The organism is Massilia timonae CCUG 45783 (assembly GCF_000315425.1).
GTDB classification, from domain to species: domain Bacteria; phylum Pseudomonadota; class Gammaproteobacteria; order Burkholderiales; family Burkholderiaceae_D; genus Telluria; species Telluria timonae.
In genome coordinates this window covers 410871-455027 of record NZ_JH992925.1, presented here as the reverse complement: position 1 = coordinate 455027, position 44157 = coordinate 410871, and the positions used below count along the sequence as shown (strand labels likewise).

The following is a 44157-nucleotide window of genomic DNA, read 5'->3' as shown; positions in this document are numbered from 1 at the left end:
CGGCCGGCAGCGGCGCGGCGCCGGGCTGGCCGGCGCGCGCATCGAGGTCTTGCAGCATCTTGTTGATCAGGCTCATAGCGCCAACGCCCAGGCCAAGCCGGCCGCCGCCCCGGCGACGACGGCGCCCGCTAGCAACCAGGTCCAGATCGTGCGCGTCACGCCCACCGTGTCGCGCGCGGCGATCGCCACGTGGCTTTTGATCACCTGCTGCTTGCCCTGGCCGTAGCTGAGCATCAGCGCCTTGTGCGCCATGATGTTGACCAGGCGCGGCACGCCACCGCTGGCTTTATACAAGCCACGGATCGCGGCGCCCGAGAACAGGCGCGCGCCGGTAAAACCGGCCACGCGCAGGCGGTGCGCCACATAGAAATCGAGGTCGTCGCGGCTCAGCGGACCGAGGTGGTAATGAAAGGTGATGCGCTGGGCCAGCTGGCGAATCGACGCGAGTTCGAGCTTGCGGTTCAGTTCCGGCTGGCCGAACAGGACGATCTGCAGGAGCTTTCTCTTCTCGGTCTCGAGATTGGTCAACAGGCGCAGGGCCTCCAGGCTTTCGACCGGAATCGCCTGCGCCTCGTCGAGGCACAGCACCACACGCAAGTCCTGCCCGGCCAGCTCGAGCAGGCGCAGGTTGATCGCCTTGAGCAGCTGGTGCTGGTCGACGTCGCGCTCGAGCGGGATTTCCAGCTCGTCGGCCAGCGCCAGCATCAGGGTGCGCGGCTCCAGGTAGGGATTCGGGATGTAGGCGGTGACGAAGCCCTCGCCCAGCGTGGCCATGAACTTGCGGCACAACAGCGTCTTGCCGGTGCCGACTTCGCCGGTGATCTTGATGAAGCCTTCGCCGCCGCGGGTCGCCACCAGCAGCGTGTTCAGCGCTTCCTGCGAACGCGGGCTGCCGAAGAAGAAGCTGGTGTCGGGCGTGATCCCGAACGGCAGCTCGCGCAGGCCGAAGTGCGCCGCGTACATCAGTCCGCGTCCAAAGTACGGCCGCGGCTGCGCGGATCGAGCTGTTCGATGCGGCGGCCGGCGTCGAGCATGTCCTGGCTCCAGTCGCTCGCCCCTTCGACGATGGTCGGCTTGATCAGCACCACCAGCTCGCGCTTCTGGCTCGTGCGGTTCTTGTTGCGGAACAGATTGCCCAGCAGCGGGATCTTGTCGGCGCCCGGCAGCTGGTCGGTGTCGCCGCTCGAGGCCTGGCGCATCAGGCCGCCGATCGCGACCACCTGGCCGTCGCGGCCGCGCACGATGCTGTCGAGCTCCGAGGTGCTCGACGCCGCCAGCGGCAGGCGCAGGGTGCCGCCAGAACCGAGGTCGACGTCCTTGTTGACGGTCGTGACCTGGCTCACCGACGGGTGCACGTGCAGCAGAATATTCCCTTTATCGTCGATCTGCGGCGTCACGTCCAGCACCACGCCCGAGAAGAACGGCTGCACCGTCACGCTCGGGCTGACGATGGTGCTGCTGTTGGTGGTGTTGATGTTGTTGGTAATGCCGGTGACGAAAAATTCGTCGGTGCCGATCTTGAGCACGGCCTTCTGGTTGTTGATCGCCGCGATGCGGGGGCTGGACAGCACGTGCACGCTGCCCTGCGACTCCAGGAAGGTGATCAGGGCCGCGAAGTTATTGGTCTGGAAGGCGAAGCCGAACAGCGAACCGGCCGCGCTGGCCGCGTTCGACAGCGAGAAGCCGGTGCTGGCCGACAGGCCCGAGCCGTTGTTGATCACGGCCGGCTGGCCGCCGCCGTAGGGCAGCGGCGCCAGGTTCGCGCCGGGCGCGATCATGCCGCCCGAGACGCGGTTGGCGGTGCCGCCGCGGAACGAAGCGAACGAGGCCCAGTTGATGCCGCTCTGGTAGCTGTCGGACAGTTCCACCTCGAGGATCTTCGCTTCCAGGATCACCTGGCGGTCCACCGACAGCTGGGTCGCCTTCAGGTAGGCATCGACGTTGCGCAATTCGTCCGGCATGGCGCGGATCACCAGCACGCCGGACTGCGGGCTGACCACCACGCTGCGTCCGCCTTCGAGCGTGCCGACGATGGCGACGATCGATTCCTTCAGGTCTTTCCAGAAGTCGTTGTCGGAGCGGGTCTGGACGTCGGTGCTGTTGAGCTGGCGCTGGCCGTTCAGGTTGTTGCCGTTCTGGCCGTTCTGGCCGTTCTGGCCGTTCTGCCCGTCCTGGTTGCCGAAGCCCTGCCCCATCCCGCCGCTGTTGTTGCCGCCGTTGTTACTGTTATTGCCGGCGTCCGCCACCGAGGTCGAGGACACGCGCGTGTTCGACATCCCGCGCCGGCTGGCGGTCAGGTAGTTCACCTGGAACATCCGGGTCTGCATGGTCAGCGGACGGATGCTGATGCGCGCGCCATCGATCCTGTAGTCGTAGCCGTACATGTCGCGCACCGCTTCCAGCGTCTCGACCAGGGTCACGTCCTTCAGGTTGGCGCTGATATTGCCGCTCACGTCCGGGTGCACCAGCATGTTGTAGCGGGTGCCGGCCACGATCGAGCGGAAGAACTGCTGCGCCGGCACGTTGTTGAAGGCGACATTGAAGCGCTCCTCGAGCGCCGGCCGCGCTTTCGGCAGCTGGCTGGCCAGGGTCGCGGCCGGCGGCAGCAGCGCATTGGCCACCGCATCGTCGACCGCCGGGCGCGGCGCCGGCTGGCTGTTGGCCTTGGCCATCTCCTGGGCGATGGCGTCGTAGGTGGCGTTCGGCGGCGCGCTCTGGCAAGCGGCCAGGAGCAGCGCCGCGGCCAGCGCGCAGGGAGTCGCGAAAAGCTTCGTCATGGTGGAATCCCTTGTCATTTGGCGGCCGGCGTCATGCCCGGCAGCGGCGCGTCCATGCGCAGCACCTGGCGTTCGCTGCCGCGCACCAGCACGACCTCGTCGGCGCTGACGCGCGCCACGCGCGCGCCCTTGAAGGTCTCGCCCAGGCGCACCGTCTCGCCGTCGATCACGGCCACGTGACGGCCGCCCGCATGGCGCGCGATCAGCACCGACTGCAGGCGCGGCGCATCGTCGGCGGCGGTGGCCTGCGGCGCGATCCGGTCCATGCCCGGCGGCGGGCGGGTCGGGTCGAGCAGCGCCTGCGCGCTCGCGGGTTGGGCCAGCGCCAGGCAGGCCAGCACGGTCAGGAACAGGTTCTTCACAGCTTCATCCATTGTCGGTCCAGGCTCAGGGTATGCAGGGTGAGCGTCAGGCGCGCGGCGGGATACTCCTCCACGTCGAGCTGGGCGCGGCCCCAGAACATCCGGGTCGGCATCGCATCGAGTGCGCTCATGTAGTCGACCATGTCGAGATAATTGCCGCGCACCGTGACTTCGATGCCGTGGCGGTACAGCAAGGGGGCGGCGGCCGGTGCGGGCGTCGCGGCCGGCGCCGGCGCCCCCGGTCCCGCCAGCGGCTCGACCGGCAAGGTGCGCATCGACACCAGTTTCAGGCGCCCGTTGGCGCGCAGGATGCCGTCGATCAGCGGCCCCATGCGCTCGGGCGGCACCAGGCCGTGCTCGATGGCCAGCAGCTGGTCGCCAAGCTGGCCCATCTCCTGGCGCAGCGCATTCAGGCGCGTGCGCGCTTGCGCGTCGGGGTCGTGCTGGAAGGCTTGCACGCGGCCGGTGATGGCCTCGTCGATGGCCGCCATCCCGCTGCGCTGCTGGGCGATCTGGGCGCGCAGCGCCTCCTGGGCCGCTTCCATCGGCGCCAGCACCAGCGCGTGGCCGAGGAAGGCCAGCAGCGCGCACGCCGCCAGGCACACCAGGGCGCGTTCGCGCAGCGACAGCGCGTCGATGCGCGCGCGCAGGGTCAGGATCCGCTCCTTCATTTGCCCTGCTCCTCAGGCACCGATTGCAGGCTGAATTCGATGTAGGGCGCCGGGCGCGTGGCGGGCTTGCCGTCCGCATTCGGCACCTGCAGCGGCGCGGCTTCGCCGATCTGCAGGCTGGCGAACGACTTGCCTTGCATCAGCGGCTCATGGGTCAGGCGGTTCAGGTAGCCCGGCACCATGGCCGGATCGACCGTGCGGCCCTTGATCCCGATCTGCGCGCCGCCGGCGCCGACCGTCACGCCGGTCAGCCACAGGCCTTGCGCGCTCTGGCGCGCCAGCGCCCTGAAATAGCCGGCGAAGCCGCCCGTGTCGCCCAGTTCGCCGCGCGACAGCGCACCGGAGATGTGGCGCATCGCGGCCAGTTGCGTGTTGGCCTCGGCGATCTGCGCCTCCAGCGTCGCATCCTTCTGGCGCGGGACGAATTCGCGGTTGGCCGACGCCAGGCGCGCCTGGCGTTTCTCGAGCTGGACGGCGCCGCTGTCGGCCTGGCGCCGCAGTTCGGCCGTTTCCATCTTGCCGATGACGGCGAGGATGGCGACGCCGGCGAGCACGGCGCCGACCGCCAGCGCGATGGTGGCGCTCGACAGTACCTGCTTCTGCGGCTGGAAGGCCGGATTGAACAGGTTGATCTGTTGCTTCATGCGGCCTCGCCTTCGCGCAGCGCGGCGCCGATCGCGAGAAAGAAACGCTGCTGCTGCGCCTGGTCCGCCAGCGCGGGCGTGCGCGACAGGTCGAATAGCGTGGCCAGGTCGAGCGTCTCGACCGGCGTGTACAGATTGCTCGACAGGTACTCGTCCAGGCCGCTCACGGCCGACGGTCCCAGCACCAGCTTGGCAACGCTGATGAAGGAGTACTGGCGCTCGAAATGGTCGAGCGAGCGTTGCAGCTCCAGCGTGATCTTGTCGAAGGCCTGGTGCTTGCGCTCGTGGTCCGGCTCGAGCAGCTGGGCCAGGGTGACGTCGAAGCGGCGCGCCAGGTACAGTTCGCCGCGATACGACACGGTCAGCAGGCCGCCGTCGTCGCCGAACGAGAGCATGGCGACGCCGCGCCCTTCCGGCTCCAGCATGGCCGACACGTTACGCTGGGCCATCTCGGGGATGTCGATCGCGTGCAGGTCGACCTTGGCGTCGAGGAACAGCTTCTGGCGCGGCTGGATCACGGTGTTGCGGGCGGCGACCGCGAAGATCGATTGCTGGGCGCGCGCGTTGGCGTCGAGCGGGATGTCGAGCACGTCGATGGTGGCCTCGAGCGCCGGAAAATCGAGGATGTCCTTCAGGCGCCAGCGGATCGCCGTCTTCATTTCCTCGCGCGGCACGTTCGGCGCTTCGACGTTGAGGATCTGGTATTCGCCGCCGGACAGCAAGGCGATGCAGTGGCGCAGATGCGCCTGCACGTCGCGCCCGGCCTTCTCGAGCGCGTCGGCTCCGGTCGATCCCGGAAGGAACTGGGCCAGATGCACCAGCGGCTTGCCATCCGGATGACGCTCGACGCTTGCAAGCGCCATGCCATCGCGATGGAGCGCCACGGTCAGCCAGCCATCCCTTCTTTTCGCTTTCTTAAACAAACGCATGCAAGCTGTGTCGGTGATCGTACATTGTCGGCTTTTGAAGACTTGATTATAGACAAGACGCACGCGCCGGAATCGTAAAAAATCGCTGATCCAGCGCAAGTTGGCCGCCGAGTGTGGTCAGAAAGCACAAGCACGCGGGCTGTCCATAAACAAAAGGCGCTGCAATCGCAGCGCCCGTCGTGCATCAGGCGAAACTTACTCGCACTTCAGGTTGTTGGCCAGGGCGATGACCGGCGCGGCATTGGCGCTGGCGGCTTCCGTATAAGTGACATGGCAGGTCGTCGCGAGCGCGGAAGGCACGCTCTTCGGCGTGATTTTCAGCACCGTGCCTTCGTCGGCGACGGTGTAGTCATCGGTGCTCAATCCGGCGGCGGCAGCGAGCTCGGTCGATGCATTCGCGTAGCCGGTGGTTCCCATCGGAACGTTGATGCCGCCTTCGATCTGGAACACGCCGTTCTGCGGATTCGGGTTGATCAGGGCACGGCCATGCAGCATGGCCGAGGTCGACGCCAGCGAACCCTTCACCGCATTCAGGCTCGCGATGCGCGCATCGCCGTTCAGGCCGGAAAACTTTGGCAGCGCGGTCGCGGCCAGGATGCCCAGGATGACGATCACCACGATCAGTTCGATCAGGGTGAAACCACTCTGCGCCTTTTTGTTGAAACTGGTTTTCATTCTTTTTTCTCCGTTACGGTGGTGGGGACGAGTGGCCGTCCTGCTGAACATGTACTTGCTGCTCAATTCTACCGTGAGAAACTGCAACTTTGATGTCTTGAGAGCAAAAGGATCGCTTAAAGGCAATGTTTCATTGATGGAATTTTAAGTTTGCTCAAGCCGATGCGTTCTTTTTGCAACAGCGCGCACCGCGTGCGCCTATTTCGGATGGATCGCCGCCTGCCCCAGGTCCCACATCGGCATGAAGATCCCCAGCGCCAGGACCAGCACCATCGCCCCCAGGAAGGTGATCAGGATCGGCTCGATCTGGCTCGACAGCGTCTTGAGCTCGTAGTCGACCTCGCGCTCGTACATCTGGCCGATCTCATCCATGAGGTCGTCGATCGACCCGGTCTCTTCCCCCACCGCGATCATCTGCAGCACGATCGGCGTAAACACGTTCGCCGCCGTCGAGGTGCGCAGGATGCTGTCGCCGCGCTCGACGCCGTCGCGCATCTGCTCGATGCGCGAACTCAGATAGGCGTTGTCGGCCGTCTGCGACACCACGGTCAGCGCATGCACGATCGGCACCCCGCTGCGCATCGACAGCGCGAAGCTGCGAGCGAAGCGGGCCATCGTGCCCTTGTGGATGATCTTGCCTGCGATCGGCAGGCGCAGCTTGTAGCGGTCCCACGCCAAGCGCCCCTGCGCGGTGCGGGTCCAGGCCCTGAATCCGAACCAGGCCAGCGCCACGGCGCCGGCGATGGCCGGCCACCACTTGACCGTGAAGCCCGAGGTGGCCAGCAGCACACGCGTCATCAGCGGCAATTCGGACCCGAACGACTTGAACACCGAGGCGAACTGCGGAATGACGAAGATGTTGACCACCACCATGGCGATGACCATCGCGATCACCACGAAGCTCGGATAGCGCAGCGCCGTCTTGACCCGCTCGCGCATGTCGCGGTCGAATTCCAGGTGGTCGAACAGGCGCAGGAAGACTTCTTCCAGGCGTCCCGTCATCTCGCCGACCTTGACCATCGACAGGTAGAACGGCGAGAAGCAGCGCGGATGGCGCATCATGGCGGCGGATAATTCCCTGCCCGCGTCCAGCGACTCGCGCAGGTCCTTGATCACGCGGCCGAACGCCGGACTGATCGCCGACTCCTGCAGCCCGGCCAGGCCGCGCATGATCGGCACGCCGGACTTGAGCAGGGTATGGATCTGGCGGCTGAACAGCTGCACGTCCATCGACGTGACCTTCTTCTCGAACAGGCGCTCGCGCCAGCCCGGGCCACCGGTCGTGGCGCGCTTGCGGGTGACGGTGATCTCGATCGGCGTGACGCCGCTGCCGAACAGCTGGTCGGCCACGGCCCCGCTGTCGGCGCCTTCGAGCACGCCCGTTACCTGCTCGCCGCGTCCGTTGCGGCCCTTGTAGGCGAAATATGGCATGGGCTTCTGGATCAGTCGTCCATCTGGTTACTGACCCGCATCGCCTCGGCGATGGTCGAGCGCCCCTGCACCGCCAGGCTCACCGCGTGGCGGCGCAGGGTCTCGCCGCGCATCTCGGTGTGGGCGACCTTGAGGAAGTGCCCCGGATCCGGATGGTTGACCGCGTCGGTGACGGCGCGCGTCATCTCCAGCAACTCATAGACGCCGGTGCGGCCGCGATAGCCGGTGCCGTTGCAGTGCAAGCAGCCCTTGCCGTGATAAAAGCGCGTGGTCGCGGCATGCTCGCCCAGTTCGGCCCGCAGCCAGTCGATCTCGTTGGCGGCCGGCTGGTAGTCGACGCTGCAGCTCTCGCAGATCACGCGCACCAGGCGCTGGGCCAGCACCGCCTGCAGCGAACCGCTCACCATATAGCGCGGCACGCCCATGTCCATCAGGCGCAGCGGGGTCGAGGCGGCGTCGTTGGTGTGCAGCGTCGACAGCACCAGGTGGCCCGTCATCGCGGCGCGCAGGCCGATGGCGGCGGTTTCCTGGTCGCGCATCTCGCCGACCAGCACGATGTCCGGGTCTTGCCGCAGCGCCGAGCGCAGCACGCGCGCGAACGACAGCTCGATCTTGTCGTTGACCTGCACCTGGTTGATGCCCGACAGGCGGTATTCCACCGGATCCTCGACCGTGATGAGCTTTTTCTCGACCGAGTTCAGTTCGGACAAGGCGCTGTACAGCGTCGTGGTCTTGCCGCTGCCGGTCGGCCCGGTCACCAGCACCAGGCCGTTGGGCCGGGCGACGATGGCGCGAAAACGCTCGACCAGCCGCGCCGGCATGCCGATCGCGTCGAGCCGCAGGTGGGCGGCGACCTGGTTCAGCAGACGCATGACCACCGATTCGCCGTACTGGGTCGGCATCGTCGAGATACGCACGTCGATGCGCTGGTTGCGCACCTTGACCGCGAAGCGGCCGTCCTGCGGCAGGCGTTTCTCGGAGATGTCGAGATCGGCCATCAGTTTCAGGCGCAGCGCGAGCGGCGTGGCCACCTTGAGGTCGGCTTCGGTCTGCAGGTGCAGCACGCCGTCGATACGGAAGCGGATCTGCAGCCGGCCTTCCTGCGGCTCGATGTGGATGTCGGATGCGCGCACCTGGGCCGCGTCGTCGAACACCGATTGCAGCAGCTTGACGATCGGCGCTTCCTCGAGCCCCGGGTTGGCGGCCAGCGCGCCGAAGTCGATCGAGGCGTCGCCCAGGTCGGCCTCGACCTCGCGCGCCAGGCCCGTGATCTCGCCGGTGCGGCGGTAGATGCGGTCGATCGCGCCCAGGACCTCGGTCTCGTTGACCACCGCCAGCTCGACGCCTTTTTTAAGCAGGCGCGCGATCTCGTCGTAGGCGAACAGGTCGGTCGGGTCGGATACGCCGACCAGCATCGTCTCCCTGCGGTCTTCCAGCACCAGCGCGCGGAAGCGCCGCGCCGCGGTCTCGGGCAGCAGGCGCACCAGGTCGGCGTTGATGTTGTAGAACTTCAGGTTCAGGTAAGGGATGTCGAGCTGGCGCGCCAGCGCGCCCGAAATCTGGTCTTCGGTGACGAAGCCGCTTTCGACGAATACCCGGCCGAGCTTGCGGCCGGTGCGCTTCTGGTCGGCGAGCGCCTGCTGCAGTTGCTCTTCGCTCAACAGTTTCTGCTGCATCAGCACTTCGCCGAGGCGGACTTTCTCTGGCCTTGCCATACCATCCCTTGGGTTAATTCTTGCAAGAGGGATTTTAATGCCTGAGGGAACAATAGTGATTATCGGCATCGTGCTGGCGCGCGATACTGTCTCGATTTCGCCTCGTTGCCCACGCCTAACGGTAACAATCCGGCGTCGACCGCTGAGCTCATGGCTTTCTATCCGGACAAGATGGTCGATCCAGCATGTTGCAGAGTGAAGACGATGCATGGTGGCAATCAAAACAGGCGCTATGCGCCATGGATGGGGCCAGCTAACATGGCGGCTGCGCCCCGTTACCGTGTTGAAACCAGGAGTCGTCTTTGCCGTTTGCCCGTTTTTCGCTGCCCTCGATCCGCGCCAAGCTCTACATCCTGGTGCTGGCCTGCGCGCTGCCGATCCTGGTCGGTTACGTCGCCCTGGCGCGCGACGCCGCCGTGCGCGAGCGCGCCCACGTGTCGCGCGACGCCCAGACGGTGGCCGAGGTGCTGGCGGCGGCGGTCGACCGCGACATCGAAAGCGGCGAAACCGCCGCCCGGGTGCTGGCCAATACGGCGATGATGGCCAGGGGCGACATGGTCGCCATCCACGGGGTGGCCAAGAGCCTGCTGCGGCCCGACTTCCCGGCCCAGGCCTTCGTCCTGAGCCTGCCGAACGGCATGCCGTTGATCAATACGCGCTACCCCATCGGCGCGCCGCTGCCGCGCGCCGGCAACGAGGACGACATCCGGCGTGTGGCCATGACCGGCAACACCGTGGCGTCCGGCCTGCACCGGCTGGACGACGGCAGCCAGTATGCGCTGTCGGTCGAGGTGCCGATCTGGCACGAGGGCGAGGTGCGCTTCGTGCTGTCGGTGCACCTGCGCCCGCGCCGCATGGCCGAGCTGCTCGACAGCCAGCACCTGCCGGAGGGCTGGATCGCCGGCATCTACGACCGCCACCTGTTGACCATCTCGCGCAGCGCCGATGGCGGCCAGCACCTGGGCTTGCCGATGGAGCCGGCGCTGGCCACGGCCGTGACGCGCAGCAGCGCCAGCATCGTCGAACTGCCGCGTGGCAGCGACGCGCCGGGCTACGCGGCCTTCGCGCGCTCGCCCGAGCACGGCTGGGTGGTGACGATCCGCTATCCGTACAACGCGGCCGGCGAACTGCTGGGGCAGTCGATGGCCAAGACGGTGGCCGTGATCGCCGTCCTGCTGGCGATCAGCCTGGCCCTGGCCTGGGCCCTGGGCGGCTCGATCGCGCGCGCCGTGCAGGGCCTGGCCGGTCCCGCCGAGCGGCTCGGACGCGGCGAGCCGCTGGTCTTGCCGTCATCGAGCATCCGCGAGGTGGAGACGGTGGCGCACGCGCTGCGCCGGGTCGACGCCGAGCTGCAGGAACACCGGCGCGGCCTCGAGACGCTGGTGGCCGAGCGCACGCAAGAGCTGGAGCGCTCCAAGGCGCAGCTGGAAACGGTGTATGCCTCGATCCCCGTCGGCCTGTGCTTCATGGACACCGAGCTGCGGGTGGTGATGGTCAACGACTACCTGGCCGACATCAACGGCCGCCCGGCGCGCGACCACGCCGGCCGCAGCCTGCCCGAATTGCTGGGGCCGATCGGCGAGGAGTTCGAAGCGAACTACCGGCGCGTGATCGCCAGCGGCCGGCCGCTGGTCGAGATCGAGGCCACCGGCGACGCCCCATCGGCGCCGGGCAGCACGCGGCACTGGATCTCGAGCTACTTCCCCGTGTATGGCCCCGACCACCGGCTGATGGGCGTGAACGCGGTGGTGCTCGACGTCACCGAGCGCAAGCGCCAGCTGCAGCGCGAGCGCGACCACCAGGAGATGTTCCGCGCCCTGTTCGAGGCCGCCGGCGACGCCCACCTGCTGCTGGCCTACGGCGCCAGCTACGTCAGCGCCAACCAGGCGGCGGCCGACCTGTTCGGCTTCGCCACCCCGGCCGCCCTGCTCGACGAGTCGCCGGCCAGCCTGTCGCCGCTGCTGCAGGCCGACGGCCGCCCGAGCAACGAGGTGGCGCTGGAGCACATGCGGCGCACCCTGGACGAGGGCCGCGACGCCTTCGAGTGGCTGCACCTGCGCGCCGACGGCAGCGTGTTCCATGCCGACATCCTGCTGACCCGGGTCGACATCGGCGGCGTCGGCATGATGCAGGCCACGATCCGCGACATCAGCACCCGGGTCGCGGCCGAGGCGGCGCTGCGCGCGACCGGCGTCCAGCTCGAGGCGGCGCTGCGCCTGGCCGAACAGGCCAGCCGCGCCAAGAGCGAGTTCCTGGCGAACATGAGCCACGAGCTGCGCACGCCGATGAACGCCATCGTCGGCCTGGCGCGCCTGCTCGAGGAAGGCCAACTGGGCCAGCGCGAACGCGGTTACGTGGCGCGCATGCGCACCGCCGCCCGCTCGCTGCTGGGCATGCTGAGCGACCTGCTCGACTTCTCGCGCATCGAAGCCGGCCAGCTGACCCTGGAGCGCATCCCGCTGCGCCTGGACGCGATCCTGGCCAGCATCGCGGTGCTGCACGGCCCCGGCGCCTGGGCCAAGGGCGTGGAGCTGGCGTTCGCGGTCGATCCGCGCCTGCCCCCATTGCTGGAAGGCGATCCGGTGCGGCTCGAGCAGGTGCTGCTCAACCTGGTCGGCAATGCGGTCAAGTTCACCGAGCGCGGCGAGATCGTGCTGTCGATCGCGCTGCGCGGCGAGGCCGACGGCCAGGCGCGCCTGGCGTTCGAGGTGCGCGACACCGGCATCGGCATCGCCCCCGAGGTGCAGGCCGGTATCTTCGAAGTGTTCTCGCAGGCCGACAGCTCGACCGTGCGCAAGTATGGCGGCGCCGGCCTGGGCCTGTCGATCGCGCGCCGGCTGGTGGAGCTGGCCGGCGGCGCCCTGCGCCTGGACAGCGTGCCCGGCGCCGGCGCCGCCTTCCGCTTCGCGCTGTCGCTCCCGGTATTGGAAGCCGCGCCCGAGGCGCCGGCCCCCGAAGACGACGCGCTGCGCGTCCTGGTGGCCGACGACAACGCCAGCGCGCGCGCCGCCCTGGCCGCGGCCTGCGCCGCCTTCGGCTGGCGGGTGGACACGGCGCCCGACGGCGCCGCCGCCCTCGAGACGCTGCGCGGTGCGCGCTACGACATCGCCTTCGTCGACAGCGCCATGCCGGGCCTGGACGGCCTGCCCCTGATCTCGGCCGTGCGCGCGGCGCAAGTGCCCGCGCCGCGCTTTTGCCTGCTGGCGCCCGACCCGGACACCGAGCGCTATGCCGAGCTGGCCGACGACCCGGCCAATGGGCTGGGCGTGACGGCGGTGCTGGGCAAACCCTTCACACGCGCCAGCCTGGGCGCGGCCGTGGAGCGGCTGCTGGGCGGCGCCGGAGCGGCGCATCCGATCACCGCCAGCACGCCGCTGGCCGGCGCCCTGCGCGGCCTGCGCGTGCTGCTGGTCGAGGACAACCAGATCAACCAGGAAGTGGCGGGCTTCATCCTGGCCCACGCCGGCGCCACGCTCGAGATCGCCGCCAATGGCCGCGCCGCGCTGAGCATGCTGCAGGAAGACGCCGCCTTCGACGTGGTGCTGATGGACTTGCAGATGCCGGTGATGAACGGCTTCGAGGCGACCGCCGCGATCCGCGCCGCCGGCCTGGACCTGCCGATCGTCGCCATAACCGCGAATGCGATGGACGAGGACCGCCAGCGCTCGCTCGACGCGGGCATGCAGGCGCACCTGGCCAAGCCGATCGACGTCGACGCGCTGGTGGCGACCCTGTCGCGGGTAACGCAGCACGGACAGCACACGCCCGCGACGGCGAACGCCGAGCCGGCGTTGCCCGCGTCGCTGCCGCACCTGCCCGGCATCGACCTGAAATCGACCCTGCCGCGTTTCGCCGGCAGCGTCGAGCGCTTCTGCGAGCTGTTCATTCGCTTCGCCGACGGCCAGGCGCAGACCTTCGGCGAACTGCGCGCGCACGTCGAGGCCGGCGAACGCGGCGCCGCCGGCCAGCTGGCGCACCGGCTGCGCGGTGTGAGCGCCAATCTCGGCGCCACCGAAGCGGCCGAGGCGGCCCATGCGCTCGAACACGCGCTGCGCGACGCCGACGACGGCACGGTGCGCCTGCGCCTGGCCGACCTGGCGCGCGCCCTCGATGCCGTGGCCGCAACCGCGCGCGAGCTGGCGCCGCCCGCCGCCCACGACCTGACCCAGGAGTCGGCCCACGACCTACCCGGCATGGATGACGGCGCCACGCTGCACGCTTCGCTGGCGCGCCTGCTCCACTTACTGGAGAATAACAATATGAGGGCGATCGCCGCCGAAGGCGCGTTGCGGCCGGCGTTGGCGCTTGCCGCCGGGCAGCCGGCCGCGGCCGCGCTGGCCGACGCCGTCGCCACCCTGCGCTTCGACGAGGCGGCGCGCCAGGTGGCAGACCTCATGAAGCGAAAGGGAAATCCGTGAGCTGGACCGAGATGGCACTCAATGGCCGCATCCTGGTGGTCGACGATGCGATGGAAAACATCCAGATCCTGCATGCGGCGCTGCAGGAAGAGCAGGAAGTGCTGTTCGCGCTGGATGGCGAGCGCGCGCTCGAGCTGGCGCGCACCCAGCACCCCGACCTGATCCTGGTCGACGCCATGATGCCCGACATGGATGGCTACGCCGTGTGCGCGGCCCTGCGCGCGGCGCCCGAGACGCGCGATATCCCGGTCATCTTCGTCACCGCGCTCAAGACGCCGGAGGACGAGACCCGCGCATTGGAGGCCGGCGCTGCCGACTTCATCACCAAGCCGGTCAACGCGGCGGTGGTGCGCGCCCGCGTGCGCACCCAGCTGACCGTCAAGCGCCAGGCCGACGCCCTGCGCGCGTTGACCCTGACCGATCCGTTGACGGGCGTGGCCAACCGCCGCGCTTTTGATGAGCGCCTGGAAGCCGAATGGCGCCGCTGCGCGCGCGCCGGGCTGCCGGTGGCGCTGATCCTGGCCGACGTCGACCATTTCAAGGCCTATAACGACCACTACGGCCACCAGGCCGGCGACGCCTGCCTGGTGCAGGTGGCGGCGGCGCTGCGGCGCGGCGCCGGCCGCACCCACGACCTGGTCACCCGCTATGGCGGCGAGGAATTCGCCATCCTGCTGCCCCAGCTCGATGCGCTCGGCGCCGAAGGCGTGGCGCGCCGGCTGCTGGCCGAACTGGCCCAGCTCGGCCTGCCGCATGCGGCGTCGCCCACGGCCCCGCACCTGACGATGAGCCTGGGGCTGGCGAGCCTGGTGCCGGGCGATGCGCAAGGCGCCGACGTGCTGGTGGCCAGCGCCGACGCCCTGCTCTACCAGGCCAAGGCGGGTGGGCGCAATCAGTACCGCATGGGCGGCGTGGGCGCGCTCGGCAACGCCGGCGGCCACGTTGCATGAGGATGCGTCAGGCGTAGCAGCGGATCAGGAACTCGGCCACGCACACGGGCTTGACGGCCCCGTCGGCCTCGATCGTCACGTCCCAGGTAAATTGCCAGCCGCCGGCGACCGCATCGGCGCCGCGCAGGGTCCAGCGCCCCCGCACCCGGCTGCCGGCCGGCAGCGGACTCGGGAAGCGCACCTTGTTCAGGCCATAGTTGACGCCCATCCGCATGCCCTCGATCGCCAGGGCGCTGGTGAGCATGGCCGGCAGCAGCGACAGCGTGAGGAAGCCATGCGCCACCGGCTGGCCGAACGGCGACTCGCGCTTGCAGCGCTCGGGATCGAGGTGGATCCACTGGCGGTCGTCGGTGGCTTCGGCGAAGGTGGCGATGCGCTCTTGCCCGACCTCGAACCAGTCGGACACGGCGACTTCGCTGCCGACCCGCGCCGGCAATGCATCGAGTGCGATCGTGGTGGCCATCATTGCTCCCTGGCGGGCCGGCGCCCGTAGAGTCCGATGCCGTCGACCGTGCACACCGGGACGCCGTGCTGGTTGGTGGCGGTCCAGGTCGACCAGACGACGCCACGATCGGGTTTGCTGGCGGACGCCTTGACCTGGCGCGTGAGATAGCGCACGCGCAGCGTGTCGCCGGCGCGCACCGGCTGCAGCCAGCGCACGCCATCGAGGCCGGGGGAACCCATGCCGTCGGCCGCGCTCAGGAGGCCATCGACCACCATGCGCATCATCATGCTGCAGGTGTGCCAGCCGCTGGCGATCAGGCCGCCGTACGGCGACGCTTGCGCCGCCTGGCCGTCGACGTGGAAGGACTGCGGGTCGAACGCGTTTGCGAAGGCGAGGATCTCGGTTTCGGTGACGCTGCGCTCGCCCAGGTCGATTTCCTGGCCGGGATAAAAATCTTCGAAATACCAGCGCTTGCCGGCCGGCGCATCGGCCTGGACGTGCGCGCGCGCGTTGGCCGCCGTGCCCGCTCCCTCGTCTGGTCCTGCCGTCATGCGGCCTCCCGGAATCCCGGCTGCGCGATGAAGCGCTCCAGGTGGTGGTCCATATCGCCCAGCGTCAGTTCGATCGTCGACAGGCGCTTGAAGTAATGTGAGGCCGGCAGCTCGTCGGTCACGCCCATGCCGCCGTGCAGCTGGATGGCGCCCTGGCCGATGAAGCGCGCGGCCAGGCCCACGCGGTACTTGGCGGCCGACACCACGCGCCGGCGCGTCTCGATGTTCGCAGCAGCATCGCGACTGACATTGGCATCGGCCCCGCTACCCGAACGCGCCAGCGCCAGCGCCGCCAGCAAGGCCATCGACCGCGCCTGCTCGAGGTGGATCGCCATGTCGGCCATCCGGTGCTGCAGCGCCTGGAACTTCCCGATCGGCGCGCCGAACTGCTGGCGCGTCTTGAGGTACTCGAGCGTCGTGTCGAACAGTGCCTGCATCGCCCCCAGCGCCTCGGCGCACAGCAGGCCGGCGCCGTAATCGAGCGCCGCATCCAGAATGGCGCCGCCCTCTTCCACGGCCCCGATCACGGCGTCTGGCCCGACCACCACGCCGTCGAGCACGACGTTAGCCGCACGCAAGCCATCGAGCGTGCGGTAACCGGTGACGCGCAGCCCGGCGCTGTCGCGCGGCACCACGAACAGGCTCACGCCATCCATGCCCTGCCCATTGTCCCTACTACCCACACTGCCCACATCGCCTGTGCTCCCCGAGCTCACCGCGCCATGCGCGCCGCGTGCCGATACGATCAGGGCATCGGCTTCGGCGCCATGCAGCACCACCCGCTTCTCGCCATGCAGGCGATAGCCGCCGTCGACGGCCTCGACCCGCGTGGCGATCTCGAAGGCGTCGTGGCGCGATCGTTGTTCGCCCAGCGCGCAGGCGAGCTTGACGTTGCCGGCGGCGACCCGTTCGAGCAGCGCACCGTGCCCGCCACCCCGGCGCAGGAATTCAACACCGAGCACCGTCGCCACATACGGTTCGACCACCAGCCCACGGCCGAGTTCCTGCATCACGCCGAACATGGCGAGGGCGTCGCCGCCGAAACCGCCGTGTTCTTCGGGCACCGGCAGCGCCGTCAAGCCCAGTTCGACCATCGTGGCCCAGGCGTCTGGCGAGACGCCCGGCTCGGAATGGACGATCGCGCGCCGCGCCTCGAAGCCGTAGTCGCGGCCGATCCAGCGCCGGATCGCATCGGCCAGCTGCTGCTGTTCCCCGTTCAGTTCGAAATGCATGCCGTCCTCACAGTCCCAGGATCATCTGGGAGATGATGTTGCGTTGGATTTCGTTCGACCCGCCGTAGATCGACGTCTTGCGGTAATTGAAGTAGTAGCCCGCCAGCGGAGCCGCATCGTCGTCGCCCGCGATGGCGTGTTCGCTCGCGCCGGACAGGTAGGCCGGATCGAAAGGCAGCGCCAGCGGACCGGCCGCGTCAAACATCAGCTCGGTGAGGGCTTGCTGGATCTCGGTGCCCTTCACCTTCAGCATCGACGCTTCGGGACCGGGCGCAGCCTCGCCCCTGGCCAGCACGCGCAGCACGGTCATCTCGAGCGCCATCAATTCGATCTCGAGCGCCGCCACTTTCGCGCCGAACAGGGGATCGTCCAGCAGCGCCCGTCCGCGCTTGCGTTCGCGCAGCGCCAGGCGCTTGACGAAGGCCAGCTCGCGCTTGGAGCGGCCGACGGCGGCGATGCCGGTGCGCTCGTGGCCGAGCAGGTATTTGGCATAGGTCCAGCCGCGGTTTTCCTGGCCCACCAGGTTGGCGACCGGCACCTTGACGTTGTCGAAGAAGACTTCGTTGACTTCGTGGTCTTCGTCGAGCATCGCGATCGGGCGCACGGTGACGCCGGGACTGCGCATGTCGATCAGGAGGAAGGAAATGCCCTCCTGCTTGCGCACGCCGGGATCGGTGCGCACCAGGCAGAAGATCATGTCGGCGTGCTGGGCCAGGGTGGTCCAGGTCTTCTGGCCGTTGACGATGTAGTGATCGCCCGCACTGTCCTGCTGATGGACGGCGCCCGTCTTGAGCGCGGCCAGGTCGGAGCCGGCGCCGGGTTCGGAATAGCCCTGGCACCACCAGTCCTCGCAGGACAGGATGCGCGGCAGGTAATAGTCCTTCTGCTGCTGGCTGCCGAAGGCCATGATCACGGGCGCCACCATATTGACGCCGAACGGCAGCACCTGCGGCGTGCCGGCAAGCGCGCATTCCTCTTCGAAGATGTGGCGCTGCAGCGGCGTCCAGCCCGGACCGCCGTATTCGACCGGCCAGCCGGGCGCGGCCCAACCCTGTGCGGCCAGGATGCGGTGCCAGCGGACGTAGTTGTCGCGGCTCAGGCGCAGGTGCTGGCGAACCTTGTGCTGGAGTTCAGGGGGAAGATGGGAAGCGAGAAAGGCGCGGACCTGGTCGCGAAAGGCCAGGTCCTCGTCGGAGTAGTACAGGTCCACGTCGTCTCCTTGTTGTTGTCGTCATGAATAGCACGATCGTTCACAAGGATTGTACCTGAAACGGCCGCGCCGCCAAGCGTGGGCGGCGCGGCCGATCGGGCTGGATGCCGGCTCCAGCCCGACGGCGATTACTGCTTGGCGTTGCGGCGACGCGAGAGCGCGCCGGCGCCCATCAGGCCAGCCAGCATCAGCGCGATGGTGCCTGGTTCCGGCACGGCGTTGACCTGATCCGGCAATGCGCCGACCTGGTCCTGGACTGGCAGGGTGAAGATCGGATCGACATCCGGCGCCGGCACGGTCACGTTGCCGCCACCGCTGTCGCTGCCCGAATCCGGCACGGCCGGGCTGCCGCTGCTGCCGCCTGGCGCCGCGCTGCCGCCGCCCGATGTCGCACCGCCACCGCCAACCGCGGCGCCACCGCCACCGCCGATCGCGGCGCCGCCGCCGGCACTACCACCGCCGGCGACTGGCGCGGCAGGCGCCGCGATGCCGCCACCTGCATTCTGGCCAGGCACGATCTTCACGCCGTCGCCGTCGTTGATGACCGACACCGAGTTGCCATAACGGGCTGCGAGCAGGCCATTACCGGCGCTCAGCACGTAGGAGGCGTCGATGCCTTGCTGGACGAAGAGTTTCTGTGCGTCGGCGGACGACAGACTGGCGCTGGCCTTGCCGATCAGGCTGTCGGTGGTACCGTGCGCGACGCCGCCGACCAGGCTGACGTCGCTACCGAGCACACCCGAACCGATCACGCTGGTGCCGTTACCGGCGGTCCAGCCATTTTGGAAGCCTGTCGTGGAAACGACTTCTGCCTGGGCTGCGCCGGCGCACGCCAGGAGGGCAGCAACAACGAGGTGACGTGTTGACATGAAGATAACTCCTAAGATAAGTAAGGATTATTATTTTTACAACTACAGAGTTATCGTATCACAAACCAAAAAAACTTAAGTTTTGACCCACCGCAAATCGTGCATACGATCTTACTGTTGAGTACTGGTCATTTCATGCCATCTTTCAGCTATTTACAGCATTCATGTTTTACTCTTTAGCTTGCCTAAAGAACATGGACTTTCGAGAGAGCCGTGCCGCGGCTGGTCGCGGCCTGATAACTTTGCTAGTTATTCCAGCAAGAAACGCAGCGGGACCCATTGCTGTGAACGCCGATAAAAAAAGGCCGCACCTGTCACGGTGCGGCCTTTCCCGGTGCGGCCTCTCGCCGCGGTGCTGCGTGCTTACTTGCTTTGAACCACCGTCATATACGGCATCACGCGCGACGCCATCCGGGTATCGGTCTTCAGCATGCCGACCTCGTCCGCCAGGATGTTCGCCGCCTCTTGCAGCAACACGTCCTTGGCATCCTTGGCCGCTTTCTCGGCCGCCAGCTCGGCCTGGAGATCGCGCTCGTCGCCTTGCAGGCCATCGTCCTGGCGCGGGGTGCCGCGCACGGCGACCACCGATTTCTTGGGCTTGGTCGGATCCGGGCCTTCGGCGCGCTTCTCGGCGCTGCCCGGACCGCTGGCCGGCTCGTCCTGGTTCACCGAGACGCCCGCCAGGCGTGCTTCGCGCAGTTTCGAGCGGGCGTCCTGGGCGTCACGCTCCTTGCGGCGCACGGTCTCGTTCAGCGAGATGACGTTTTCCTTGCGCAGCTTCAGCACCTCGTTGATGTCTTCCTGCAGGAACTGGAAGTCCTTGTCGTTGGCGATGCGCTCCTCATGGCGCTTCTGCAGCGGTGCGACGAGTTCCTTCAGGTCGCCCAGCGGCATGTACTGCGCCGGCTTGATCGCCACCCACGGCAACGCATTGTCGTAGGACGATTCGCCAAAGGTGTCCATATCGGTCAGCACCGGGAGCTTGATGTCCGGCGTCACGCCGCGCAACTGGGTAGTGCCGCCATTAATGCGGAAGAACTGGGCAATGGTCATCTTCAGCTCGCCGTAGCGCATCTTCTCGTTCGGCGCAAAGCGGTCGAGGTCGATCAGGGTCTGGACCGTGCCCTTGCCGAAGCTCGGCTCGCCGATCACGAGGCCGCGGCCATAATCCTGGATCGCCGCCGCGAAGATCTCGGACGCCGAGGCCGAACCGCGGTTGATCAGCACGCCCATCGGACCGTCCCAGGCCAGGCCCGGCTTGGTGTCGCTCTCGACCTCGACCCGGCCTTCGGCGGTGCGCTGCATGACGACCGGGCCCTTGTCGATGAACAGGCCGGTCAGTTCGACCGCCTCGGTCAGCGAGCCGCCGCCGTTGTTGCGCAAGTCGATCAGGACGTTGTCGACCTTCTCTTTCTTGAGTTCGGTCAGGATGCGCTCGACGTCGCGGGTCGCGCTGCGGAAATCGCGGTCGCCCTTGCGGCGCGCTTCGAAATCCTGGTAGAAGGTCGGCAGGGAGATCACGCCGATGCGGCGCTCGACGCCGTTTTCCTTGACCTTGATGATCGACTTCTTGGCGGCCTGCTCTTCCATGCTGATCTTGTTGCGCACCATCGCGACGGTCACGTGCTTGGCGTCGACGCCGCCGTCGCCCGGGATCACGTCCAGGCGCACGGTCGAGCCCTTCTCGCCGCGCACCAGCGCCACCACGTCGTCCAGGCGCCAGCCCAGCACGTCGACGAACGGCTTGTCGCCCTGGGCCACGCCGACGATGCGGTCGCCGACCTTCAGCTTGCCGGACTTGTCGGCCGGGCTGCCCGGCACGATCTCGCGGATGATGGTGTAGTCGTCGCGCGACTGCAGCACGCAGCCGATGCCTTCCAGCGACAGGCGCATCGCGATGTCGAAGTTGTCGGCCGAGCGCGGACCCAGGTAGTTGGTGTGCGGCTCGATCGCGGTGGCGTACGCGTTCATGAACATCTGGAACACGTCCTCGTTGTTCAGCTTGCGGATGCGGTTGACGTAGTTGTCGTAGCGCTTATCGAGCGTCTCGCGGATCGATTTGTCGTCCTTGCCCGCCAGTTTGAGGCGCAGCCAGTCGTTCTTGACGCGCTTGCGCCACAGGTCGCGGATCTCGTCCTCGTTCTTGGCCCAGGCCGCCTTCTCGCGGTCGAGCTCCATGGTCTCGTCGGAGGTGAAGTCGAACTTGGTCTTGAGCAGGCCGCGCGCATAGGCCATGCGTTCGGCGAAGCGTTTCTGGTACAGGTTGTAGATGGCGAACGGCGCGGTCAGGTCTTCGTTGTTGATCGCGTCGTCCATCTGGGTGCGCAGCGCGGCGAAGTGATCCAGGTCGGCCTGCACGAAGTACAGCTTCTCGCCATCGAGCCCATCGAAGTAGCTGTCGAAGATCTTGACCGACATCGCGTCGTCCAGCGGCACCGGGCTGTAGTGATAGCGCCCCAGCACGCGCGAGGCCCACAGGGCGGCCTGGGTCTGGGCGGCGATCGGCTTCATCTCGAGCGAGGACGGGGCCGGGGCGGCTTTCTTGGAGTCCGCCGGCTTGGCAGGCGCCGCGGGCGTTGCGATGGCAGCCGATTTCTCGGGCTGTGCGGTCACCACATGGGCGGACATGGCAAATGCCATGGCGGCGATGAGCACGTGCTTCTTCATTCTGCGTTTCTCCGTACGGGATTCCTGCGGATTGCGACATGACCAATATCGATAAGCCAGCCATACCGCGCTTTGCGGTCCATTCTACAGGATAGAACCACGTGCCAGAGGCGGCTTGTCCCGCTTGAAGCGCCGGAATCGCCGGAAATTAAGTCTGCCGTAAGCGATTTTTCGCCAAGTATTTACGCCTTGATAAGCCCCAGGGCGGCATCCTTGAAATACCAGCATGCCAGGACCAGCGCCAGCAGTGGCGCCCAGGGCCAGGAACGGGCCGCCAGCTTCCAGTCGACCGGGGATGGCCAGAATGACAGGAACTGGGGCGCGAGGAAGAACATGATGGCCAGGTCGACCGGCTCGAAGGCCAGGCCCCCACGCGTGCGCCACCATGCCACGCCGAGCGGCACCAGCAGCACCAGCAGCGGCGCCAGCGCGGCCGGGGCGGCGTTGTACCAGCGCAGGTTGGCAAAGGTGACCGAGCCGAGTTCCCAGTTATGGCCACCCTTGGGGCGTTTGATCCGGCGCGGGAAGACGCTCATCCCGACCGGCTCGGCATTGGTCAGCAAGCCCACTGAGAAATGGGCGAGCTCATGGCACAGCGTGCCGGCGGCGGTGAAGACGAAGAAGGCGGGGTGGGCGCTGGAGGCGATCCACAGCAACACGGCCAGCGCGGCCGACGGGATCAGGTACAGAAAGATGTCGAGCGCGGGCCCGGCCGCGGCGCAGGCGGCGGCCGGAAGCCAGGCGCCGCAAGCGAACGCCATGGCCGGCTCAGGCCGAGTAGAAGCAGCGCCCGCAGGCCTGGCGGTAGCGCTCGTTGCCGCCGATGCTGACCTGTTCGCCTTCGCGGATGCGGCGGCCCTGGTCGTCGACGCGGATATTCATGGTCGCCTTCTTGCCGCAGGTGCAGATATTCTTGATTTCCTCGATATCGTCGGCCAGCGCCAGCAGGTAGGCCGAACCGGGGAACGGTTCGCCGCGAAAATCGCTGCGCAGCCCGTAGCAGATGACGGGCACGCCGCGCACCTGGGCCAGCTGGTGCAGCTGGCTGACCTGTGCACTGGAGAGAAATTGCGATTCATCGACCAGCAGGCAAGCCACGCCAGACACTTGTTCAAGGAAATTAGTGTCGCTATCGAACACCTCGGCATTACGCTGCGCGCCCAGGCGCGAGGTGATCAGGCCGACGCCATAGCGGTTGTCGATCGCCGCCGTGTAGAGCTTGACCTGCTGGCCCTGCTCCTCGTAGTTATGGGCGACCTGCAACAGGGCAGTCGATTTGCCGGCGTTCATCGCCGAGTATCTGAAATAGAGTTTGGCCACTGCCCTGTCCTGCCTTGCTGTGCTTTTGATGCGAAGCTGCGATTATAGCAAGCGGGAAACAGGCGCCGCCAGCCATTCAGCGCCGGACAGGGCCGCGATCAGCCCGAAATCGGCTGCGCCGGATTGCCCGCGACGTGGGCGCCGGGCGCCACGTCATGGGTCACCACGCTGCCGGCGCCGACGATCGCATCGTCGCCGATCGTCACGCCGGGCAGGATGATGGCGCCGCCGCCGATCCAGACGTTGCGGCCGATGGTGACCGGACGCCCGGATTCGAAGCCGGCGCGGCGCAGGGCCGGGTCGCGCGGATGGTCAGCCGTATAGATGTGCACGCCCGGGCCGATGCGGCAATCGTCGCCGATCGTGATCGGCGCCACGTCGAGGAACACGCAGTCGAAGTTGACGAAGACGCGCGCGCCGAGGGTGACGTGCCAGCCGTAGTCGCAGTGGAAGGGCGGACGCACGGTCGTGCCCTGCCCCGCGCGCGCAATGCGCTCGCCCAGCAGCGCCTGCCAGCTGGCCGGTTCGCCCAGCGCGCCGTTGTAACGCGCCAGCCAGGCGGCCGTGGCGTTCTGCTCGGCGCGCAGTTCGGGATCGCTGGCGTGATACGGCATGCCAGCCAACATTTTCTGTTTTTCGCTCAGTTCCACGCGGTCCTTTCAGTAGCGGGCGCAGCGCCTGCGGCGGCAGGCCTTACTGCCCGGGATGGTATTTGCGCTCCAGGTTGCGCTCGATGTCTTCCTTGTAGAACAGCACGTCCTTGAACTCACCGCGCGCATACATCGCCGCCTGGTCATTGAAGTGCGGCGAGCGCGGATCGCCGCTCTGGCCGCCGGCCAGGATGCTCTTGGCCTTGATACGTGGGCCGAACTCGACCGCCGCGACGAAGCTGTTGCCGCGATCGCCATAGATGCGCTTGGTCTTCTGCTTGGCCGACATGCCGAACGAGGCCAGCGAACCCCAGTTGGCCGAGGCGAAAGCCACCGGGATGCTGGGCTTGCTGTCGTCGTACTGCTGGTCGACGTCGCCGCTGATGCGCTGGAAGCGGTTGATCTCGCCCCACGGCGTGCGCCAGTTGCCGAAGTCGGCCTGCAGCCTGTTCGAGGCGCGCACCAGCGCATCGAGACGATCGGCCGGGCTCAGGCGAGTAGCGATATAGTCTACCGCCGGAATGCTTTCGGCACGCGCACGCGCGCCATGCTCCGCCACCATCTCTTGCCCCCAATAGACCGCGAGCGAAGTCGGCACCGAATCGATCGCGTAACGCAGGTTCCAGTCGCGCAGCACGGCGATCTGCTCGAGCAGCGCGGCCTTGCGCGCATCGCTTTCGTGCAACGCTTCGTAATCGGCCACCACGGCCGGCACCAATGGCTCGAACGCGGCCAGGCGCGTGTCGTACGACGCCGCGATCAGCCCATCGACGTCGAGCCGTTTCGCCTCCTTGAATACGCGATCGGCGTTGCGGCCGCGGGCATTCTCGGGCAGCGACCACATATAGGCCGGGTAGCTGGCGCATTGAGGACTGCTGCCGGCGCCGGCCGCATTACACGGCCAGTTGTTGGTATTGGAGATGTAGCCGCTGGCCGGGTTCAGCAGGGTGATCGTTTCCTTGATCTCGTGCAGGCCCTGCCACTCGGTGGCCGGATTGCTGCCGTCGACCGGCTTGGTCCAGTCGAAGCGCGGGTCACGCTTCGGAATGAAATTGCCGTGGAAGTAGGCAATATTGCCCTGCGCATCGGCATACACCGTGTTGTTCGAGGAATTGGTGCGCAGCTCCATCGCCTTGTAGAAAGCGTTGTAGTCGCGCGCCTTGGTGCGGGTATACGACTGGGTCAGCGCATTGAGCGGGTCGTCCATCATCTTGACCGACACCCATTGTTTGCCCTCTTGGCGCACGACCGGGCCGTGGTGGGTGAAATAGGCGGTGACGGTGCGGCTGGCCATGCCGCCGTTCGGCGTCTTGTACGGCAGGTTGATCTGCGCGGTGCGCATCCGGCCCTCGTGCTTGCCGTATTTATAGAAGAACTCGCCATCGCGCTCGACCACGGTCTCGAGGTATTCGTCGATCACGTCGCCGCCGCCCGACGTGTGCATCCAGCCCAGCTTGTCGTTGAAGCCCTGGTAGACGAAGAACTGGCCCCAGGTCACGGCGCCATACGCGTTGAGCCCTTCGTCGCTGACCATGTGCACCTCGGGACGGAAATAGAACGAGGTGTGCGGGTTGATCATCAACAGCGCATGGCCGTTGGCCGAGCGCCTGGGGGCGATGGCGAAGCCATTCGAACCGCGCGGCTCGGGATCGAAGCCCTTGTCGACGCCGACGCTGGCGAGCACCGGACGCTTGCCATAGAAACGTTCCAGTTCCTTGAGGTCGATCGACTCGATGTCGCCACCGATGCTGCCTTCACTGAACGTCAGGGCCATCCACGGCTCGAAGCGGGTCAGCAGCTTCGGTTGGACTTCGGGATGGGTGTGCAGGTAATAGTTCAGGCCATCGGCGAAGGCATTCATCAGGTTCTTCAGCCACACCGGGCTGGCGGCGTACTTGGCCTGCATGTCGGCCGGCTGGATGTACATCTTCATACGCAGGTCGCGCCAGATTTCCTTCTCGCCCTCGACCTCGGCCAGGCGCCCCATCGCATTGATGTAGTTGAGCTCGATGCGGTTGAAGTCGTCCTCGGCCTGGGCGTACAGCATGCCGAACACGGTGTCGGCGTCGGTGCCGCCATAGATGTGCGGAATGCCCCACTTGTCGCGCAGGATCGTCACCCGTTGCGCGGTCGCCTTCCAGCGCGCGACGTCGGCGGCGCTGAAGGCCTGCGCGGCGGGCGCGGCGCTGGTCGCCGCCTTGCCCTGGGCAACGGCGAGTCCGGGAGCGGCCAGTCCAGCCAGGAGAGCGCCGAGCAGGACCGGCGTGAACGAACGGGGCATGCGCATCTTTGGTCTTCCTTCAGGTCGTGTTATTCGTCGTCCAGGCCGGCATTGGCCAGGCGCTGCTTGAGTCGCTGGTTATCGGTCAGCAGCGTCGCCATGCGGTCCTTCAGGCTTGCCACTTCCTTGCGCAGGGCCGCCAGCTCGTCTTCCGGGTCGAGCTCGACCTTTTCCTTTTTCGGACGGCTGGCCATCTTCTGCTCGCGCACCTGGCGCGCGGCCTGCTGCAATTCCTTGCGGCCACCGGCGACGGCGGCGATCTGCTGTTCTTCGGGCAGCTGCGCCACGTTGGCGGCGGCGTTGATCGAGATGGCGCCGGTGCGCACGGCCTCGCGCAGCTGCGGGGTGGCGGCCTTCTGGATGCGTTCGATCTGGCTGATGGTATTGCTCGAGACGCGGGCCGCGCGCGCGACGTCCTCGCGCGTACTCCATGGCGGCGAGGTGTCGTCGGCCGGGGCGTTCTTGTCGCCCTCTTCCGCCGGCGGATTCTCGGCCATGCGCGCGGCGACGATTTCCTTCTTGCGCAGGGCGAACACGCCGCGCTGGAAGTCCGACACGCTGCGGCGCGCCAGGTGGTTGTCGATCATCCACAGCATCACGTCCTCGAGCGAGGCGAAGTTGTTGTTGTGGACGGTGCGGAACGGAATGCCGTGCTTCTTGCAGATCTCGTAGCGGTTATGACCGTCGATCAGCGTGTCGCGCCAGAGCACCAGCGCGTCGCGGCAGCCTTCGGCCTGCAAGCTGCGCTCGAGCGCGGCGTATTCGATGTCGGTGAGCGGGTCGACGAAGGACCGCAGCTCGTCATTGATCTTGATGTCCAATTCTTGTCCTTGCGTGGTCTTGCCTGGGCTGGCGCCATGGGCGACGCCGGTTGGCATGCTACACCATCCGGGCGGGGGTTCCAAAGATGCAAGAGATCGTCAGGGTGGAATGCGCGGGCGATCATGCCGTGACAATGGGCTTATCAGGGGGATAAAGTTGCCGAACTGCTCCGAATTGAGCACGCTTGTGCTAGAATCGCCGGCGTTGCCCGGATGGTGAAACTGGTAGACACCGCAGACTTAAAATCTGCTGCCAGCAATGGCGTGCCGGTTCGATTCCGGCTCCGGGCACCAGTTCCTATGCGGATAGGAGCTCACTCTCGCAATCGGGAGTAGTGCCGCAAAAACGAAGTAGTTGCGCAAATCTCGCTCAACTGACCGGCGGCCTCAATGATTTCGCGCGAACCTTCAACTCGATCCCGTAGCTTTCTTGTGCTTACTGTGGGGCGCACGCTGAACAAACTTGCCCCTGCTCGCGGCGCCAGCCATTCGACTACGCTGGGCGGATGCGCATCCAAACCGACCATATGACCGCCAGCCGCGTCGACGTCACCCTCATCCTGCTGCCGATGATCGGCGTCGAGGAGGCCGAGCGCATGACGGCGTGCGCCGATGTGCTCCAAACGATTATCGAACGCGTGCTCACGTAACCGTCGGGCGGCGGGCTATCATGGTGGGCGCGAGCTCGCAGTAGCGTGCCAATCCGAAGCGGCGCGGCCTATACTCGCCGCTTGCGTGCATGCGCCCACAGTGCCAGTGCTGTGACGATTCCGGAGGCGATCGAAGGATAAAAGATGATGACAAACGCCGTCTCGACGTACAGCATTGGTGCAAGCACTGCGATGGTCAGCCATATCGAAAACGCCACGAAAACGGCAGCACCGAAGGAAATAAAAGCGCGGCTCATGCGAACGCATCCGCTGACGGGCAGTTGAAATACATCCCGGCCTTGCTGCCACCAGCCCGAACAACCTCCTTCACAAAAGACACACAATTATTAGGAATGCCCAACCAGAGCCACTTGCGCGCGAGTAGCTCCTGCAGCTTCCGATGCGCGCCATGCGGATCCGGCACCTTGATAGGCCAGCGTCGAATCTCGCGCATGCTGTTTTCCCGGAGATAGCGTTTGTACCCTCCTTCGCTCATGAACCTAGGGACAGTGTTTTCGCAGGCCACGTGAACATACCATCCGCCGCCAGTGTGCAACAGCGAATGACCGCAGGGGTTGCCTGGGTCGCCACTGACGATCACGGCGCGGCAATGCGTGAAGGCTGATGGGCTCACCACGCAGTTGAGCATGACGTCGCCGACGTAGCGCTGTACATTTTTCGCGCTTGCCTGCAACGCGCTGTTCGGCTGCGCCTGCATGGCGCTATTGGTGGCGCGGCCCATCAGCACACCTTGTTGGCGGAGCAGTCCCAGCCACCCGACGTATTGCCCTGCGTGCCGCCACGGATGGACTGGCGGAGATAGCTCCACTTGATCCTGGCGTACGCAACGTGCACCCGCTCCGTGATGATTCCGCCCTCGCCGCTGTCGGGCGAGATGTTCGAGAACATCAAGTTTTCCAGCTCGATCTTAAAGTACGGGATCGGCTTGCCATCGCCGCCGGCGCGCATGAACTCGAACGTCGCTTTCGGGATGGTCTTGCCTGTCGCGCAGGTTTGCAGCAGGACGGGCGACGCGATGTCGGCCAACTTCGTAAAGCTGAGCGGAAACAGTTCTGCCCGTCCGCTTGAGTGGCCGCCGGCCGTTGACACTGTTTCAGCCCTCGACTGGTGCACGGCGTAATTGACGTTCGCAACTTCGATCCAGTCCTTGTGCTTGTCATCCGTCGACTCGCCCGCGATACCTTCGATTTTGAGATAAACGTCGCTTGCCATACTGACCTCGTAGATGGTTTCCAAATAAATATCATTCTTGTTCGGCAGCACCTAGCGGGCATTGGCTTCACGCATCGCAACACAGGAAGCAAATCAACGGGCGCGCGCGGCGGCGGCCTTACTTCGGCCAGCCACCGATGGTGTCAGGTCCGACATTCGGACGATATCCAAGCACCTTTCGCAGAAAATTTTGGAATGTGAATAGTTCCGCAAAAGCGGATTACTTCCGCAATGCTCGCTTGATTCACAGGCGACCCGATTTTCGCGACCTTCGGTTCGATCCCATCGCTTTTTCCGTCTCTATTGCAGAGACGCCTCTGGATCGATTCGTGTCAAGTCCCGCCTGTTCATAAACCCGCTTAACGAATAATTCCGGCCGTTTTTGCTGCCATTCTTTGAGCGCGAGGATGGGCGTCTTTGCATCGAGTGCACGCTGCGGAATGTGGTGGTTGTATAGCTTCAAATAGTTCATCAATGTGGTCTGCAAATCGGCACGGCTGTCGAAGCGGGTCTGCTGCAGCAATTCATTGATGCGACCGTTGAAACGCTCGACCATGCCGTTCGTCTGCGGGTGCCGCGGCGGCGCCAGACGGTGCTCGGCAGGCAGTGCGGCACAAGCCACGTCGAAGGCGTGCTGGCCGCTTGGCTTTTTGTCTTTGGTGGCGAAACGGTCGGTAAATTGCGAGCCGTTGTCGGTCAGGATCTTGCTGATCTTGATGGGCGAGGCCAGCTTCAAGCGGCGCAGGAAATCGACGCTGCTCTTGTCGGTCATGTCGCCGTAGATGTGCATGAAGACCCAGCGGGTAGCGCGGTCGATGGCGACGAACAGGTAGCGGCGCGAGGTCTCGTCCGGCATCTGCGGCAGGTACTTGATGTCGATATGAATAAAGCCTGGTTCGTAGTCTTTGAAGGTCTTCTTGGGAGCGATCGTTTCGCCCTCGGCCTTCGGGATCACGTCTTCAAGACGCGACATGCCTTCGCGCTTGAGCAGGCGTGCAATGCCTGATCGAGAAACGTCGGGATTGATGTACTGCCGCGTGATGAACAGCAGATCATCGAGGGGCAAGTAGAGCGACTGGCGCAGCGCGAGCACGATGGCTTCCTGCGCTGCGCTCAAGGTCGTATGCAGCGTGTGGGCACGGTGCGAGCGGTCCTGCACGTCGTCCCGCTTGAGCCATTTCCGGGCGGTCGGGCGGCTGATGTTGAAAACCTTCGCGGCCTGTCGGTCGGATAGGCCCGAATCCTTGATCTCCTGTCGGATTTTCGGGGTGGTACGGGCTTGCGGGTGAATGCGTGAACTCATGCTGCCAACTCCTCCTGGTGCGATTGAATGCCGGGACTGCTGAATCCAGCAATCAAGTCGTCGAGCATAGCCTTTGCACGGAACAAAGGCCAGCTACGACGAGGAAAATGATCGCACGGAACTAAACAATTACGGTCTCTCAGGCACTCATCCGTCGCCTATACTGGTGACTATCCCGACGATCGCAAGCCGAAGCTGGAGATAAATCCCGACCATCTGAACCGTAAGGTCAGCACGGTGCACTGCAGTGCTCCTGCTTTCATTGAGGAAATTATGAAGCTTCCTTGTGTATCGATAAGTGTAGACAACGACAGCCTCGTGATTACGCACCAGAAAGAAGGTAGAACCGATCCCTTGAGCGTCCTCATCGCGCTTCAAGACCTGGATCAGGATGGCTTCGACGTTGCAGCCAAGAAAACAGGATCGCTTACGCTTCAACTGCTTAGGAAATGGTATCCGTCAGAGTTCGCACAATGTGACAATTTAAACGATCCTCCTAATCCTGACGTGTAGTTCATCAATGCAAGCCTGCTGGACGACGACTCTCGCCAGCGGCGACCTCGGCCGCGCCGAACTGGCGCCCGTGTCCAGATGTCAAACTTGAGACCGCTTCTGACACCGCTTGCTGGTCCCGAACGCAATCAGCGTCGGGTCGATGATCGTCTTGACCATGCGTTTCTTCCACTTCTAAGTTGACCTCCCCAAATTTGCGGCGCGCATACTACAGCGAACATGGGTGGCCCACAAACGGTAGTTGTCAACAAAGATGTCGCGTCAAGTCATGCGGCTTTTCTTAATTGCTCTGGCGGTTTCCGTTCCGGATTCAGCCAGACTTCATCGTTCAATTCCCAGTCCCGAGTAGCCCCACTCCAGCGCTCCGGATGGCGTTGCTTCGCAGCCTCGTAGATCTGCTTGCGGTGGTTCAGGATCGCCGCGTCCCTGCCGTCATGGCGCTGCGCAGGCGTCACGAATTTCAGGCCGCTGTGCTTGTGCTGATGGTTGTACCACTGCACAAATGACAGCGTCCATTGCCGCGCCTTTTCGATACTTTCAAACGGCTTGCTCGGATAGTTCGGCCGGTATTTGCAGGTCCGGAACAGTGACTCGGCGTAGGCATTGTCGTTACTCACACGAGGCCTGCTGAACGACGGCATGATCCCCAGCTTTTCTAACGTCGCCAACATTGTGGAGCCTTTCATCGAACTGCCATTGTCCGAGTGGAGCACCACCTCACGCCCGGCCAGTCCCTCGGCCAAGCTGGCCTTGTGCATCAGCAGCGATGCCATTTCAGCCGACTCGGCGACATTCACTTCGTGCCCGACGATCTTGCGGCTGTAGACGTCAAGTACCATGTACCAGTAAAAATACAAGCCCCGCACTCCGGTCGGCAACCACGTGATGTCCCACGCCCACAAGCGGTTCGGCTCGGTTGCGCAGTGGCTCGTGACGACCCTTGTGCTTGGCTTCTTTGCGCGGCCGCGGTGATGCTGCTGCTTCTCGTCTTTCAAGATCCGGTAGACAGTCGATTCTGATGCCAAATACTCGCCTCGATCAGCCAAGGTCGGCACGATCTGACTAGGCGGACTGCTGGCAAATTCAGGGCTGTTGGCAACCTCCAGAATTCGCTGGCGCTCGTCTTCGCTCAGCTTGTTGGCCGGCGCCACGCGGCGGCTGCCTTTTCGTCCGTCAACCTGGCCGTTATCGCCGTCACCGTCGCGCATCCAGCGCTGATAGGTGCGAAGGCTGATCTCCAAGGCGCTACAGGCCTGTGCACGCCGACACCCGCCGTCGACGGCTTCTTCAACCAGTGCAATCACCTGCTGGCGATCTGGAGTGCCGATCAATCGTCCTCGGGCTCCCCCCAGATCGCCTGGGCTTTTTTTCTGAGAATGATCAGCGCCGCTGCCTCTGCCAGTGCCTTCTCTTTGCGCTGCAAATCCTTCTTCAACTGCTTGATTTCTTTGCGGTCGCTTTTGCTTTGCTCGCGCAGCTCCCGGTTGCGCTCGGCCGGTGCTTCATTGGCCTGCTGACAGGCCTCGCGCCATTCGGCAACCTGCTCGACGAACAAGCCTTTGCCACGACAGTATTGAGCCAGTTCCGCCTCGTTCATGTGTGCCGTTTCCAGCACCACGCCAAACTTGTCGGCCGACGACCACACGACCGCATTCTTTCCATTTCCCGGCACCGGCACTCCCTGAGACTGTAGATTTCGTCGCCAAGTATAAAGTGTCTGTTCCGAGATGCCGCTCTCCTTCGCCAGGGCCGATACCGGCCTGTTCTCCGGTGGCATCATTTGCCGAAGAATGGCTTCCTTGCGTTCTGCTGGGTACTGATTCACTGCGCGTCTTTGCTCCGCCCCCGGATGGATTAAAGTGATTCAAGTGACGCGACATCTATCCTGACAGAGGGGGCAAAGGAGATCAGATGGAAAAACGGAAAGCCATAGTCCCAAAATTGGGTATTGCAGGCGCGCTCAGCGTATTGGTGCTAGCTTGGGCCGCGTCGGCCGCCGGGGCGCCCCAATCGCCGCATGTACCCGCGATGACCGGCGAGCAATTCGTGCGCGATATGCGCCCCCTGCCCGACAGCGATCTGGCGTCGATCCGCCGCAAGCGGACGATGGGCTATATGGATGGTGTAATGGACGGAACGGCTGGCGTGCGGTGGTGCCCGCCCGTTCATCCATTTCGCAACACTCGAGTGACCGTGATCAAGAACCCGGTGCATTTACCCGTTCGAGATCTTGCGCATTTACAAGTTCCGTAATACGCTGACCAAGTTAACTTCTGGTGAGCATCATGGGATTTTTCTCGGCATCAAAATCGGTCTTGTCCGCCATCGCGAGCGCGCTGACGACGACCCATTCCTGGCAGTACAACGCATCCCGAGACCAGCGCACCTGCACCTGCTGCGGCCGGCAAGAAGAAATGGTCCTCGACCTGGTCAGCACGAATTGGGAAGTGCTTGCGCCCGGCGACCCGAGCGCGCATGCCACCAGGCCGGCGCCCGCCGAGCCGCGCCCTGTCGCCGCGCCGGACCTGGTCGCGGCACGCACCCCAGGCGCCTCCACCTGAGCATAAAACATAAAAAAAGGCCGCTGCCGCACGAAGCAGGCAACGGCCAAGTCCTCGGCAGGGCCGAGATGGAGACACAAGAGAACCGACCACATCGCCGGTAATGACATAGGTATGCGGCCACCCCGCACAGTCACAAGGCCTGAAGGAGGTAATCGCCACCGCGTCCTTGCGTCAGAACAGTCGTACGCACAGAAGACAATTCCGATTCGCGTTCCTCCGTCCTTCTTTCTTGCTTTTTTGATTCACATCAACCACGTCCCTGACACGCTCCCAGTCCGGGAATAAAGTGGACTTCGAGTAATCCAAGCGTATAGGCCAGATGCCATCCAGGGTCCGCTCCGGTGGCGGATACCGGCACGCCTATCCGCCCGAGTCCGCTTTTACCGAGAAGAAAGGAATGAGCATGTACAAGACCATCGTGGTTCACGTCGACGGCAGTCCCGAGCAAGAGGCGCGCCTGCGCGCCGGCGCACAGCTGGCCAACGCCTTCGACGCCCACCTCGTCGGTAGCGCCGCCACCGGCATTTCCTGGTTCGACTATTCCCTGCTGGTCGGCTCGATGGGCGCGCCGATGATGCCCGAATCCGATTTCAACGGCGTGCGCGAGGCGGTCGAGGCGCGGCTGGAAGAATTCAGCACCGCCGTCCAGCGCCATGGCGTGGGCAGTTTCGAAACCCGCATGCTCGAGGACGACGCCCGCTACGCCCTGCTGCTCGAATCGCGCTACGCCGACCTCGTGATCGTCAGCCGCGACGCCGAACCGATCGCCGTGCCGGGCATTCCAGCCCAGGCGCGCGGCTTGCCCGAATACATCGCGCTGCACGGCGCGCGCCCCGTGCTGGTGGTGCCGCCCGGCTGGAAAGAACGGCCCCTGCCCGGCACCGCCGTGGTCGGCTGGGACGGCAGCATGCAGGCGATCCGCGCGATTTCCGCCGCCCTGCCCCTGCTGCGGCAAGCCGATACGGTCAAGCTCACGCTCATCAATCCCGGCGCCATGGCCGAGATGCATGGAGAAGAACCGGGCGCCGACATGGCGCTGCACCTGGCGCGCCACGGGGTCAAGGTCGACGTCCTCATCGAGACCACGCGCAGCAGCACCGGCGAGGCGCTCCTGAAGGTGGCGCGCGAGCACGATGCCGGCCTGCTGGTCACGGGCGCCTTCGGCCACAGCCGCTACCGCGAGTTCGTCCTCGGCGGCGTCACCCGCTCGTTGCTGGCCGGCAGCACGACGCCGCTCCTGATTGCGCACTGAGCGCAAGTGCTAGCCGCGAGCCTCCGCCATGGCGCCCGATACCCGGCCCGGTCCCCGTCCCGATCCCCGCCCCGATGCCGCCGGCAGCACGCGCCGGGTCGAAGGCAGCGCCTGGCTCGGCGGCACCCACCGCCATGCGCGGGTCGCCGGCGGCGGCCAGGTCCATGCCGACCTGGTGCTGTGGGCCTGGCTCGGCCGCCTCACCGGCAACCTGTCGCCGGCCGCGCTCGGCATGGCCTGGTTCGACTGGGCCTGCCACCTCATGATGTCGCCCGACAAGCAGCACGAGCTAGCCACCGACGCCGTCCTCGGCTGGCAGCGCTGGCTCCAATACCTGGCCACGCCGGCCGACGACGCGGTCGATCCGGTGCGGCCATTGGCTCAGGATAAACGCTTCGTCGATCCGGCCTGGAATGCCTCGCCCTGGCGCCAGCTCAGCCAGGGCTTCCTGCTGAGCCAGCAATGGTGGCACCGCGCCACCTCCACCGTGCGCGGGGTCGCGCCGCACCATGCCGACGTCGTCACCTTCGTCGCGCGCCAGATGCTCGATTGCGTGGCGCCGTCGAACTTCGTCACCACAAACCCCGTCGTGCAGCGCGCCGTGCTCGCCAGCGGCGGGATGAACCTGGTCAACGGCGCCATGCGCGCCTGGCGCGACGCGCAAGGCCTCCTCGCCGGCAAGCCGCGCGTGGTCAACTACCGGCCGGGGCGCGAAGTCGCGGTGACGCCGGGCAAGGTCGTCATGCAGAACCGGCTGATCGAACTGCTGCGCTACGATCCGGTCGGCCCCGCCGTGCACGAAGTGCCGCTGCTGATCGTGCCGGCCTGGATCATGAAGTTCTATATCCTCGACCTGTCGCCGCACAATTCCCTGGTGCGCTACCTGGTCGAGCGCGGACATACCGTGTACATGGTGTCGTGGAAAAATCCGCAGGCCGACGACCGCGACCTCACCATGGACGACTACCGCCAGCTGGGCGTCACCGCCGCGCTGGACGCCATCGTGGCCCAGACCGGCGCCAGCAAGATCAATGCGGCAGGCTATTGCTTGGGCGGCACCCTGCTCGCGATCGCCGCCGCCGCCATGGCGCGTGACCACGACCGGCGCCTGGCCAGCATGTCGCTGCTGGCGGCTCAGGTCGACTTTACCGAGCCTGGAGAGCTGTCGCTGTTCATCGACGACAGCCAGGTCAGCTTCCTGGAAGCCGCCATGTGGCAGCAGGGCTACCTCGACACGCGCCAGATGGCCGGCGCCTTCCAGCTGCTGCGCTCCAACGACCTCATCTGGTCGCGACGCCTGCGCCATTACCTGCTCGACCTGCCCGAGCAGGAGAGCGACCTCATGTCCTGGAATGCCGACGCCACCCGCATGCCCTATCGCATGCATGCCGAATACCTGCACCGCCTGTTCCTGCGCAACAGCCTGGCCAGCTCGCGTTACCTGGCCGGCGGACGGCCGGTCTCGCTGAGCGACATCGACGTGCCCATCTGCGCGGTCGGCACGCTCACCGACCACGTCGCGCCATGGCGCTCGGTGTACAAGATCATCCCGCTGACCGACACCGAGATCACCTTCATTCTCACCAGCGGCGGCCACAATGCCGGCGTGGTCTCGCCGCCGGGCAGCGCCAACCGCAGCTACCAGGTCGCCGTGCACCGGCATGACGATCCGTACATCGATCCCGACCGCTGGCTGGCGCGCGTGCCCCAGCTCGAAGGCAGCTGGTGGCCGGCCTGGGACCAATGGCTCGTACGCCACGCCGGCAAATATGTCCCGCCGCCGGCCCCCATCCCGGACACCGCGCCCGCACCGGGCGACTACGTCCTTCAGCAGTAGACCGGCCTCCTCCTAACGCGCCAACGGCTGGTCCGCCCCTCCGACCAGCACGCGGGCCGCCTGTGCCGCCTGTGCCGCCTGTGCCGCCCGTGCCGCCCGTGCCGCCATGCCTGCTCGCGTGCTCGCCTGCCGGGGTACCCATTTTGCCGGCTGATATTTACAGTCAACAAGATACTTCAGGTTTCAAGGGAACGCGGCCTTCCCGACAGCTGACTTAGAATCATTTCGACAACTCCGCAAGCCCTTCCACACCTGCTGGCGCCGCCAAATCGACGCCGGGTACGGGCGTGGGCAACGCACTCTAGAGAAGGAAGCCACAAGCATGGACCAATTCAGCGACGTCAAGCTCACCCGGCGCGACCTGTTGATCGCCGGCGCGCTGTCGGTATCGACCGCGGCCGTACCGGGAGCGCACGCCCAGGAGGCCGCACCGACGGCTACCGCGACCACCACTCCCGAGCCGGTCACCACCGGCGTCACCTTCACCGTCAACGGCAAGCAGGTCACCCTGCAGCTGGACACCCGCACCAGCCTGCTCGACGCGCTGCGCGAGCACCTGCACCTGACCGGTTCCAAGAAGGGTTGCGACCAGGGCCAGTGCGGCGCCTGCACCGTCATCATGGATGGCCGCCGCATCAATTCCTGCCTGTCGCTGGCGGTCATGCACGAAGGCGCCGAGATCACCACCATCGAGGGCCTCGGCACGCCGGAGAAGCTGCACCCGATGCAGGCCGCCTTCATCAAGCACGATGGCTACCAGTGCGGCTACTGTACCCCCGGGCAGATCTGCGCCAGCGTGTCGGTGATCGAGGAAATCCGCCAGGGCATTCCGAGCCACGTGACCGCCGACCTGAATGCGAAGCCCTTGCTCTCGGTGGAAGAGATCCGCGAACGCATGAGCGGCAATATCTGTCGCTGCGGCGCCTACTCGAACATCATCGACGCGATCACCGAAGTGGGAGGGGTCAAGGCATGAAGGCATTCACCTACCAGCGCGCCACTTCGCCGGCTCAAGCCGCCCAGCTCGTCGCCCGTACCCCGAACGCCCGCTTCATCGCCGGCGGCACCAACCTGCTCGACCTCATGAAGCTCGAGATCGAGACCCCGACCACCCTGGTCGACGTCAACGGCCTGGGCTTCGACAAGATCGAACCGACGTCGGACGGCGGCCTGCGCGTGGGCGCGCTGGTGCGCAACACCGACCTGGCGGCCGACGCGCGCGTGCGCAAGGATTACGCGGTGCTGTCGCGCGCCCTGCTGGCCGGCGCCTCGACCCAGCTGCGCAACAAGGCGACCACCTCGGGCAACCTGCTGCAGCGCACCCGCTGTCCCTATTTCTACGACACGGCGCAGCGCTGCAACAAGCGCCAGCCGGGCAGCGGCTGCGCCGCCATCGGCGGCTTCACCCGCCACCACGCCGTGGTCGGCGCCAGCGACGCCTGCATCGCGGTCCATCCGAGCGATATGGCGATCGCCATGCGCCTGCTCGACGCCGAGGTCGAGACCGTGAAGGCCGACGGCAGCATGCGCAGCATCCCGATCGCTGACTTCCACCGCCTGCCGGGCAACACCCCGCACATCGAGACCGTACTCGAACCGGGCGAACTGATCACCTCGGTCAAGCTGCCGAAGCCGCTGGGCGGCGTGCACGCCTACCGCAAGGTGCGCGACCGCGCTTCCTATGCTTTTGCTTTAGTCTCGGTCGCCACCGTGATCCTGCCCGACGGCAGCGGCCGCGTGGCGGTCGGCGGCGTTGCCCACAAGCCATGGCGGGTCGAAGAGGCCGAACGGCAGATGACGCAAGGCGCCAAGGCGGTGTCGGACCGCCTGATGGCCGGCGCCCGCACCACCGAGGACAACGCGTTCAAAGTCGCCCTGGTGCACCGCACCCTCGCGGAAGCGATGAACGCAGCGAAGAAAGGCTGATCCCATGAAATTCACCACTCCCGCCACCACCAATCCCATCGACCGCCAGCGCTACGTCGGCCAGCCGCTCGACCGCATCGACGGCCCGCTCAAGTGCACCGGCACGGCGCCCTACGCCTACGAGCACCACAAGGAAGTGCCGAACGCCGCCCACGGCTTCGTGGTCGGTTCCAGCATCGCCAAGGGCCGCATCGCCTCGATCGAGATCGATGCCGCGCGCCGCGCGCCCGGCGTGCTGGCCGTGGTCACGGCCGCCAATGCCGGCAAGCTCGGCAAGGGCGACAAGAACGTCGCCCACCTGCTGGCTGGCCCCAAGGTCGAGCACTACCACCAGGCCGTGGCCCTGGTGGTGGCCGAGACCTTCGAGCAGGCGCGCGCCGCCGCTGCCCTCGTGCGCGTGAAATACGTCGAAGAGAAGGGCCGCTTCGACCTGGCCGCCGAAAAAGACAAGGCGGTCAAGCCGGACTGGGAAGACGACCCGTCCGACTCCAGCGCCGGCAACTTCCAGCGCGGCTTCGATACCGCGCCCGTGAAACTCGACGCCACCTACACCACCCCGGACCAGTCGCACGCGATGATGGAGCCGCACGCGTCCACCGCGCTCTGGGAAGGCGACAAGCTGACGGTGTGGACCTCGAACCAGATGATCAACTGGTGCGTCCAGGACCTGTCCAAGACGCTGAACATGCCGAAGGAAAAGGTGCGCGTGATCTCGCCCTATGTCGGCGGCGGCTTCGGCTCCAAGCTGTTCCTGCGCGCCGACGCCCTGCTGGCGTCGCTCGGCGCGCGCGCGGCCAAGCGCCCGGTCAAGGTGGCGCTGCACCGTCATCTCATCTTCAACAACACCACCCACCGCCCGGCCACCATCCAGCGCATCCGCATCGGCGCCGGCCGCGACGGCCGCATCACCGCCATCGGCCACGAGTCCTGGAACGGCAACCTGCCCAAGGGCAGCTCGGAAGTCGCGACCCAGCAGACCCGCCTGCTGTACGCGGGCGCCGACCGCATGACCGCGACCCGCGTCGCCCTGATCGATCTGCCCGAAGGCAATGCGATGCGCGCGCCGGGAGAAGCGCCGGGCATGATGGCGCTCGAGATCGCGATCGACGAGATGGCCGAAAAGCTGAACATCGATCCGGTGCAGTTCCGCATCCTGAACGACACCAAGGTCGACCCCGAAAAGCCGATCCGCAAATTCTCCGAGCGCCGCTTCGTCGAGTGCATGCGCATGGGCGCCGAGAAGTTCGGCTGGAACAAGCGCAACCCCAAGCCCGGCCAAGCGCGCGAAGGCCGCTGGCTGATCGGCTACGGCGTGGCCTCGGCCTTCCGCAACAGCCCGGTGATGAAGTCGGCGGCGCGGGTGCGGCTCGCGAAGGACGGCAAGGTGATCGTCGAAACCGACATGACCGACATCGGCACCGGCAGCTACACCATCATCGGCCAGACCGCCGCCGAGATGCTGGGCGTGCCGCTCGAGCGGGTCGAGGTGCGCCTGGGCGATTCCACCTTCCCCACCTCCGCCGGCTCCGGCGGCCAGTGGGGCGCGAACAGCTCGACCTCGGGCGTGTACGCCGCCTGCGCCAAGCTGCGCGAACTGGTGGCGAAGGAGCTCGGCGTGGCTGAACGCGAGGCCGAGTTCGTGGACGGCACGGTCCGTGCGGGCGGGCGCAACCTGCCGCTGGCGCAAGCCGCCGCCGGCGGCGAGCTGGTGGCCGAGGACACGATCGAATTTTCCGGGGGCCTCGACAAGAAGAACCAGCTGTCGACCTTCGGCGCCCACTTCGTCGAAGTGGCGGTCGACGCGATCACCGGCGAGACGCGGGTGCGGCGCATGCTGGCCGTGTGCGCGGCCGGCCGCATCCTCAATCCGAAGCAGGCGCGCAGCCAGGTGATCGGCGCCATGACCATGGGTGTCGGTGGCGCGCTGATGGAACACCTGGTGGTCGACAAGCGCCTCGGCTTCTTCGCCAACCACGATCTCGCCACCTACGAGGTGCCGGTGCATGCCGACATCCCTCACCAGGAAGTCATCTTCCTCAAGGAAGAAGACGAGCTGTCCTCGCCCATGAAGGCCAAGGGCGTGGGAGAACTCGGTATCTGCGGGGTCGCCGCCGCGGTCGCGAACGCGGTCTACAACGCGACCGGCGTGCGGGTGCGCGAGTATCCGATCACGCTCGACAAGCTGATCGAGAAGATGCCGCTGTCCGCTTGACCACAGGCGGCTTCGTCCAGGCGCGCATTCAGGCCGGCATTCAGGCGACGGCGTCCACCTGGTCGCCGTCGGCGACCACGCGATTGCGTCCGCCGCGCTTGGCCGCGTACAAGGCCTTGTCGGCCGCCTCGATCAGCGCTTCCGGCGCGTTCAGGCGCGCGCGGTCGAAGGCGGCGACGCCGATGCTGAGCGTGACCTCCGGATGGTGGGCGGCGGGCGCCTGCTGCAGGCCCAGGCCGGCGACGTGGGCGCGGATGCGGTCGGCCAGCACGCGCGCCTGCTCGAGCGTGGTGTCGGGCAGCACGGCCGCGAACTCTTCGCCGCCGTAGCGCGCCGCCAGGTCGGCCGGCCGCTTGAGCATGCCGGCCAGCTCCTGGGCCACCATGGTCAGGCAGCTGTCGCCCTGCTGGTGGCCGAAGTGGTCGTTATAGGCCTTGAACGAATCGATGTCGACCAGCAGCAGCGCCAGCGCGCCATCGGCGCGCTGCGCGCGGCGCAGTTCGCGCTCCAGCGCCACGTCGAACTGGCGCCGATTGGCGATGCCGGTCAGGCCGTCGATGTACGACCGCGCGCGCAGCGACTCGGCGTGTTCCAGCAGGCGCCGCTCGCGCACCGCGACGCCGCTCACGTCGCGGATCTCGATCAGGCAGAAGCGCTGGCCGCCATCGTCGAAGGGCGTGACCGCGACCGCCTGGTCGATCAGAGCGCCGTCGAAGCTGCCCGGTTCGCGCAGCGGGAATGGCGCGCGGTTATGCGAGGGCGGCACGTGCTCGGTGGCGACGCCTTCGAGCAGCGCGGCGAGGATCGCCGCCTCGACGCGCGATCCGCGCAGGTCGGGAAAGACTTCGATCAGCGTGTGGCCCTGCATGCGGGCCACGCCGCGGCCGGAACGCGGCACCAGCCAGCCGTTCCAGAGGACGATGCATCCTTCGTGGTCGAGCACGATCACACCGCAGTCGACGAGATTGAGGACCCGCGCGGGCAGGCTGCTGATGGATTCTGGCTTTTGAGTCACGGATCGGCAGATGTTGAATTTAGGAAACAATTCAAATCATACCGGAATTTCCTGCCCCCCCCCGAAAGAAGCGCCGATTGACGCAGCCGCGCCGGCCGGGGTCAAGGCGGGCTTTGCAGCATGTGCCAGGCCATCGCCACGCAGACGATCGCCACGAAGAACAGCAGGCCGAACACGAAGATGCGCATCGAATTGGCCAGCCCCGTCACGGCGCGGTTGGCGCTGTCATTGAGCTTGCCGCGCCGACGCGCCCCGTTCAGCAACATCGAGATGAAGATGAACAGGGTCGCACAGATCAGTACTACTTTCATTCAGGTTCGCACCGCCACCAGGATCAGGGCCACCACGGAGAGCAGCGCCGACAGGCCGGCGGTCACGCCGAGCCAGGTGAGCTTCTGGCGCTGCACGTCCATCTTGGCGATCAGCTGGGCGTTCTGGTCGGCCAGGTTGGCAATCAGTTCGGAAGCCGAGCGCATCTGGTTGCGCAAGTCGTTCAGCTCCGCGTCGTTCTGTTCGGAACGCGCGATCAGGAGGCCGATGATGTCGTCTTCTTGCGCCGCCATCTCGGGACTCAAGCCGGTCGCCGGGTCCACCGCGCCCGGCTTGCGATTGACCGTGTCCCACAGGCGGCGCGCGCCGGTCGCCACCTGGGGCGCGGCGCTGATCACCTCGCTCCACGGGACGGTCTTCAATACGGTCCACCAGCCTGCTGCCATACCTGCTCCTTGTCAATCGTGTGAGCCCGGAGCATACCATTGCCGGACGGCGCGGCCAAACGCCGCACGCCTGGCACGCCTGCCGCGTGCTGCCTTGCAGCGGCTTGCGCTAGTATCGAGCCATGTGTGGACGATTCGACCAGAGCCAGACGGCTCGCAACTACGCCAGCGCCATCGGCTGGCTCGACGCGGTGTACGACAGCGAATCCGCGCCGGCCTATAACGTGCCGCCCGGCACTTACCGACCCGTGCTGCACATCCAGGACGGCGAGCGGCGCGTCGACGACGTGTACTGGAGCTACCAGGCGCGCTGGGCCAAGGGCAAGGTGCCGGTGACGATCAATGCGCGCATGGACAAGCTCACCAACCGCTACTGGCGCGGCCTGCTCAAGTCGGGCCGGGCGCTGGTGCCGGCCGAAGGCTGGTATGAATGGACCGGAGAAAAAGGCCACAAGCAGCCGTGGCATATCCACCGCCGGGACGGCGCGCCGCTGTTCATGCTGGCCCTGGCCAATTTCGGCGGCTTTACCGAGAACCGCGCCGAAGCCGGTTTCGTGCTGGTGACCGACGACGCCTCGGGCGGCATGCTCGACATCCACGACCGGCGGCCGGTGGTGCTCGACGCGCGCGACGCCGAGACCTGGCTCGATCCGGCGCTCTCGAGCGAGGAAGCGCTGGCGTTCGCGCGCCGCGCCGCCCTGCCCTCGGATGCGTTCGAATGGCACGCGGTCAGCACGCTGGTCAACCGTGCCGGGCTCGGCGGCCCCGAGGTCGTGCAGCCGATCGATACCGAAACCGAATAAAAAAGGCGCTGTCATCGTTATCTGTTGATGACCCCGAATGCAATACGCAGTAGTTGCTCGACAGAAGTGACTCGCCCGCCATCGAGCGCCCACTGCCAGCCCAGATAATTGGGCAGCCAGCGTGACGCCACGCCATGAAAGCGCGCCAGCCATTCCTTGAACCGTCGGTGATAGGCGTTGACGTTTTGAACGTGGATGGCGCCCTCGGTGCCGTTGCGGACTCGTTCCCCGACACTGAGATTGACAGCCTGGTGTGCGATACCATGGGCACGGGCGAAGGCGGAGTAGACGGCGTTGGCGTCGGTGACCAGCAGCGCCTGCGAATCGAGTTTCGGCAGCAGGTGTTTCACCAGCTGGGCCACCTTCAGGGCGCCGCGGCCGGTGACGGCGTCAATGGTCTGGCCGCTGCGGTCGCGCGCCACCAGGATGCAGTCGAGGTGATGCGCGATGCCGCGCAGGGCGGCCCTGCCGCCACGCTTGCGCGGCTGGCGGTCGAGCTTGCGCGCACCCTTCTGCGATTCGAGCAAGAACATTTCATCCGCCTCGACGATGCCGACCAGGCGCTCGGGCCGGTCGTCCTTGGCCCGGTCGAGGAAGCGGTGACGCCAGCGGAAGGTCGTGTTGCGGTGCACGCCGACACGCTTGGCCGCGGCGCGCACTGTGCGGGAATCGAGCACCGTTTCCAGATAATCGAGCCACTTGCCCTTGTGCCTGAGCCGCGCCAGCGGCGTGCCGGTCAGGTCGTTGAAGGTGCGGCCGCATGCACAACAGCGAAAGCGCTGCAAATCGTTGGCCTGGCCGTGCCGGTGACAACGCTCGCAGGCGCAATCGGGGCAACGCCGCCCCTTTGAGCGAATAGCGCCGATGAGAGCGATCATCCGGTCGAGCCCGGCTGCCGGATGCAGGGCGGCCAGCACCTGCCGACGCTGCGGCTGGTTCAGCAGCGCCAGCTGGGCAAACAGCTTCTCGAACTTCGGCGCTTGCATGGCGCGCTCCCCAATCGATGCGACCGGGATTGGACCGCGAGTCAGCTCAACAGTTCAATGCTCATCCATATCTAACGAGTACAGCGCCATAAAAAATGGCACGGACGCTTCCACGTCCGGGCCATTCACAGGCGGCGATGCCGCCATCACAAGCAATGAACGCTGCTTATCGCTGATACGCGCCCAGGTCGATGCTGCTGCCACGTGCCTTGCCGTCGATGTCGGTCTTCGGCGCGTAGGTGGCGATGCCGCGGCCGACGGCCGGCGAGCTGGCCGTCAGCTTGTAGTCCGGCGTTGCCGCGGTACGCGAGTAGCCGGCGAACAGCGGCTCCGAGCTGATGGTGCCGGTATGGGTCAGGCCGTTACGCAGCTGGAAGTTATAGGTCGTGTTCTTGGTGACCAGGTTGTTCTTATAGGTGTTGCCTTTGCCGGTGGTGCCTTGCTCCGAGATGCCGTACTTGTTGTCGTACACGATGTTGTTGTGCACATGGACATTGTTGGCGCCCGCCTTCGTGAAGTAGAAGTCGCC

General features: G+C 66.0%; 41 protein-coding genes and 1 tRNA gene. 12 read left to right on the top strand and 30 right to left on the bottom strand.

What is annotated here, in order from left to right:
* Positions 1-72 precede the first annotated feature (72 nt).
* The 9 genes from HMPREF9710_RS22270 to HMPREF9710_RS22230 all read right to left on the bottom strand — a co-directional run bounded on the left by HMPREF9710_RS22270 (position 73) and on the right by HMPREF9710_RS22230 (position 9204).
* Complete coding sequence (locus tag HMPREF9710_RS22270) at positions 73-963, bottom strand: ExeA family protein (RefSeq protein ID WP_005670148.1); 891 nt, start codon at positions 961-963, stop codon at positions 73-75.
* Positions 963-2777 (bottom strand): pilus (MSHA type) biogenesis protein MshL, encoded by a 1815-nt coding sequence (gene mshL, locus HMPREF9710_RS22265; RefSeq protein ID WP_005670146.1) that lies wholly within the window; start codon positions 2775-2777, stop codon positions 963-965. Before mshL ends, HMPREF9710_RS22270 begins: the two co-directional genes overlap by 1 nt.
* 14 nt (positions 2778-2791) lie before the next feature.
* Positions 2792-3151, bottom strand: a complete 360-nt coding sequence (locus HMPREF9710_RS22260) for a hypothetical protein (protein ID WP_005670144.1) — start codon at positions 3149-3151, stop codon at positions 2792-2794.
* Positions 3136-3810 (bottom strand): type II secretion system protein GspM, encoded by a 675-nt coding sequence (locus HMPREF9710_RS22255; protein ID WP_005670142.1) that lies wholly within the window; start codon positions 3808-3810, stop codon positions 3136-3138. The genes HMPREF9710_RS22260 and HMPREF9710_RS22255 overlap by 16 nt, the downstream gene beginning before the upstream one ends.
* The gene (locus HMPREF9710_RS22250) at positions 3807-4454 is read right to left on the bottom strand and encodes a PilN family protein (protein WP_005670138.1); all 648 of its coding nucleotides are present in this window, start codon (positions 4452-4454) and stop codon (positions 3807-3809) included. Before HMPREF9710_RS22250 ends, HMPREF9710_RS22255 begins: the two co-directional genes overlap by 4 nt.
* Positions 4451-5383 (bottom strand): type IV pilus biogenesis protein PilM, encoded by a 933-nt coding sequence (locus HMPREF9710_RS22245; RefSeq protein ID WP_005670136.1) that lies wholly within the window; start codon positions 5381-5383, stop codon positions 4451-4453. Before HMPREF9710_RS22245 ends, HMPREF9710_RS22250 begins: the two co-directional genes overlap by 4 nt.
* A 195-nt stretch (positions 5384-5578) precedes the next feature.
* Entirely contained in the window at positions 5579-6058 is a 480-nt protein-coding gene (locus HMPREF9710_RS28865; RefSeq protein WP_005670133.1) for a type II secretion system protein, read from the bottom strand.
* A 198-nt stretch (positions 6059-6256) separates the two neighbouring features.
* Positions 6257-7489, bottom strand: coding sequence for a type II secretion system F family protein (locus tag HMPREF9710_RS22235; RefSeq protein WP_005670132.1), 1233 nt, complete (start codon positions 7487-7489; stop codon positions 6257-6259).
* An 11-nt stretch (positions 7490-7500) separates the two neighbouring features.
* Positions 7501-9204, bottom strand: coding sequence for a GspE/PulE family protein (locus tag HMPREF9710_RS22230; protein WP_005670130.1), 1704 nt, complete (start codon positions 9202-9204; stop codon positions 7501-7503).
* A gap of 302 nt (positions 9205-9506) precedes the next feature.
* Between HMPREF9710_RS22230 and HMPREF9710_RS22225 the strand changes: the two genes are divergently transcribed.
* Both HMPREF9710_RS22225 and HMPREF9710_RS22220 read left to right on the top strand, forming a co-directional pair.
* Entirely contained in the window at positions 9507-13622 is a 4116-nt protein-coding gene (locus tag HMPREF9710_RS22225) for a response regulator (protein ID WP_005670127.1), read from the top strand.
* Positions 13619-14572 carry a diguanylate cyclase domain-containing protein gene (locus HMPREF9710_RS22220; RefSeq protein WP_143054598.1) on the top strand — a complete coding sequence of 318 codons (954 nt, stop codon included), beginning with the start codon at positions 13619-13621 and terminating at the stop codon, positions 14570-14572. The genes HMPREF9710_RS22225 and HMPREF9710_RS22220 overlap by 4 nt, the downstream gene beginning before the upstream one ends.
* A gap of 7 nt (positions 14573-14579) precedes the next feature.
* Here the strand turns inward: HMPREF9710_RS22220 and HMPREF9710_RS22215 are convergent, their stop codons facing one another.
* The 11 genes from HMPREF9710_RS22215 to HMPREF9710_RS22165 form a co-directional block, all read right to left on the bottom strand.
* Positions 14580-15035 carry a MaoC family dehydratase gene (locus tag HMPREF9710_RS22215; protein WP_005670122.1) on the bottom strand — a complete coding sequence of 152 codons (456 nt, stop codon included), beginning with the start codon at positions 15033-15035 and terminating at the stop codon, positions 14580-14582.
* Positions 15035-15568 (bottom strand): MaoC family dehydratase, encoded by a 534-nt coding sequence (locus HMPREF9710_RS22210; RefSeq protein ID WP_005670119.1) that lies wholly within the window; start codon positions 15566-15568, stop codon positions 15035-15037. The genes HMPREF9710_RS22215 and HMPREF9710_RS22210 overlap by 1 nt, the downstream gene beginning before the upstream one ends.
* Entirely contained in the window at positions 15565-16800 is a 1236-nt protein-coding gene (locus HMPREF9710_RS22205) for an acyl-CoA dehydrogenase family protein (protein WP_005670117.1), read from the bottom strand. Before HMPREF9710_RS22205 ends, HMPREF9710_RS22210 begins: the two co-directional genes overlap by 4 nt.
* Before the next feature lie 7 nt (positions 16801-16807).
* Positions 16808-18010: an acyl-CoA dehydrogenase family protein gene (locus HMPREF9710_RS22200; RefSeq protein ID WP_005670114.1), complete on the bottom strand. Its 1203-nt coding sequence runs from the start codon at positions 18008-18010 to the stop codon at positions 16808-16810.
* Between the two features lie 128 nt (positions 18011-18138).
* Positions 18139-18879 (bottom strand): PEP-CTERM sorting domain-containing protein, encoded by a 741-nt coding sequence (locus HMPREF9710_RS28095; RefSeq protein ID WP_005670111.1) that lies wholly within the window; start codon positions 18877-18879, stop codon positions 18139-18141.
* Between the two features lie 363 nt (positions 18880-19242).
* Positions 19243-21546: a carboxy terminal-processing peptidase gene (locus HMPREF9710_RS22190; RefSeq protein ID WP_005670109.1), complete on the bottom strand. Its 2304-nt coding sequence runs from the start codon at positions 21544-21546 to the stop codon at positions 19243-19245.
* Between the two features lie 182 nt (positions 21547-21728).
* Positions 21729-22307: a hypothetical protein gene (locus HMPREF9710_RS22185; protein ID WP_005670107.1), complete on the bottom strand. Its 579-nt coding sequence runs from the start codon at positions 22305-22307 to the stop codon at positions 21729-21731.
* 7 nt (positions 22308-22314) lie between these two features.
* Entirely contained in the window at positions 22315-22866 is a 552-nt protein-coding gene (locus HMPREF9710_RS22180) for a thymidine kinase (RefSeq protein ID WP_005670104.1), read from the bottom strand.
* A 98-nt stretch (positions 22867-22964) separates the two neighbouring features.
* Positions 22965-23516: a sugar O-acetyltransferase gene (locus tag HMPREF9710_RS22175; protein ID WP_157225695.1), complete on the bottom strand. Its 552-nt coding sequence runs from the start codon at positions 23514-23516 to the stop codon at positions 22965-22967.
* A 43-nt stretch (positions 23517-23559) separates the two neighbouring features.
* The gene (locus HMPREF9710_RS22170) at positions 23560-25803 is read right to left on the bottom strand and encodes a penicillin acylase family protein (protein ID WP_005670101.1); all 2244 of its coding nucleotides are present in this window, start codon (positions 25801-25803) and stop codon (positions 23560-23562) included.
* Positions 25804-25826: 23 nt separating this feature from the next.
* Positions 25827-26675: a ParB N-terminal domain-containing protein gene (locus HMPREF9710_RS22165; protein ID WP_005670098.1), complete on the bottom strand. Its 849-nt coding sequence runs from the start codon at positions 26673-26675 to the stop codon at positions 25827-25829.
* A 150-nt stretch (positions 26676-26825) separates the two neighbouring features.
* Between HMPREF9710_RS22165 and HMPREF9710_RS22160 the strand changes: the two genes are divergently transcribed.
* Together HMPREF9710_RS22160 and HMPREF9710_RS28090 are read left to right on the top strand one after the other, a co-directional pair.
* Positions 26826-26912 (top strand) — tRNA-Leu (locus HMPREF9710_RS22160).
* Between the two features lie 212 nt (positions 26913-27124).
* Positions 27125-27268, top strand: coding sequence for a hypothetical protein (locus tag HMPREF9710_RS28090; protein ID WP_005670096.1), 144 nt, complete (start codon positions 27125-27127; stop codon positions 27266-27268).
* A 68-nt stretch (positions 27269-27336) separates the two neighbouring features.
* Here HMPREF9710_RS28090 and HMPREF9710_RS28085 read toward each other — a convergent pair whose 3' ends face one another.
* From HMPREF9710_RS28085 to HMPREF9710_RS22135, 5 genes are all read right to left on the bottom strand, one after another.
* Positions 27337-27525 (bottom strand): hypothetical protein, encoded by a 189-nt coding sequence (locus HMPREF9710_RS28085; protein WP_157225694.1) that lies wholly within the window; start codon positions 27523-27525, stop codon positions 27337-27339.
* Positions 27522-28010 carry a hypothetical protein gene (locus tag HMPREF9710_RS22155; RefSeq protein WP_005670095.1) on the bottom strand — a complete coding sequence of 163 codons (489 nt, stop codon included), beginning with the start codon at positions 28008-28010 and terminating at the stop codon, positions 27522-27524. Before HMPREF9710_RS22155 ends, HMPREF9710_RS28085 begins: the two co-directional genes overlap by 4 nt.
* Positions 28010-28501: an Hcp family type VI secretion system effector gene (locus tag HMPREF9710_RS22150; protein WP_005670093.1), complete on the bottom strand. Its 492-nt coding sequence runs from the start codon at positions 28499-28501 to the stop codon at positions 28010-28012. The genes HMPREF9710_RS22155 and HMPREF9710_RS22150 overlap by 1 nt, the downstream gene beginning before the upstream one ends.
* 244 nt (positions 28502-28745) lie before the next feature.
* Positions 28746-29804 (bottom strand): IS481 family transposase, encoded by a 1059-nt coding sequence (locus tag HMPREF9710_RS22145; RefSeq protein ID WP_005670091.1) that lies wholly within the window; start codon positions 29802-29804, stop codon positions 28746-28748.
* 779 nt (positions 29805-30583) lie between these two features.
* Positions 30584-32142 (bottom strand): IS3 family transposase gene (locus HMPREF9710_RS22135; protein ID WP_229409704.1). Its coding sequence is split into 2 segments (ribosomal slippage): positions 30584-31680 and positions 31680-32142, totalling 1560 coding nucleotides; the frame shifts between segments, so codons are not numbered across the junction.
* Between the two features lie 86 nt (positions 32143-32228).
* Here HMPREF9710_RS22135 and HMPREF9710_RS28080 point away from each other — a divergent pair.
* The 7 genes from HMPREF9710_RS28080 to paoC all read left to right on the top strand — a co-directional run bounded on the left by HMPREF9710_RS28080 (position 32229) and on the right by paoC (position 40108).
* Entirely contained in the window at positions 32229-32570 is a 342-nt protein-coding gene (locus tag HMPREF9710_RS28080) for a Rap1a family protein (protein ID WP_005670089.1), read from the top strand.
* A gap of 62 nt (positions 32571-32632) precedes the next feature.
* Positions 32633-32878, top strand: coding sequence for a hypothetical protein (locus tag HMPREF9710_RS28075; protein WP_157225693.1), 246 nt, complete (start codon positions 32633-32635; stop codon positions 32876-32878).
* A 406-nt stretch (positions 32879-33284) separates the two neighbouring features.
* A complete protein-coding gene (locus tag HMPREF9710_RS22120) occupies positions 33285-34133 on the top strand; it encodes a universal stress protein (protein WP_005670087.1) in 849 nt (282 codons plus the stop codon).
* A 28-nt stretch (positions 34134-34161) separates the two neighbouring features.
* The gene (locus HMPREF9710_RS22115; protein WP_005670085.1) at positions 34162-35970 is read left to right on the top strand and encodes a PHA/PHB synthase family protein; all 1809 of its coding nucleotides are present in this window, start codon (positions 34162-34164) and stop codon (positions 35968-35970) included.
* A 322-nt stretch (positions 35971-36292) separates the two neighbouring features.
* Positions 36293-36946, top strand: a complete 654-nt coding sequence (gene paoA, locus HMPREF9710_RS22110) for an aldehyde dehydrogenase iron-sulfur subunit PaoA (RefSeq protein ID WP_005670084.1) — start codon at positions 36293-36295, stop codon at positions 36944-36946.
* Positions 36943-37896: an FAD binding domain-containing protein gene (locus tag HMPREF9710_RS22105; protein WP_005670083.1), complete on the top strand. Its 954-nt coding sequence runs from the start codon at positions 36943-36945 to the stop codon at positions 37894-37896. The genes paoA and HMPREF9710_RS22105 overlap by 4 nt, the downstream gene beginning before the upstream one ends.
* 4 nt (positions 37897-37900) lie before the next feature.
* Positions 37901-40108 carry an aldehyde oxidoreductase molybdenum-binding subunit PaoC gene (gene paoC / locus HMPREF9710_RS22100; protein ID WP_005670082.1) on the top strand — a complete coding sequence of 736 codons (2208 nt, stop codon included), beginning with the start codon at positions 37901-37903 and terminating at the stop codon, positions 40106-40108.
* Positions 40109-40148: 40 nt separating this feature from the next.
* Here the strand turns inward: paoC and HMPREF9710_RS22095 are convergent, their stop codons facing one another.
* From HMPREF9710_RS22095 to HMPREF9710_RS22085, 3 genes are all read right to left on the bottom strand, one after another.
* On the bottom strand, positions 40149-41123 hold the full coding sequence (locus tag HMPREF9710_RS22095) for a sensor domain-containing diguanylate cyclase (RefSeq protein WP_005670081.1): 975 nt from the start codon (positions 41121-41123) through the stop codon (positions 40149-40151).
* 101 nt (positions 41124-41224) lie between these two features.
* Positions 41225-41434 (bottom strand): hypothetical protein, encoded by a 210-nt coding sequence (locus HMPREF9710_RS22090; protein WP_005670080.1) that lies wholly within the window; start codon positions 41432-41434, stop codon positions 41225-41227.
* Positions 41435-41839 (bottom strand): hypothetical protein, encoded by a 405-nt coding sequence (locus tag HMPREF9710_RS22085; RefSeq protein ID WP_005670079.1) that lies wholly within the window; start codon positions 41837-41839, stop codon positions 41435-41437.
* Positions 41840-41961: 122 nt separating this feature from the next.
* Here HMPREF9710_RS22085 and HMPREF9710_RS22080 point away from each other — a divergent pair, with 122 nt between their 5' ends.
* Complete coding sequence (locus tag HMPREF9710_RS22080) at positions 41962-42642, top strand: SOS response-associated peptidase (protein WP_005670078.1); 681 nt, start codon at positions 41962-41964, stop codon at positions 42640-42642.
* Between the two features lie 17 nt (positions 42643-42659).
* Here HMPREF9710_RS22080 and HMPREF9710_RS22075 read toward each other — a convergent pair whose 3' ends face one another.
* A complete protein-coding gene (locus tag HMPREF9710_RS22075; RefSeq protein ID WP_005670076.1) occupies positions 42660-43628 on the bottom strand; it encodes an IS1595 family transposase in 969 nt (322 codons plus the stop codon).
* A gap of 166 nt (positions 43629-43794) precedes the next feature.
* Positions 43795-44157: choice-of-anchor Q domain-containing protein (locus HMPREF9710_RS22070; RefSeq protein WP_005670075.1), on the bottom strand; the 363-nt coding region annotated here is incomplete at its 5' end.

Bases quoted from the DNA above. Each gene is read 5' to 3' on its own strand.
- HMPREF9710_RS22270 (WP_005670148.1), bottom strand. From the start codon at position 963: ATGTACGCGGCGCACTTCGGCCTGCGCGAGCTGCCGTTCGGGATCACG.
- mshL (WP_005670146.1), bottom strand. From the start codon at position 2,777: ATGACGAAGCTTTTCGCGACTCCCTGCGCGCTGGCCGCGGCGCTGCTC.
- HMPREF9710_RS22260 (WP_005670144.1), bottom strand. From the start codon at position 3,151: ATGGATGAAGCTGTGAAGAACCTGTTCCTGACCGTGCTGGCCTGCCTG.
- HMPREF9710_RS22255 (WP_005670142.1), bottom strand. From the start codon at position 3,810: ATGAAGGAGCGGATCCTGACCCTGCGCGCGCGCATCGACGCGCTGTCG.
- HMPREF9710_RS22250 (WP_005670138.1), bottom strand. From the start codon at position 4,454: ATGAAGCAACAGATCAACCTGTTCAATCCGGCCTTCCAGCCGCAGAAG.
- HMPREF9710_RS22245 (WP_005670136.1), bottom strand. From the start codon at position 5,383: ATGCGTTTGTTTAAGAAAGCGAAAAGAAGGGATGGCTGGCTGACCGTG.
- HMPREF9710_RS28865 (WP_005670133.1), bottom strand. From the start codon at position 6,058: ATGAAAACCAGTTTCAACAAAAAGGCGCAGAGTGGTTTCACCCTGATC.
- HMPREF9710_RS22235 (WP_005670132.1), bottom strand. From the start codon at position 7,489: ATGCCATATTTCGCCTACAAGGGCCGCAACGGACGCGGCGAGCAGGTA.
- HMPREF9710_RS22230 (WP_005670130.1), bottom strand. From the start codon at position 9,204: ATGGCAAGGCCAGAGAAAGTCCGCCTCGGCGAAGTGCTGATGCAGCAG.
- HMPREF9710_RS22215 (WP_005670122.1), bottom strand. From the start codon at position 15,035: ATGGCCACCACGATCGCACTCGATGCATTGCCGGCGCGGGTCGGCAGC.
- HMPREF9710_RS22210 (WP_005670119.1), bottom strand. From the start codon at position 15,568: ATGACGGCAGGACCAGACGAGGGAGCGGGCACGGCGGCCAACGCGCGC.
- HMPREF9710_RS22205 (WP_005670117.1), bottom strand. From the start codon at position 16,800: ATGCATTTCGAACTGAACGGGGAACAGCAGCAGCTGGCCGATGCGATC.
- HMPREF9710_RS28095 (WP_005670111.1), bottom strand. From the start codon at position 18,879: ATGTCAACACGTCACCTCGTTGTTGCTGCCCTCCTGGCGTGCGCCGGC.
- HMPREF9710_RS22190 (WP_005670109.1), bottom strand. From the start codon at position 21,546: ATGAAGAAGCACGTGCTCATCGCCGCCATGGCATTTGCCATGTCCGCC.
- HMPREF9710_RS22185 (WP_005670107.1), bottom strand. From the start codon at position 22,307: ATGGCGTTCGCTTGCGGCGCCTGGCTTCCGGCCGCCGCCTGCGCCGCG.
- HMPREF9710_RS22170 (WP_005670101.1), bottom strand. From the start codon at position 25,803: ATGCGCATGCCCCGTTCGTTCACGCCGGTCCTGCTCGGCGCTCTCCTG.
- HMPREF9710_RS22165 (WP_005670098.1), bottom strand. From the start codon at position 26,675: ATGCCAACCGGCGTCGCCCATGGCGCCAGCCCAGGCAAGACCACGCAA.
- HMPREF9710_RS28090 (WP_005670096.1), top strand. From the start codon at position 27,125: ATGCGCATCCAAACCGACCATATGACCGCCAGCCGCGTCGACGTCACC.
- HMPREF9710_RS28085 (WP_157225694.1), bottom strand. From the start codon at position 27,525: ATGAGCCGCGCTTTTATTTCCTTCGGTGCTGCCGTTTTCGTGGCGTTT.
- HMPREF9710_RS22155 (WP_005670095.1), bottom strand. From the start codon at position 28,010: ATGGGCCGCGCCACCAATAGCGCCATGCAGGCGCAGCCGAACAGCGCG.
- HMPREF9710_RS22150 (WP_005670093.1), bottom strand. From the start codon at position 28,501: ATGGCAAGCGACGTTTATCTCAAAATCGAAGGTATCGCGGGCGAGTCG.
- HMPREF9710_RS22145 (WP_005670091.1), bottom strand. From the start codon at position 29,804: ATGAGTTCACGCATTCACCCGCAAGCCCGTACCACCCCGAAAATCCGA.
- HMPREF9710_RS28080 (WP_005670089.1), top strand. From the start codon at position 32,229: ATGGAAAAACGGAAAGCCATAGTCCCAAAATTGGGTATTGCAGGCGCG.
- HMPREF9710_RS22120 (WP_005670087.1), top strand. From the start codon at position 33,285: ATGTACAAGACCATCGTGGTTCACGTCGACGGCAGTCCCGAGCAAGAG.
- HMPREF9710_RS22115 (WP_005670085.1), top strand. From the start codon at position 34,162: ATGGCGCCCGATACCCGGCCCGGTCCCCGTCCCGATCCCCGCCCCGAT.
- paoA (WP_005670084.1), top strand. From the start codon at position 36,293: ATGGACCAATTCAGCGACGTCAAGCTCACCCGGCGCGACCTGTTGATC.
- HMPREF9710_RS22105 (WP_005670083.1), top strand. From the start codon at position 36,943: ATGAAGGCATTCACCTACCAGCGCGCCACTTCGCCGGCTCAAGCCGCC.
- paoC (WP_005670082.1), top strand. From the start codon at position 37,901: ATGAAATTCACCACTCCCGCCACCACCAATCCCATCGACCGCCAGCGC.
- HMPREF9710_RS22090 (WP_005670080.1), bottom strand. From the start codon at position 41,434: ATGAAAGTAGTACTGATCTGTGCGACCCTGTTCATCTTCATCTCGATG.
- HMPREF9710_RS22085 (WP_005670079.1), bottom strand. From the start codon at position 41,839: ATGGCAGCAGGCTGGTGGACCGTATTGAAGACCGTCCCGTGGAGCGAG.
- HMPREF9710_RS22080 (WP_005670078.1), top strand. From the start codon at position 41,962: ATGTGTGGACGATTCGACCAGAGCCAGACGGCTCGCAACTACGCCAGC.
- HMPREF9710_RS22075 (WP_005670076.1), bottom strand. From the start codon at position 43,628: ATGCAAGCGCCGAAGTTCGAGAAGCTGTTTGCCCAGCTGGCGCTGCTG.